The 47081-nt window shown below is 64.0% G+C and carries 40 protein-coding genes, 1 tRNA gene, 1 other RNA gene and 1 pseudogene (1 of these 43 cut by a window edge); 4 read left to right on the plus strand and 39 right to left on the minus strand.

Annotated features, from left to right (window positions below):
• From fliQ to F468_RS0108970, 31 genes are all read right to left on the minus strand, one after another.
• Positions 1-149: the 5' portion of a flagellar biosynthesis protein FliQ gene (gene fliQ / locus F468_RS0108825; protein ID WP_012982568.1), read on the minus strand. Its footprint begins 121 nt before the window's first position; the window shows 149 of its 270 coding nt (coding positions 1-149); the start codon lies at positions 147-149; its stop codon lies off the left edge, out of view.
• Positions 150-160: 11 nt separating this feature from the next.
• Positions 161-928 carry a flagellar type III secretion system pore protein FliP gene (gene fliP, locus F468_RS0108830; RefSeq protein WP_018139231.1) on the minus strand — a complete coding sequence of 256 codons (768 nt, stop codon included), beginning with the start codon at positions 926-928 and terminating at the stop codon, positions 161-163.
• A complete protein-coding gene (gene fliO, locus F468_RS0108835; protein WP_018139230.1) occupies positions 928-1371 on the minus strand; it encodes a flagellar biosynthetic protein FliO in 444 nt (147 codons plus the stop codon). Before fliO ends, fliP begins: the two co-directional genes overlap by 1 nt.
• Before the next feature lie 3 nt (positions 1372-1374).
• Positions 1375-1974, minus strand: a complete 600-nt coding sequence (gene fliN, locus F468_RS0108840; RefSeq protein WP_018139229.1) for a flagellar motor switch protein FliN — start codon at positions 1972-1974, stop codon at positions 1375-1377.
• A 12-nt stretch (positions 1975-1986) separates the two neighbouring features.
• Entirely contained in the window at positions 1987-2961 is a 975-nt protein-coding gene (gene fliM / locus F468_RS0108845) for a flagellar motor switch protein FliM (protein ID WP_018139228.1), read from the minus strand.
• 8 nt (positions 2962-2969) lie between these two features.
• On the minus strand, positions 2970-3458 hold the full coding sequence (fliL, locus tag F468_RS0108850; protein ID WP_018994977.1) for a flagellar basal body-associated protein FliL: 489 nt from the start codon (positions 3456-3458) through the stop codon (positions 2970-2972).
• A 289-nt stretch (positions 3459-3747) separates the two neighbouring features.
• Positions 3748-4833, minus strand: a complete 1086-nt coding sequence (locus F468_RS0108855; protein ID WP_018994978.1) for a flagellar hook-length control protein FliK — start codon at positions 4831-4833, stop codon at positions 3748-3750.
• Between the two features lie 64 nt (positions 4834-4897).
• Positions 4898-5350, minus strand: coding sequence for a flagellar export protein FliJ (locus F468_RS0108860; RefSeq protein WP_026296515.1), 453 nt, complete (start codon positions 5348-5350; stop codon positions 4898-4900).
• Position 5351: 1 nt separating this feature from the next.
• Positions 5352-6728: a FliI/YscN family ATPase gene (locus F468_RS0108865; RefSeq protein WP_018174305.1), complete on the minus strand. Its 1377-nt coding sequence runs from the start codon at positions 6726-6728 to the stop codon at positions 5352-5354.
• Positions 6725-7426 (minus strand): FliH/SctL family protein, encoded by a 702-nt coding sequence (locus F468_RS0108870; protein WP_018139223.1) that lies wholly within the window; start codon positions 7424-7426, stop codon positions 6725-6727. Before F468_RS0108870 ends, F468_RS0108865 begins: the two co-directional genes overlap by 4 nt.
• On the minus strand, positions 7423-8439 hold the full coding sequence (gene fliG, locus F468_RS0108875) for a flagellar motor switch protein FliG (protein WP_018139222.1): 1017 nt from the start codon (positions 8437-8439) through the stop codon (positions 7423-7425). Before fliG ends, F468_RS0108870 begins: the two co-directional genes overlap by 4 nt.
• On the minus strand, positions 8426-10084 hold the full coding sequence (fliF, locus tag F468_RS0108880) for a flagellar basal-body MS-ring/collar protein FliF (protein ID WP_018139221.1): 1659 nt from the start codon (positions 10082-10084) through the stop codon (positions 8426-8428). Before fliF ends, fliG begins: the two co-directional genes overlap by 14 nt.
• Positions 10085-10113: 29 nt before the next feature.
• On the minus strand, positions 10114-10443 hold the full coding sequence (gene fliE, locus F468_RS0108885) for a flagellar hook-basal body complex protein FliE (RefSeq protein ID WP_018139220.1): 330 nt from the start codon (positions 10441-10443) through the stop codon (positions 10114-10116).
• Positions 10444-10564: 121 nt separating this feature from the next.
• Positions 10565-11938 carry a sigma-54-dependent Fis family transcriptional regulator gene (locus F468_RS0108890; RefSeq protein WP_026296516.1) on the minus strand — a complete coding sequence of 458 codons (1374 nt, stop codon included), beginning with the start codon at positions 11936-11938 and terminating at the stop codon, positions 10565-10567.
• Positions 11939-12123: 185 nt separating this feature from the next.
• The gene (locus F468_RS0108895; protein WP_018994980.1) at positions 12124-13515 is read right to left on the minus strand and encodes a sigma-54-dependent Fis family transcriptional regulator; all 1392 of its coding nucleotides are present in this window, start codon (positions 13513-13515) and stop codon (positions 12124-12126) included.
• An 86-nt stretch (positions 13516-13601) separates the two neighbouring features.
• Positions 13602-14135 carry a PilZ domain-containing protein gene (locus F468_RS0108900; RefSeq protein WP_018174302.1) on the minus strand — a complete coding sequence of 178 codons (534 nt, stop codon included), beginning with the start codon at positions 14133-14135 and terminating at the stop codon, positions 13602-13604.
• Positions 14136-14205: 70 nt separating this feature from the next.
• Positions 14206-18081, minus strand: coding sequence for a phosphoribosylformylglycinamidine synthase (purL, locus tag F468_RS0108905; RefSeq protein ID WP_018994981.1), 3876 nt, complete (start codon positions 18079-18081; stop codon positions 14206-14208).
• A gap of 86 nt (positions 18082-18167) precedes the next feature.
• Positions 18168-18587: a secondary thiamine-phosphate synthase enzyme YjbQ gene (locus F468_RS0108910; protein ID WP_018994982.1), complete on the minus strand. Its 420-nt coding sequence runs from the start codon at positions 18585-18587 to the stop codon at positions 18168-18170.
• Between the two features lie 54 nt (positions 18588-18641).
• Positions 18642-19002: a transfer-messenger RNA gene (gene ssrA, locus F468_RS14215) on the minus strand.
• Positions 19003-19020: 18 nt separating this feature from the next.
• Positions 19021-20115, minus strand: coding sequence for a 23S rRNA (cytidine(2498)-2'-O)-methyltransferase RlmM (gene rlmM / locus F468_RS0108915; protein ID WP_018994983.1), 1095 nt, complete (start codon positions 20113-20115; stop codon positions 19021-19023).
• A gap of 96 nt (positions 20116-20211) precedes the next feature.
• Positions 20212-21945 carry a thiosulfohydrolase SoxB gene (gene soxB, locus F468_RS0108920; protein WP_018139213.1) on the minus strand — a complete coding sequence of 578 codons (1734 nt, stop codon included), beginning with the start codon at positions 21943-21945 and terminating at the stop codon, positions 20212-20214.
• A gap of 475 nt (positions 21946-22420) precedes the next feature.
• Positions 22421-23425 carry a class I fructose-bisphosphate aldolase gene (locus F468_RS0108925; RefSeq protein WP_018139212.1) on the minus strand — a complete coding sequence of 335 codons (1005 nt, stop codon included), beginning with the start codon at positions 23423-23425 and terminating at the stop codon, positions 22421-22423.
• A 136-nt stretch (positions 23426-23561) separates the two neighbouring features.
• Positions 23562-24119 (minus strand): RDD family protein, encoded by a 558-nt coding sequence (locus F468_RS0108930; protein WP_018139211.1) that lies wholly within the window; start codon positions 24117-24119, stop codon positions 23562-23564.
• Between the two features lie 23 nt (positions 24120-24142).
• Entirely contained in the window at positions 24143-24613 is a 471-nt protein-coding gene (locus tag F468_RS0108935) for an SgcJ/EcaC family oxidoreductase (RefSeq protein ID WP_018174295.1), read from the minus strand.
• Positions 24614-24651: 38 nt separating this feature from the next.
• Positions 24652-26214: a phospholipase D family protein gene (locus F468_RS0108940; RefSeq protein WP_018994984.1), complete on the minus strand. Its 1563-nt coding sequence runs from the start codon at positions 26212-26214 to the stop codon at positions 24652-24654.
• Positions 26215-26350: 136 nt separating this feature from the next.
• Positions 26351-26427: transfer RNA gene (locus tag F468_RS0108945), tRNA-Val, on the minus strand.
• 172 nt (positions 26428-26599) lie between these two features.
• On the minus strand, positions 26600-29740 hold the full coding sequence (locus F468_RS0108950; protein WP_018994985.1) for a helicase-related protein: 3141 nt from the start codon (positions 29738-29740) through the stop codon (positions 26600-26602).
• Positions 29727-31529: a phospholipase D family protein gene (locus F468_RS0108955; RefSeq protein ID WP_018994986.1), complete on the minus strand. Its 1803-nt coding sequence runs from the start codon at positions 31527-31529 to the stop codon at positions 29727-29729. The genes F468_RS0108950 and F468_RS0108955 overlap by 14 nt, the downstream gene beginning before the upstream one ends.
• Complete coding sequence (locus tag F468_RS0108960) at positions 31529-32761, minus strand: DUF6361 family protein (RefSeq protein ID WP_026296517.1); 1233 nt, start codon at positions 32759-32761, stop codon at positions 31529-31531. The genes F468_RS0108955 and F468_RS0108960 overlap by 1 nt, the downstream gene beginning before the upstream one ends.
• Positions 32762-33085: 324 nt before the next feature.
• Positions 33086-33655 (minus strand): HEPN domain-containing protein, encoded by a 570-nt coding sequence (locus tag F468_RS0108965; protein WP_018994988.1) that lies wholly within the window; start codon positions 33653-33655, stop codon positions 33086-33088.
• Positions 33642-34859 (minus strand): DUF262 domain-containing protein, encoded by a 1218-nt coding sequence (locus F468_RS0108970; RefSeq protein WP_018994989.1) that lies wholly within the window; start codon positions 34857-34859, stop codon positions 33642-33644. Before F468_RS0108970 ends, F468_RS0108965 begins: the two co-directional genes overlap by 14 nt.
• Before the next feature lie 87 nt (positions 34860-34946).
• On the opposite strand from F468_RS0108970, the pseudogene F468_RS14220 reads away from it, so the two are divergent.
• A pseudogene (locus F468_RS14220) lies at positions 34947-35114 on the plus strand (recombinase family protein); the annotation flags it as partial.
• Between the two features lie 121 nt (positions 35115-35235).
• Here the strand turns inward: F468_RS14220 and F468_RS0108975 are convergent.
• The 7 genes from F468_RS0108975 to F468_RS0109005 form a co-directional block, all read right to left on the minus strand.
• Positions 35236-38430, minus strand: coding sequence for a type I restriction endonuclease subunit R (locus tag F468_RS0108975; RefSeq protein WP_018994990.1), 3195 nt, complete (start codon positions 38428-38430; stop codon positions 35236-35238).
• 147 nt (positions 38431-38577) lie between these two features.
• Positions 38578-38847, minus strand: coding sequence for a type II toxin-antitoxin system BrnA family antitoxin (brnA, locus tag F468_RS0108980; protein WP_018994991.1), 270 nt, complete (start codon positions 38845-38847; stop codon positions 38578-38580).
• Entirely contained in the window at positions 38837-39100 is a 264-nt protein-coding gene (locus F468_RS0108985; protein ID WP_026296518.1) for a BrnT family toxin, read from the minus strand. The genes brnA and F468_RS0108985 overlap by 11 nt, the downstream gene beginning before the upstream one ends.
• A 150-nt stretch (positions 39101-39250) precedes the next feature.
• Positions 39251-40201, minus strand: coding sequence for a GIY-YIG nuclease family protein (locus tag F468_RS0108990; protein WP_018994993.1), 951 nt, complete (start codon positions 40199-40201; stop codon positions 39251-39253).
• Complete coding sequence (locus F468_RS0108995; protein WP_018994994.1) at positions 40198-41631, minus strand: restriction endonuclease subunit S; 1434 nt, start codon at positions 41629-41631, stop codon at positions 40198-40200. The genes F468_RS0108990 and F468_RS0108995 overlap by 4 nt, the downstream gene beginning before the upstream one ends.
• On the minus strand, positions 41628-43607 hold the full coding sequence (locus F468_RS0109000) for a class I SAM-dependent DNA methyltransferase (protein ID WP_018994995.1): 1980 nt from the start codon (positions 43605-43607) through the stop codon (positions 41628-41630). The genes F468_RS0108995 and F468_RS0109000 overlap by 4 nt, the downstream gene beginning before the upstream one ends.
• A gap of 177 nt (positions 43608-43784) precedes the next feature.
• Positions 43785-44570 carry an HNH endonuclease gene (locus tag F468_RS0109005; RefSeq protein WP_018994996.1) on the minus strand — a complete coding sequence of 262 codons (786 nt, stop codon included), beginning with the start codon at positions 44568-44570 and terminating at the stop codon, positions 43785-43787.
• Between the two features lie 234 nt (positions 44571-44804).
• Between F468_RS0109005 and F468_RS0109010 the strand changes: the two genes are divergently transcribed.
• The 3 genes from F468_RS0109010 (at position 44805) to F468_RS0109020 (ending at position 46501) form a co-directional block, all read left to right on the plus strand.
• Entirely contained in the window at positions 44805-45707 is a 903-nt protein-coding gene (locus tag F468_RS0109010; RefSeq protein WP_018994997.1) for a complex I NDUFA9 subunit family protein, read from the plus strand.
• A 291-nt stretch (positions 45708-45998) separates the two neighbouring features.
• Complete coding sequence (locus F468_RS0109015) at positions 45999-46241, plus strand: type II toxin-antitoxin system Phd/YefM family antitoxin (RefSeq protein WP_018139194.1); 243 nt, start codon at positions 45999-46001, stop codon at positions 46239-46241.
• Positions 46238-46501 carry a Txe/YoeB family addiction module toxin gene (locus tag F468_RS0109020; protein ID WP_018994998.1) on the plus strand — a complete coding sequence of 88 codons (264 nt, stop codon included), beginning with the start codon at positions 46238-46240 and terminating at the stop codon, positions 46499-46501. The genes F468_RS0109015 and F468_RS0109020 overlap by 4 nt, the downstream gene beginning before the upstream one ends.
• 428 nt (positions 46502-46929) lie before the next feature.
• On the opposite strand, the gene F468_RS0109025 is transcribed toward F468_RS0109020, so the two are convergent.
• Positions 46930-47081 (minus strand): integrase core domain-containing protein (locus F468_RS0109025; protein WP_018994999.1); only part of this gene is annotated, 152 nt, incomplete at its 5' end.

Here is a 47081-nt window from a genome sequence, read left to right on the forward strand (position 1 = left end):
GACAGCGTCATCTCCTGGATCTGGGTCGCGGCCTGCAGCATCCCGATCGCCAGGCCCACGGCCAGGGCCGTCAGCAGCGGCGGCGCGGCCAGCAGGACCACGACCGTGAGCGTCTCGCGCCCGACATCAACCACCATTTCGGGTGTCATCGCGTATCCCCCTAAACGAAGAAGCTGGTGGCAAGCGTGTTCATCATCAGCGCCCAGCCATCGACGAGGACGAACAGCATCACCTTGAACGGCAGCGAGATGATCAGCGGCGACAGCATGACCATCCCCATCGACATCAGGACGGACGCCACCACCAGGTCGATAATCAGGAACGGAATCAGGATTAGGAATCCGATCTGGAAGGCCGTCTTCAGTTCGCTGGTTACGAAAGCCGGCACCAGCAGGCGCAACGGGATGTCATCAGCGTCATCGAATCCGTCGATGCCGTTGATCTCGGCAAACATGCGGATATCGCTCTCGCGGGTGTGCGCGAGCATGAACTCGCGAAGGGGCTGCACACCGGCCTGCAGGACTTCTTCGGTCCCCATCTCCTCGTTCATGTACGGGACCACGGCGCTCTCGTAGATCTCGTCGAATACGGGTGCCATCACGAACAGGGTGAGGAAGAACGCCAGGCCAATGAGGATCTGGTTCGAGGGGGTCTGCGTCGTCCCAAGCCCCTGGCGCAGGATCGCCAGCACCACGAGGATGCGGGTAAACGCCGTCATCATGATCAGCGCCGCCGGCAACAACGTCAGCAGCGTCATCAGCAGCAGGATCTGCAGGGTGACGGAATAGGTCTCGCCGCCCTCGCCGTCGGTGGTCACCGTCAGCGCCTCGATCCCCTCGCCGCCGAACTGACCCCAGGCCAGCCCCGGAAGCAGCAACAGCGCCAGCGCCAGAACGGCGCGCGGCAGGTACCTGAGCCGACCCGCCATCACGACCGCTCGCCTCCCGCCTCGCGCCGACCCGAGACGGCTCGGCGCAGCGCACTGGAGAAGTCAGGCGTCGTTGCCTCCTCGACGCTGACCGGCTCCCGCAGCGTGTGCAGGGTCCGCATCCCCGAGGGTGCGACCCCGATCAGGACCTGCTCCTCCCCTACCTGGACCAGCATCAGGCGCTCGCGCGTCCCCACCGAGCGCACCGCCACCAGCTCGATGGTCTGCGAACCCCGGCTCAGGCCACCCTGTGTCCGGCGAAGAATCCAGCCCAGAACGACGATCGCGATGATCACGATGACCAGCCCGCCGATCATCTGCGTCAGGTGGGCGGCGGCCGAGATCCCGCCGTTCGCCTCCTCGGCGAGGCCAATCGCAGGCCAGAGCCCCCCTGTGCCGGTCAGTCCGAGGACTGCCAGCCAATGTGCAAATCGTAGTTTCATCAGTTACTTGAGCTTGCGAATGCGTTCACTGGGGCTGATCACGTCAGTCAGCCGTATGCCGAACTTCTCGTTGACCACGACCACCTCGCCATGCGCGATGAGCGTCCCGTTCACGAGCACATCCAACGCCTCCCCCGCGAGTCGGTCGAGCTCCACCACCGACCCCTGGTTCAACTGCAGCAGATTGCGAATGGGGATGCGGCTGCGACCGATCTCCATCGAGATGGTGACCGGCACATCCAGCACCATCTGCAGATTAATGTCCTCGGCCGACATGCCGGCCGACGCCGCCAGTTCCTCCGGCTTGAGCGGTTCGGCCTCCGGATCGGGCTTGTGCTTGCGCTCCCTTTTCTCCGCTCCCATCAGGGGATCGGCCGATTCACTTCCGCTACTGCTGGCCTGGGCCTGATTCAACAGCTCGTCCGGATCGGCGGCCGGCTCACCGTCGGTGTCCTTCTGCTCGGCCAGCGCTGCGGCCCATTCGTCCGCCAGGGCGTCCTGGTCCTCTTCGGATTCCCCTTCGGCTGCCTCCGTGGTCACGTCACTGTCCTCACTGGAAGCCAGGCTCTCGTCGTCTTTCTTGTTGTCTTCGGTGTCTGCCATGGGTGCAGCCCTCTATCGCTTGATAATGCGATCCGTCACCTGGATCGCATTCTTGCCATCGGATACGCCAAACTTCCCACGAAACAGCGGGATATCTTCGACTCTCAAGGTAACGGTCTCGGGGAGATTGATCGGGATGATGTCGCCCGGCTGGATGTCGAGCAGCTCCTGCACCGTCACTTCGGTCTCGGTCAGGGTGGAGCTCACCTCGACTTCCGCGTCCTGAATCTCTTCTTCCAGCGCCTTCATCCAGCGTTGATCCACGTCGGACCGGTCCGATTGCAGCCCGGTATCCAGCTGCTCGCGGATCGGCTCGATCATCGAGTACGGCAAGGTGAAATGCAGATTGCCGCCGCCACCATCGAGCTCGATATGGAACTCGCTGATCACGACGATCTCGGTGGGCGAGACGATATTGGCGAACTGCGGGTTCACCTCCGAGTTCAGGAACTCGAAGCGCAGATCCATCACCGGCTGCCAGGCCTTGACCATGTCCTCGAATGCGCCTTCGAGGATGCCGTGGACCACGCGCATCTCCATCGGCGTGAAATCCCGTCCCTCGATGCGCGTGTGGTAGCGACCGTCGCCACCAAAGAAGTTGTCGACCAGGATGAACACCAGCTTCGGGTCGAACACGAACAGACCAGTCCCGTGCAGCGGATGCGCCCGCACCAGGTTCAGGCTGGTCGGCACGAACAAGGAGTGCATGTACTCCGAGAACTTCGAGACCCGAGTGCCGACCACGGAGAGCTCCGCAGAGCGACGCAGCATATTGAACAGGCGTACCCGGAGGTGTCGTGCAAAGCGCTCGTTGATCATCTCCAGCGTGGGCATCCGCCCACGCACGATCCGATCCTGCGTCGCGAAGTTGAACTCGCGGGCCTCTCCGTCATTCGGAAACGGGTCATCCGTTTCGATATCGCCGTCATCGACCCCATGAAGGAGGGCGTCGATCTCGTCCTGGCTGAGGATGTCCGTTTGCGCCATGGTTCTGCCTACTGCATGACCAGTTCGTTAAAGCGCACCGCTTCCACATCATGTGGTGCGTCCCGCTCCTCAAGGATCTCGGCGATCGCCTCGCGCAGCTCCTCGGCAAGCGATTCCTTCCCGTCACGCGTATTGAGGTCGTCGTAGTGTTTCTCTCCAAGCAGGCCCAGCACATCGTTGCGAACGGCCGGCATATGCCGCTCCAGTGCTTCAATCACCTCGGGGTCGGTTGTCACGACGCTTAGCTCGAGCCGGAGATAGCGAATGCGTCCGGGCCCATCAATGTTCACGGTCATCGGCTCCAGTCCGTGATAGTGGCGCTCGGCAGGGCCTTCTTCACCGGTCTCTTCCTCGCCACCGCCGGACAAGAAAAACCACGCAGCCGCCGCGCCGGCCCCGGCGAACACGAGCACCAGTAAAATGACAATCCAGAGCAGCCCCTTCTTGCCCTTATTGCCGGCGCCTTCTTCACCCAGTTCGACTTCTTTCTCGGCCATTTCCTACCCTCGAGATTCGTGAATCCGTCCATGTTGACGGCACGGGATCGCGCTGACTATTGCCTGAACTCATAGCAAAGGCAGTGCCAAGATTGGTTTACGTAATATTTTCCGACACTTAAGAAGGGGAAAAGAGAACTCTGGAGGGGTGCAACCGGGAAAGAACAAGGGGATCGTCAAGATTCAGCCGCCCCGAACCCGGCAGAAGACGGGATCTTGGCGGCACACAAACCGGGGATGGGAACGACCGGGCGGGTTTACGCACCCGGTCTTTTGCAAACGGACTTACTCAGGCGAAGAGGTCAAGGCGGCGGTTCAGAATCGAAAGGGTGCTACCCGTAGCCTGCTCGCCTTCGGCTTCGGACTCATCGGCCTCGCGCCCGGCCCGCTGCCCGTCAGCCAATTCCTGCTGACCTTCACGCTCTTCGGCCGCCTGATCGGACACGGTCGCATCCTCGAGCGTAAGGCCGCTCTGGGCGAGACTCTCGCGCAGCCGAGGCATCGCCGCCTCCAGAACCTCGCGGGTCACCGGATTTGCACTGATGAACTGGACGGTGGCTCGATCACCGTCCACGTTCAGGCGGACATCGAGTGTCCCCAGCTGCGGCGGGTGCAGCTTGATCTCGGTACGGCCGCCCTGGGCACGCGCCAGCATGCGGATCTGGTCCGTCAGCTCGCGCTCACCACCCGGCTGCAGCAGCCGAGCCAGGTCCAGGCGCAACGAGCTGCGTGAACCCTCGCTGCCTTCCGCAGCCTGTACATGCGCCGGCAGAATGCCGGCCAGAGGTTCCGCGCGTCCCTGCGCCCTTTGCGTATCAGTCCCCTGGGACATCCATTGCGCCAGCAGCTCCAGAACATTCTCGCGCGAAAGGCGGCTGTTCGGACCGAGCAGCTCGGTGCCCGCCCCGCCGCCTGAAGCAGCCGAGCCCTGGCTGGACTCGAGGAACAGCCGCATGACCGCTGCAGGCAACGGCTTGATCTCGCGCGCGCCACCGTTGCCTTCGCCGCGCTCCATACGTGCAACGGTCGGACCAGGGCGATCATCCACTGCCGTCATGAGCGCGGCCAGCGGCAAATCCTTGCCGCCCGATTCCACCTCGACGGCCAGTTCGCCTCCGTCCATCAGGGCTTGCAAGCGGGCCAGCATGCCCTCCAGATCGAGCCCTTCAAGCTCCTCTTCACCCACGCCCAGATCGGCCAGCAGCGCCTCGAGCTGCGGCTGAAGAATATCGAGGAAACCCTCGCCTTCTGCGGTTTTCAGGTCCTTCAACCCTTCGAGGCCTTCGAGCGCCTGAAGGTCCTTGAGGTCACTGCCACCCCCCAACAACTGCAGCAGCGGCATCATCCCCTGACCGGCATTGCCTGTCGCGATCATCAATGGATCCTCTGAGTCATTGCCCGGCTCGTACGCCTTTGATGGGCATTCCTGGTCAGCTCATTCAAGATTCTTGCCAGTCGTTGTTCGTCTCCTGCGTGCGCGTGTGCACCTGCCGTGTCGCCCACATGTCCTGCTCATGCTGGCGACGGCGATCGGCCTCCCGCTCCTGTTCTGCAATGCGGCGCTCCAGGAGCTTTTCCAGGGACATCACCGCCCGGTGGCGGAGCAGCCACTCCTGGCGTGCCTGCTCCGCCTGGGCGCCTGCGGCCTGCGCGCGAAGGTCTTGCTGTTCCAGTGCATGCCGCAGCTGATCCCGCATCCCGGAAAGCCACTTGAGCTGATTCGTGTCATCGGGCAGTGGCGCCCGGAGATACTCGAGCTGATAGCCCTCCAGCTGGGTCCGCTGGGTCTCGACCGCGTCCAGTTGCTGCAACCGCGCCCCCAGTTGACGCGTGGCTTCACTCTCTTCGATGCGTCGCAGACGCAGAAGACGTTCCAAGCGCCGAGAATCCATTTCAGGCGCCCCCGATCAAGGCCAGCAGTTCGTCGCGGGCCTGATCAAACCCAACCGCCTCGTCGCGACCCTGCCCAAGGTAGGCCTCCAGCCGCTCGTGCATCGCCACCGCTTCATCCAGATGCGGATCCGCTCCCCTGCGGTAGGCGCCCACGGCGATCAGGTCGCGGTTGCGCATGTAGGTCGAGGCGAGATCCCGGAATCGCCGGGCCGCCTGCTCGTGCTCCGGCGTGATCAGCGCGCTCATCACTCGCGAGACCGACGCCGACACGTCGATCGCGGGATAGCGTCCGGTCTCCGCGATCTCGCGCGACAGGACCACGTGCCCGTCGAGGATCGCACGCGCCGCATCCACAATCGGGTCGTTCTGGTCATCGCCCTCGGCGAGCACCGTATAGAACGCCGTGATCGAACCACCGCCCACATCCCCGTTGCCGGCCCGCTCCACCAGTTGCGGCAGACGCGCGAACACCGAGGCGGCGTAGCCCTTCGAGGCCGGTGGCTCGCCAATCGCCATCGCGATCTCGCGCGCCCCCTGGGCAAAACGCGTGAGCGAATCCATCAACAGCAGTACATTGAGCCCCCGGTCGCGGAACGACTCCGCCACCGTCGTGGCTACCCAGGCCCCGTGCTGGCGAAGCAGCGGCGACTGGTCGGCGGGCACTGCCACGACCACGGTGCGCTGGCGTGACTCCTCATCCAGGATCTCGTGGATAAATTCATTTACTTCGCGCCCACGCTCACCGATCAGCCCGACCACGATCACATCGGCATCAGTGTTGCGTGTCATCATCCCGAGCAGAACGCTCTTCCCGACACCGGACCCGGCGAACAGGCCCAGCCGCTGCCCACGGCCGACCGACAGCAGGCCGTTGATCGAGCGAATCCCGACATCCAGCGGTTCCCGCACCGGAGCCCGCTGTAGCGGGTTGATCGGCCGCCCCGACAGCGGACTGTGGTCACGCGCGCGCAAGGGCCCTTTGCCATCCAGCGGCTGGCCATTGGCATCGATCACGCGCCCGAGCAGCGCGTCCCCGACCGGGATCTCGCGTTGGATATCGAGTGGTTCGATGCGCGCACCGGGCGTCAGGCCCGAGGCAAGCTCCTCCGGCATCAGAAAGGTGCGGTCGTTCTGGAACCCCACCACCTCGGCCGGGACGGCCGCGCCATTCTCGCCGTGGATCAGCGCCCGGCCACCCATCGGAAGGCGCAACCCCTCGGCCTCGAAGGTCAGGCCCGTCAGCCGCGACAGGCGGCCTTCGGACTGTGGCGGTTGCACGCGCTCCAGCCGGCCACGCGACTGCTGCAGACGATCCAGAAGCCCGGTGGTCAGTTGCTCTTGCCCACGCTTGCGCAGGGTATCGAGGGGCGAGCTCATGAATCGTCCCCCGATACCGAAGTATCCTCGGGCGCCGTCGAACGGGCAGGCTCAGCCAGATCGCCCCAGACCGCCTCGACCGCCTGTTGCAGGCGGCGCTCCAGCGAGGCGTCCACAGACGCCGCGCCCGACTCGACGCGGCAGCCACCCCGAACAAGGTTCGTATCCGCGACCCAGCGCACCCGCGTATCCAGCGACTGGACATACTCTTCCAGCAGGTTGCGGTCATCCGGGTGCACATGCACCCGCACTTCCTGATTCCGCCCAGGCAGTTGTGCCAAGGCCTGATGCAATACCTGTTCGATCAGTTCCGGTCGGGTCTCCAGCTCGGCAGACAGCACTTTGCGGGCCAGGGCGACGGTCAACGCCAGCAGCTCCGGCTCCAGCTGGTCGGCTGCTTCGGCCAACGGGTCGGTCAGCCCACCCGCCAGTGACTCCAGTCTGGCGACCGTCTCGCGCAGCTGCTTGTCCGACTTTGCCCGCGCGGCCTTCTCGGCCTCCTGTTTCCCGACCTCGTGGCCTTCGGCGTATCCGGCCTCGAAGCCATTCTGACGTGCCTGTTCCTCGATCGCCTCGATCTCGGCGGCCGTGGGCAGTCGTCGGGGCGGCCGCAGGCCTTCATCGCCAATCTCTGGCGGTTCCCAAACCGACGCGTCGGGGTCATGGACCCGCACCTGGGCGCCGGGACGGGATGTCACAACATCGCCTCGCTACCCTGCCCGCCGAGCACGATCTCGCCGTTCTCGGCGAGGCGACGGGCCACCGCCAGGATCTCCTTCTGCGCCGCCTCGACCTCGCTCACGCGGACCGGGCCCTTGGCCTCCAGATCCTCACGCAGCATCTCGGCCGCACGCTTCGACATATTGCGGAAAATCTTGTCCTGGAGCTCCTCTTCGGCGCCCTTCATGGCCAGCACCAACGAGTCTGTCGAGATCTCGCGCAACAGGGTCTGGATGCCGCGATCGTCGATATCCACCAGGTTCTCGAAGACGAACATCTCTTCTTCGATCCGCCCGCCAAGGTCCGAATCGGACTCCTTGATGGATTCCATGATCTCGGCCTCGCGCGACCCTTCCATCAGATTCATGATGTTGGCCGCCGTGCGAACCCCACCCAGCATCGAGGTCTTGCTGGCGGCATTCCCCGAAAGCTGACGATCGAGGATTTCATCCAGCTCCTGCAGCGCCTGCGGCTGGATGCCGTCCAGCGTCGCGATTCGCATCACGACGTCCGTCTGCACGCGGGTAGGCAGGTATTGCAGCGTGTCCGATGCCTGATCGGAATCCAGGTGCGACAGGACGATCGCGACGATCTGTGGGTGTTCGTTACGCAGCATGTCGGCGATCGCGCGCGGGTCCAGCCACTTAAGGGCCTCGATCCCCTTGGAATTGCGCCCCAGCAGGATCCGGTCGATGACGCCCGAGGCCTTCTCGCCAAGGGCGTTCTCCAGCACGCTGCGCACGTACTCGTCCGCACCTACGCCGAGCGCCGTTTGCTCCTGCACATGCGCGGAAAACTCGTGCAGCGCGGAGTCCACATCCGCGCGCGAGATGCGGTCCATCGAGGCCATCGCGGTCCCGATCTTCTGGACCTCTTTGGGCCCCATATGGCGCATGACCTCGGCGGCGGCATCCTCGCCGAGACTCATCATGAACACCGCGGCGCGTTCCGCGCCATCGAGCTTCTTGGGTTGCTTGTCAACGGCCATCATCACCCAACCAGGTCTTCATTACCTGCGCCACGCGCTTCGGATCCTCGCGCACCATCTCGCGTACCGCCTCGAGATCCATCTCCTGCTGATCGGGCCCCTTGGGGCCCGTCAGTGCGGCCACGGCCGACTGCGAGCCCGCCGGCGCACCGGGACTATCTTCGTCCGACTGGTCCGTCAGCGCCCTTTGCTGGTCGGCCCGCGGATCACGCGGCGGGCTTGCCATCAGCTGCTTGAGCGCCGGGCGAACCACCGTGAGCAACAGAATCAACGCCAACAACAGGCCTGCGCCGATCTTGACCATCTCGAGGAACCACGACTGAGACCAGAACGGCACCTCGTCTTCGATCATTTCTTCCGCCGGGGCCTCAAAGGGCGCCGTCACGACGTTCAGCGTATCGCCTCGGGCCTCCGAGAATCCAACCGCTTCTCGCACCAGCGCTTCGATCCTTTCCAGCTCCTCCGCATCGCGCGCCACGCTCTCGCTGGCTCCGTCCTCGCCCAGCTGCTCACGGAAGTCCACCACGACCGCGGTGGACACCCGGCGGATACCGCCCGGCGCCTCGCGGATATGGTTGATGCGTCGATCGACCTCGTAGTTACGCGTAACGTTGGCGCTGCGGCTCGTCGGCAGCGGCGCCGGGGCCACCTCACCCTCAGCGCCCTCAACCGCCCCGCCCTCCGGCGGCTGATTGGTCAGGGCGCCGGGGACTCCCGCCGGCCCACCATCCATCCCGGTGCGCTCGTCCTCGCGCGTCTGCTCCGAACGCAGGGCGATGGTCTCGGGATCGTAGAGCTCCTCGGTGCGTTCCACCTGCGAGAAATCGATATCGGCATTGACCTGGACACGCACCTTGTCCGAACCCACGATCGGCGCCAGCAGATCGTGGATGCGCTCGGCGTAGCGTTGTTCGACCTCGCGCGAGAACGACAGGCGGTCACTGCTGGCCATGCCGCCACGATCGGCCCCATCCTGCGTCAACAGGCGGCCACGCTGATCGACCACCGTCACCCGCTCCGCCTCGAGCTCCGAGGTGCTGGAGGCCACCAGATGCACGACCGCGGCCACCTGCGACTCGGAAAGCGAGCGACCACCCCGGAGATGAACAACCACGGAGGCAGTGGCCGGGCGGCGATCGCGCACGAATACCGACTGTTCGGCCTGCGCGATATGCACGCGTGCCCGTTCGACTGCGTCCAGAGACGCAACGGTGCGCGCCAGCTCGCCCTCCATCGCGCGATGAAAGCGCGCCCCCTCCACCATACGGCTGGTACCCAGCCCGGTGTCTTCCTGCAGCAGCTCGAAGCCCACATCGCCCGAGCGCGGCAGGCCTTCCGATGCCAGCTGCAGTCGCGCCTCGGCCAGATCCCCCTGGGGCACCTTCACTTGTCCGGTCGTGGCATCCACCTGGTATGAAATACCGGCCTGGGACAGCGCCTGCACGACTTCCGCTGCCTCCTCGCTTTCCATGCGCGGAAACAGCGGCACATACGTCGGCCGGAAGGCCCAGTACAGTACCGCCACAATCACCACGATCGCGCCGGCGAGCATGCCCAGAAGCGCAAGCTGACGCCCCGCCGGCATGCCATTGAACTCGCGGATACCACCCGTGATTACGGTCGGCAGGGATTGTGCGTTCTCGGCCATGAGTACTTATTCTCCGTGCGGTCCGCGCATCAGACCTGCATCCGCATGATTTCCTGATACGCATTCAGGAGCCGGTTGCGTACCTGGTTCGTGGCCTCGAACGCGATGCTCGACTTGTTCATTGCCACCATGACCTGGGGCAGGCTGACGTTCTCGTCGCCCAGCTCGAAGCGAGTCTGTAGATCGGTCGCACTCTGCTGAACATCATTCACCCCGCGCAGCGAGTCGCGCAGCACGTTCTGGAAATCCGCCCCGCCGACCTTGCCCGGCTGCTGCGCGGGATTGGTGCCTTCCACGCCCGAGCTCTGCGTCAGCTGGCGCATCTGGGCCAGAACGTTCTGAATCTGCATCTCGCTCATGATTCGACTCCCCTATTCGCCATCCACGCCCACGTGTGCGTGTCTTACCCTTCGCGCCAATGCCCGATGTGGTCTGTTGGCGTCGAAACAGCACGAAGCAAAGGCCGTGCCAGTGGTCTCACTAGTGACTCGACGAAGGCACCGCGAAGCCCGATTCCCGCAACCGAGCAATCTTGTAACGCAATGTTCTGGGGCTGATTCCCAGACGTTCCGCGGCCTCCTTGCGGCGCCCGCCCGACTCGCGCAGGACATTGAGAATCACCCGACTCTCCTGTGTCTGCAGGGTCTGTTCCAGCATGGGCGTCGAGTTCTCGTCGACCGAGTCGCGGTCATCCGGGTCCGAAGCGTCCGATGGCCGACACTCGTGCGTGCCCCAGGGCATCAGCATGTCCAGGTCCAGCCAGATCGCTTCGACACCGATAACGGGTCCGCGCGCCGCATCGTGCAGCGTCACCGCACGTTCCATCACATTGGCCAGCTCACGCACATTGCCCGGCCAGTCGTGCTCGACCAGCCGTTTCCGGGCAGACGCATCGAGATCGGTCAAGGCATTGCTGCTCAACCGGCGCAGCAGGGTGCGCGCCAGCGGCACGATATCCTCCGGACGCTCGCGCAACGGCGGGATCCAGACAGGAAAGACATTCAGGCGGTAGTAGAGGTCGTCGCGCAGCACCCCTTCCGCCAGTGCCTCGCGCAGGTCACGGTTCGAGGTCGCGATCACCCGCACGTCCACACGGCGGGCCTGCCGGCCGCCCAGTGGCTCTACCTCGCGTTCCTGCAGCACCCGTAGCAGCTTGGCCTGCAGGTTCACCGGGATCTCCGTGACTTCGTCAAGCAGCAGCGTACCGCCGTGGGCCTGGGCGAACTTCCCGGGCCGCGCCTCCAGCGCCCCGGTGAACGCCCCCTTCGCATGCCCGAACAGCAGGGCCTCCAGCATGGTCTCCGGCAGTGCCGCGCAGTTGACGGCCTCGAACGGGCCGTTCGCACGTGGTGAACGGGCGTGCACCTGGCGCGCCAGCACCTCCTTGCCAACGCCTGATTCGCCGGTGACGAATACCGTCGCCGGGCTTGCGGCGATCCTCGAGACAAAGGCGTCCAACAACTGCATTGAGGCGCTCTGTGCCACCATCCGCGGAACCACAATGCTGGGCGACGGCCTGGCCACCGAACGCAGCCATTCAGCCATGGACTCGGCCATCTCGGGAAGGGCGAAATGCGCGGCCAAGCCTTCACGCAAGGCCCCGATCTCGGCGTCCTGCGTGGCGTCGTGCCCGACCGCGGCGACCGGCATCCGCGCCCCCAACTCAGCCCAGTGGCCCGGGGCATCCCTGCGCGCCACCAAAACCGCACGAGGGCGATGCGTATCCAGTGCGACCGGTAGCGCCTCGCTCCGGCAAGATTCCAGCCGCACGCGCGGGATCGTCGCCAATACGCGGACCACCGCCTCGCGCAGCGCGGGTTCCGCATCGACTAGGAGAATGGTCGCTCTGGACATATACCGGTTCCTCGGAAGTTCAGGAGGCAACCAGCAAGAACCAAGCCAGAAAGAAGAAACGAAATAACTACAGTTACTTAACAAGGGGTCCGGATGCGCGTCGTCAAATCCTCGTCGGGCGTTCCGGTATCAACGCGGCCCCCACCTGACGGCTTCCCGACGATGCTGGGCCAAGGGGCAGAACCTCAGGCCTTGCCCAATCCGAACTTGCGCATACGCTCGACCAGGGTGGTGCGGCGCATACCGAGCCGGCGCGCCGCACGGGCGACGACCTGCCCGGTTTCGTTCAGCGCCGTGACGATCATTTCGCGCTCCAGGTCATTCAGATAGCCGCGCAGGTCCACACCTTCCGGGGGCAACCCCTCGCGGGCCAGACCCAATGCCCCATTCGGCGCGCTGCCGGCCTGTCCATTCGCATCGCTCTGCGGCGGCATGGTCAGGTCTTCGATGCCCTCCGGGCGGACCCGCGGAGGGAGCTGCCCGAGGTCCACTGGCAGGTCCGGATACATGATGGCCAACTGCTCGAGCAGGTTTGCCAGTTCGCGGATGTTGCCCTTCCACGGCAGCTGGCTCAAGTGCGCCATCACGGCCGGGGTCAGGTGGGCCGGAGTCATACCCTGCTCTCGCAACCGATCCTCCAGCGCAGCCACCAGGGACGGGATGTCGCTCGCGCGCTCGCGCAACGGGGGTAGCTCGATGGGGAATACATTGAGCCGGAAGAACAGATCCTGACGGAAACTGCCCTCGGTCACCGCGTCATCCAGATTGCGATGCGTGGCCGCGATGATCCGTGCATTGGTGGTGGAGATCGACTTGTTGGAACCAACGCGTTCGAACACGCGCTCCTGCAGGACACGCAGCAGTTTGACCTGCATCGGCAACGGCATGTCCCCGATCTCGTCGAGGAACAGCGTCCCGTCGCCGGCCAGTTCGAAGCGGCCCGTACGCGCGGTGAAGGCACCCGTAAAGGCCCCCTTCTCGTGCCCGAACAACTCGCTTTCGAGAAGATCCGCCGGGATTGCGCCGCAGTTGACGGCGACGAAGGGCTTGTCCGCACGATCGGAGGCCGCGTGGATCGCCCGCGCAATGACCTCCTTGCCGGACCCGGTTTCGCCCAGAATCAGCGCCGTGGCATCGGTACGGGCCACCTGTGCGACCAGGCGCTTGACCGCCAGCATCGTCGGATGCACCCCCACCAGGCCCGGCATGTCGTCATGCCCGGGCTCGCGGCCGTACCGCAGCCACTGCAAGACCTGGCTCACCTGGGCAATCGACAACGGGTGCTCCACCACGCAACCCGAACCCGGGGCGCTGACCTTCTCGCCATCGGTGGGCTGCACGACCACGGTCGTCTGCCCGTTGAGTCCCTCGAACAGGCGCTGGTCCAGCTCCGCGGCCGGGCCGCACCACCACACCGCTGCGGCGTCGGAACCCTGGTCGATCAGGGCTTCGGGGGATTGATGGGATTCGGTTTCACAGCCGAGACAGGACAGAATCGCCTGCGTGTCGCGGGCAGCGCCTGGTTCACCGGTGAGAGCAATCCGTAGTTCCTGGCTGCGTCCATTCAGATCCGTCATACCGGCCACCGCTCGTAGACTGAGTTGACTCATGCAGGGTCCAAAGCCGACCCATACAAAGGTGTGATGAGCGTCTCAGTATCCGGCTAGTTGTGACCGGCGTCAACTTTCTGTCGTTTGTCGGCAATCTCGCGCCGATGGAGGCGAAAAATCCAGCGTCCAAGGGCCTCTCTGAGGGTGTCTTCCATGCCCATCCACCGCATCAGCTGTACGTCTCCAGCCGTTGTCGGACTCTCGACACCCAGCACGCAAGGCTGCGGCAACAGCCGGCTGAGATAGATCTCCAGACGATCACAGTCCTCGGGTACAGTGCCCGCTGGCAGTACAATCCCGTGGCGCGACAAGGTCGCCTCCACGGGTGCCGGACGCTCCGGGTGCAGCGATTCGGCCACCAGATGCAGCAGCAGGTCCAGCTTGTGCTCCAGGCGCTGGATCTCGGGTGCGGTCTCGTCCTCGTGCGGGATCGAGCGCGGGTGAGTGTCGTCGAACAGGTCCAGGCTTTCGATCAGGCGCTGTGCGAGCCCCGGGTCCGTCAAGGCGCGCTCCGATGGGCCGACCGCGAGCGCACTGCTCACTCGCAGATCATCCCCCAGGTACTCGCTCCATTCGCTCGCCGTCATCGGACCTCCTGATTTACCGGCAGGGTGCGTTCCCGCCGCTTGCGCGGTTTGTACAGACGCTTATAGACGATCAGGCCACGAACACACGCGCGTTACGGAACAACCGCATCCAGGGGCCGTCTTCACCCCAGTCCTGTGGGTGCCAGCTGTGCTGCACGGTCCGGAACACCCGTTCCGGGTGCGGCATCATGATCGTGGCACGGCCGTCCTGCGAAGTGAAACCGGTGGCGCCGCCCGGGGAGCCATTGGGGTTCGCCGGGTAGTGGGTGGCCGGCGTGTCGTCCGCCTCCACGTAGCGCAGCGCCGCCTGGTCGTGCAACGGGACCTCGTCCCGATAGTGCACGCGGCCCTCCCCGTGCGAGACCACCACGGGCAGCAGGGATCCACCCATACCGTCCAGCAGGACCGAGGGGCCCGGCTCCACCCGGACCAGTGACAACCGGGCCTCGAACTGCTCCGAGCGATTACGCACAAAGCGCGGCCAGTGATCCGCCCCGGGAATCAGCGGGGCCAGATGGGACAGCATCTGGCAGCCATTGCAGACCCCAAGCGTAAAGCTGTCGGCGCGGTCGAAGAAGGCCTGAAACTGATCGCGCAACGCCGCGTGGTTCAGGATGGTCTGGGCCCAGCCGCCCCCGGCGCCGAGCACATCCCCGTAGGAAAATCCGCCACAGACCGCGAGGCCCTGCATCTCGTCCAGCGCCCTCCGTCCCGAGAGCAGGTCCGTCATGTGGACATCCACCGGCTGAAACCCCGCACGCTCGAATGCCGCCGCCATCTCCAGCTGGCCGTTCACCCCCTGCTCGCGCAGAATCGCCACGCGCGGCCGCTCGCCGGTCGCGATCATGGGCGCGGCGATATCCTCCGCCGGGTCGAACCCCAGGCGCGCGGTCAGGCCGCCATCGTTGTCGACACGCGAGAACTCCTCTTCGGCACACTCCGGGTCGTCGCGCAGCCGCTGCATCGCGGCCGAGGTTGCCTGCCAGTCGCCCTGCAACTGCGCCCGCGTGGTCTCCAGCAAATCCTTCGGTCCCTGGCGCACGAGCACGCGGTCATCCGCGCGCACGGTCGCGACCCGGTGCAGGTGCGCGCCCAGGCCCACGGCGTTCAGCCCGTCACGCAGCGCCGCCTCGGCCCCCGGGGCCAGCTGCACGACCGCGCCCAGTTCCTCGTTGAACAACCACTCCTGTGCACGGTGATCGTCGGGCACCGTGACCTCCAGCCCGCAACGACCGGCGAAAGCCATCTCCGCAAGCGTCGTGAACAGGCCGCCATCGGACCGATCGTGGTACGCGGCCAGCAAACCCTTGCGGCGTAGCCCCGTGATCACATCAAAGAAGCCGCGCAGGCGCGCCACATCGACCAGATCCGGTGTCTCGCACCCGATATGACCCCAGGCCTGGGCCAGCGCCGAGCCGCCCATGCGCGTGTTCCCCTCGCCCAGGTCAATGAGCCACAGGGTCGAGTCCGCACCCGGATTCAGCTCGGGCGTCACGCTGCGCCGGACGTCGGCGACCGGGGCAAAGCCCGAGACGATCAGCGAGACCGGGGAATACATGTCCCGCGCCTCGCCATCGGCGGTCTCCCAGACCGTACGCATCGACAGCGAATCCTTGCCCACCGGGATGGAGATACCCAGGCCCGGGCAGACATCCTCGGCCACCGCGCGCACGGTATCGAACAGGTTGGCGTCCTCGCCGGAGACACCGGCGGCGGCCATCCAGTTGGCCGACAGCCGAATCATCTCGGTACTGTCGATATCGGCGGCGGCCATATTGGTCACGACCTCGCCAATGGCCATGCGCCCCGAGGCGGGGCCGGAGAGGATCGCCAGCGGCGTGCGCTCGCCCATGGCCATCGCCTCGCCGGTATAGCCCTCGAAGTCGGTCAGCGTGACCGCGCAGTCGGCCACCGGCACCTGCCACGGGCCCACCATCTGGTCGCGCGCGACCAGTCCGCCCACGCTGCGATCACCGATCGTGATCAGGAAGTGCTTGGCCGCTACCGCAGGTACCTGCAGCACGCGGCGGACCGCCTCTTCCAGCGGGCAAGCGCCCGCGTCAAAATCGGTGGCCGGCGGTGCCGTGCGATGGTCCTCGCGCGTCATGCGCGGCGTCTTGCCGAGCAGCATGCCCATCGGCATGTCCACGGGCGACTCGTGGAACAGCCGGTCCTCGACCTTCAGGTGGCCTTCCTCGGTGGCGCGGCCGACCACCGCGAACGGCGCCCGCTCGCGCTCGGCCAGCATGCGGAAGGTCTCCAGTCGGGCGTCGTCCACGGCCAGCACGTAGCGTTCCTGCGCCTCGTTGCACCACAGCTCCATCGGCGACAGGCCCGGCTCGGCGGTCGGGACCTCCCGCATCTCGATCACGCCGCCGCGCCCGGCATCGTCGAGGATCTCGGGAATGGCGTTGGACAGTCCACCCGCACCCACGTCATGGATCGAACGGATCGGGTTCTGCACCCCCAGCGCGGTGCAGCGATCGATCACCTCCTGACAGCGCCGTTCCATCTCCGGATTGCCACGCTGCACGGAGGCGAAATCAAGCTGCTCCGCACTGGCGCCACTGGCCATCGACGACGCCGCCCCGCCACCCAGGCCGATCAGCATCGCGGGCCCGCCCAGCACTACGATCGGCGTGCCCGGGGGCACATCCTGCTTGTGCACGTGTTCGCCGCGGATCGACCCCAGGCCGCCGGCCAGCATGATCGGCTTGTGGTAGCCGTACAGGGCCTCGCTTCCGTCCGGGCGCGGAAGCGTCATCTCGAAGGTGCGGAAGTATCCGGCCAGCGCCGGGCGGCCGAACTCGTTGTTGAATGCAGCGGCGCCAATCGGGCCGTCGAGCATGATCTGGCGCGCGCTCTCGATCCGTTGCGGACGTCCGAAGTCACGCTCCCACGGCTGCGGCAACTCCGGAATCTGGAGATTGGATACGGTAAAGCCGGTCAGCCCCGCCTTGGGCTTGGAGCCCTGGCCGGTGGCCCCCTCGTCGCGGATCTCGCCGCCCGAGCCTGTGGCGGCACCAGGGAACGGCGAGATCGCGGTCGGGTGGTTGTGGGTTTCCACCTTCATCAGGATCGGCAGATCCAGCGATTCGCGCTGATACTCGCCGCTGATCGCATCCGGCATCAGGCGGATGCCCGCATGCCCGGCGATCACCGAGGCGTTGTCGCTGTAGGCCGACAGCACACGCTCCGGATGCTTCTGGTGGGTACTGCGGATCATCCCGAACAGCGTGCGCTCGTCCGCCTCGCCATCCAGGATCCAGGCGGCGTTGAAGATCTTGTGGCGGCAGTGTTCGGAGTTCGCCTGGGCGAACATCATCAGTTCGGCATCGGTGGGCGCGCGCCCGAGCCCCGCGTACCCATCCGCGAGATATTCGATCTCGTCCGGCGAGAGCGCCAACCCCAGATCGACATTGGCGGCTTCCAGCGCCCGGCGCGGGTCGTCGCCCAGCTCTACTCGGCCCAGCGAGCGCGGCGTCTCGGACCGGAACAGCCGCGCGGCCTCCGCCGGATCCTCGATCACGGTCTCGGTCATCCGGTCGTGGAGCACATCGCCCAGCGCCTCGAGGGCTGCGCCTTTGGCCCCCTGCCCGCCGATCTGCCAGTGGATGCCGCGCTCGATCCGCACGACGGCCTCCTCGAGGCCGGCGTGGTGTGCGATCTCGGTGGCCTTGGACGACCACGGGCTGATCGTGCCGAACCGCGGGATCACCACCAGTTCGCGCTGGATCTCGAAGTCCGGCGCGCGCCAGGCCTCGCCCTCGGACAACAGGCGGTCCAGGATCGCGTCTTCTTCCGCCGTCAGGCGGCGCCGGGGCTCGATGAAATACACAAACCGCGCCGCGAGCGGACCCGCGTCAGGGACACTCGCCCGCAGGCCGGCTTCCAGTGCCTGCAACCGAAATGGCGAGACGGCGATACCCCCTTCCACAAACCGCATTGCGCTTCCTCGATACCCGGAGATGACAAAGGCTGCGCATTGTACCGGACCCGGCGCCGGGCCGGGACCGCCGCCCGCCTACTGGATCACTCTCCGTGGACCGTTACGGTCAGCGTGCGCGTGTGCGCGGCGTAGCGGTGCTCCCACAGAAACAGGCCCTGCCAGGTACCCAGGACCAGCCGGCCCATCCCGACCGGGACGGTCAGGTCATTGTGGGTCAGCATCGCGCGGGCATGGGCGGCCATGTCGTCGTCGCCTTCCATGTCATGCCGATAGACCGGATCGCCGTCCGGGGCCATGCGCGCGATCAGGGTCTCCAGATCATGGCGCACATCGGGATCGGCGTTTTCGGTCACCAACAACGAGGCACTGGTGTGGTGCTGAAAGACATGGCAGGTACCGGTAGTGATCCCGCTGGCGGCCACGATCTCGTCGATCTGGCGCGTGATGTTGATCGTGCCCCGCCCCTCGGTGCGTACGCGAAAGCTGTCCTGATGCACGGCCATACCCGGCTCCCCAACAAAAAAGCGCCCGAAGGCGCTTGATTGGACTTGCTAATTTGGTGGAGGCGGCGGGAATCGAACCCGCGTCCGCAGGCCCTCCGCCTTCGGCTCTACATGCTTATTCTGTCTTTCAGTTTAACCAGCCGCTACCCGACAGGCAGGGAAAACAACTGGCGATCCCGGTTTTGTTTTAATGGATCCACGCCGGGCGCGCTTCACCACGAGCTTGTGAGAGTCGACGCCCGATACTGGACGCACAAGCACGGCTCCAGTCGGACGGCATCTACCGGTTTTTAAGCGGCGAGTGCGTAGTTGTCGTCGTTGGCAACTATTTTTTTGCAGTGATTTTTACGAGGCTCACCACATCCTCGGCATGCACCTCAGGTTTCGCGACCCGCGTCGAATCCAAGTCGCCCCCTTGCAGTACACAGACAGTCTACCGCGCCAAGGGTTCCCCGACCAGACGAATATGCACGGTGACCTCCTCCCGATCGTGATACAGCTGTCGTGCCCGGACCTCATAAGCCAGCCCCGCGTCGCTCAGCCGTTCATCCAGGTGTTCCAGACAGTCCCGCACGGTCTGCCAGCGTTTCTTCATCGGCAGTTTCAGGTTGAAGATCGCCTCGCGGCACCACTGTCTTTCCAGCCAGTCCCCCATGCGGGCCGCAACACGTGCCGGCTTGTCCACAATATCGCAGACCAGCCAGATCACCGGATTCGGCGGCTCCCAGACAAAGGCATCCTCGCGGTGATGCTCCACCTGGGTGGTCGCCATCAGCCGCTCGTCCATCGGTCCGTTGTCCACGGCATGCACATGCATCCCGCGCCGCACCAGCTGCCAGGTCCAGCCGCCCGGAGCGGCCCCCAGATCCACGGCCTGCATGCCCTCGGCCAGTCGCTCCGGCCACTGCTCCGCCGGGATAAATGTGTGCCAGGCCTCTTCCAGCTTCAGCGCGGAGCGGCTGGGCGCGTCGGACGCCGCCCGCAGGCGCGGCTTGCCCTCCGGCCAGTCGCTGCGTTCTCCCGGCCTGGAGAACGCAATCTGTACCCGGTCGCCAGCGGACCAGAACAGGTGCGCCCGCAACCCGGCCGCATCCGGGACCAGCAGGCCGCGCTTGCGCAACACGGCCTGCAAGGGTCGATCCAGGGCGCGCGCCAGCCGAACCAGTGACTGGCCCTCGTTGGTGTCCGGGCACTCGTGCCACAGCGAGTCGAAACAGATCCCCGTCAACTGAAGCTGATCCAGGATCGGCGTCACTCGATCCTCTCGGCTCAGCCGTTCCAGTGGGTGCAGCGCCACCAGCCGCTGCCGGGCAAAAATCAATTCATCCAGCGGCAGTGCCGCGGCCAGCCCCACAAGATCGCCATCCGCCGGGACAAAGCGTACAAATCCGGTATCGGGCTTCGCGCGCGGATAGGCGGCCATACCCGCCTCTGCCGCCCGCTCCGTCAGCTCGGCAATCAGGTCGGGCTCGAAGCCCGGGCGGCAGTAAAACAGCAGTTCGGACGCCGTCGCCTCGATCGCCACCATGTCTCCTCCATGAAAAAAGCCGCCACACCCGAGAGGGGTGAGGCGGCTTCGAGGGTAACCGGACCGAACATCCGGGTCACCAATCCACCGTCGGGATCAGACCTCCAGGCCCGGATCGCCTTCGACGTTCTTCAGCTTCGGCAGATAGGGCTTGCTGACCTCAACCGTACCCTTCTCGCGCAGGTAGTCCGCGACCAGTTCCCAGACCGGCTCGGAATCCAGCGGCTCGTGCACGTTCGCCCAGCCAGCCACGACATAGTTCTTGTCCATGTCGATCGGCTCGCCATTGATCTCCAGGTCGCTGATACGCGAACCCATCGACTCGTGCGGATCGATCGTGTACTTGATCCCACCGGTCCGGACCATGTCGCCACCGCGGTGATGGTACGGGTTCTGGTTGAAGATCGAGTTGGCCACATCCTCCAGCGTGTTCTTCAGCTGTTCGCCGGTCATCTCGTTACGCTGGACCTCGGAGTACGTGGTCACGGTCTGGCTCATCACCTCCTCGAAGGTGATCGGCTGACCCGGCAGCACGCTGACACCCCAGCGGAAGCCCGGCGACAGGGCCACCTCGGCATCCAGCTTCTCGCGCAGTGCATCCAGGATCACCTCGTCGAAGGTGCCGTTGAAGTTGCCACGGCGGTACAGCACGCCGTCGGTCACCGCGAGCTCTTCGTTGAGCTTGTCCTCATACGGCTGGTGGACCTTCTTCACGTGCTCTTCCATTTCTGGATCGGCATCCAGCAGGTTGGAGAACACCGGCAGCATGTGGAACTTGTAGTCGCGCACGCCGCTCTCGCCGACATCCAGGTCCAGCAGGCCCAGGAACTTGCCGTTCGAACCGGCGTTGGTCACCAGCGTGATGTCGCCACCGGCGTTTTCGATCTCGACCGCACCGGGGATCGGGTCGTGGGTGTGACCACCCATGATCACGTCCACGCCTTCCAGGTTGCGGGCCATTTCCATGTCCGTGACCATGCCGTTGTGCGACAGGATCGCGACGACCTTCGCGCCCTTCTCGCGGCACTCGTTGATCATGCGCTGCATGTGCTCGTCGCGGATGCCGAAGCTCCAGTCCGGGAACATGTAGCTCGGGTTGGCCACCGAGGTGTACGGGAAGGCCTGACCAATCACCGCCACCGGCACACCGTTCATCTCGCGGATGGTGTAGGGCTCGAACACTGGGTCGCCCCAGTCGCGGTCCTCGATGTTCTGCGCCAGGAAGTCGATGCCGTTCGGTTTGAAATCGTTCTCGACGATCTCCATCACGCGCTCGTCACCGAAGGTGAACTCCCAGTGGCCGACCATGATGTCCACACCCAGCAGCTTCTGGGCATCGACCATGTCCTGACCGTCGTCCCACAGGGACACCGCAGAACCATGCCAGGTATCGCCGCCGTCCAGCATCAACGAGTTCGGCCGGTCGGCGCGCAACTTCTTGACCAGCGTGGAAAGGTGCGAGAAACCGCCCATACGGCCGTACTTCTCCGCCGCGTCGACGTAGTCGAGATGGGTGATGGCATGCGCCATCGGCGTACCGGGCTTGATACCGAACCACTCGAGCAGCTCGTTGCCCACCAGCACCGGCGGCTTGCCCTTCATGTCGCCCACGCCAATGTTCACGTTCGGCTCGCGGAAGTAGATCGGCTTCAGCTGCGCGTGGCAGTCGGTGTAGTGCATGAACGAGACATTGCCGAATTTCGGGATGTCGTACATCTCGCTGCTCAGGGGCTTCCACGATCCCTTCTCGCCGGCCCAGGCATTCATCGAGAAGCCGGCGGCGCTCGCCACGGCCATGGCCTGCAGGAATTCTCTCCGAGTCAGATTCATTGACTGGCTCCTATTGGTGGTTTGAATTGGATAAACCGCAATTTCTAGCTGGACCTGTTCCGGTCCTCTTCCCGGTTATTCCGGACGTGCTTTGGCCAATTTTGTTCCATCGGCCTGGTCGTCATCGGGTGCGCAGCCTACCGGAGTTACCGCGAGTTCGCGCGGGATCGTATAAAAATCGAACCCATTCCAATCCGATCTGCGCTGACAAAAAAATGCTCCGGGAGCCTGCCAGAGCCACAACGCAGGTCACAAAAAAGGCCTGTCACCCTGGGGGTAACAGGCCAAGACGCGACATACACCGCCGGAGGAATCGATACGGGGGCACGGCGCCGACAGCGCTGATCCTTGTGCCCTCGCCGACCGACCCATGCCCGGCAGCTACAGTCTATGAACCTGGAACCCGGCGGGAATTGATTCAGATCAACTATGCCGCAGGTTCCAGGTTGCACCCGCCCATCGTGACCCGCACGCCCTAGGCCGCGTACTTGCCCTCCGCGGCCAGGCCATTGTCGCGGGCACGCTCGTATACCGTCTTCTGCGCGCTCTCGAAATTCGCCTGCATGTCCTCGCCCCACAGCTTCATCGCGGCCTGCTGCATGCCGCGGCCGTAGGAGAACGAGAGCGGCCAGGGCGTGCCCCCAATGCGATTCATTGCATCCAGGTGCGCAGTTGCATCCGCGTCGCTCTGCCCACCCGACAGGAACACAATACCGGGGAGGATTGCGGGCACCGCGGAGGCAAGGCAGCGAAGCGTTGCGTGGGCGACATCGTCCACACCCACCTGCTCCGGGCAGTCCTTGCCGGGGATCACCATGCTGGCCTTCAGGATCGTGCCTTCCAGCAACACGTGATGCTCGTACAGCGCGCTGAACACCGCCCGCTGCGTCGCCTCTGTTACGCCATAGCAGGTCTCGATGTCGTGATCGCCGTCCATCAGCACCTCGGGCTCCACGATCGGCACCAGCCCCTGCTCCTGGCAAAGCGCCGCATACCGGGCCAGCGCATGCGCATTGGCCTCGATGCAGGTATCGGTGGGCATGGTCTCGCCGATGGTGATGACGGCGCGCCACTTGGCGAACTTCGCACCCATCCGGGCGTATTCCTGCAGGCGCTCGCGCAGCCCGTCCAGGCCCTCGGTAACCTTCTCGCCGGGGAACCCCGCCAGGTCCTTGGCGCCCGTATCCACCTTGATGCCGGGCAGGATGCCCGCCTCGCGCATCACATCCACAAACGGCTTGCCGTCGCGCGTGGACTGGCGAAGGGTCTCGTCGTAGAGGATGGCGCCGGAGATGTATTCGTTCAGCTTCGGTGTGGTGAGCAGGAGCTCGCGGTAGGTTCGGCGATTCTCCTCGGTGTTCTCCACGCCCACCGCTTCGAATCGCTTGGCAATCGTGCTGGTGGATTCGTCGATGGCAATAATGCCCTTGCCGGGGGCCACCATGGCCTCGGCCGTCTCGATCAGTGTGTCGATTTTCATCTCTGCTCCTTGGGCGGGGGTACCCGTATGGATTTCCGTTGGAGACTAGTTCCCCACTCGGGGTTCTTCCATACGGACTCCCAACGCCCGGGAGCGGTTCACAAACCGTCGCTGCCGTTACAACCGCAGCGGTGGCCTAGTTCAGCCACTCCTTGCGCACGACGAACGTCTCGGCGATCAGGTCGTGCAGCCCCTGGCGGCGGCGGGTAAACGCCACCATCAGGTAGCCGATCCCGAACAGCAGGCCCGAAAGGATCTCCGCGAGATAGCGTCCTGTCGCGCGCATGAAGGTAATGCGCTCGCCGTGATAGTCGACCACACGCAGCCCCACCGCCATCTTGCCGACCGTCGCCTGGTAGCGGGAGCTGTGCATCCCCGCCCAGTACAGCCAGGCCACCAGGATGTTGATCAGCATCCAGGCAATATCGGCCGCCATCAGCTCGGGTTCCGGCCCCTTGGGCGCCATCGTCTCCGGGCTGATCACCATCTGCGCCACGATCTGCGGCACCCCGATCACCACCATGTCGACCAGGGTGGCCAGCACACGCCGCCAGAACCCGCCAAAGGCGGCGCGATCCTCCGGCGGCCCGGCGTGCGCCGGCGACGCTGCGGCCACCTCGACCAGATCCGCTCCGCAGCCATTGCAGTAGCGCGCCTCGGGCGGGTTGTCCCGCCCGCATGCCTTACATTCCATGTAACCCCCCTGACACTACAGCCCTACGGATGCACGACCGTGTTATGCCCGAACCGGATCTGCCAGCCGTGGTGATCATCCCGCTCGAGCAGAAAGCTCATGCGGGTGTACAGCACGCCATCGCCGCGATCCGGCAACCCGGCCGGCATGGATTCGATGTCCGATACCCGCAGCACGGCCTCGGCGAACGCCGTGTCTTCGCTCAGCATCGAAATATCCTGGACATCCACGCTCAACGAGCTGCCCGCAAACGGCCCCTGCAGGACCTCGGTATGCCGCTTGGCATTCGTCGCGCGATCATCAAAGCGCGTGCCGAACAGGTTCACGAGCCCCGCGTCTTCCTGATAGTCCCGCGCCCAGGCCTCGCCATCACCGGCCTCCCAGGCCGCCTCCTTGGCCTCCAGGATGCGCTGGATTTCGCCTTCATCGGCACCTGCGGTGGAGATCAGCGCGGCCAACGGAAGGGCGAGAAGCGATAGCAGTTTTCTGGACATGACAACTCCTATAGTGAACGGCAAGACAGGCCCCCTGTTTACAGGAGCGGCTCCACTGGCGCCAGTCGCGTAACCCCGGACAAGAAGCGCCGCCAGATGCCCGCCTTCGGATCCGTGCGGTAAAGCGTGCCCTCGTCGTCCGTCCAGATCGGCCAGCCTTCGTCGTCCAGCCGAACCTGATACGCCAGCTCCGGCCGGGTGCTGTGCTCGTACAGCTCCAGCAGCTCCTGCACGATCTCCGGCTCGCGCAGGAACACGCCCAGTTCGGTGTTGGTATAGCGCGAGCGCGGGTCCAGATTGAACGAGCCGACAAACCCCTCCTCGCGATCGATGATCAGCGCCTTGGTATGCAGGCTCGCATGCGAGGAGCCAATCCCCATCTCGCGGTCCGCGGCTGCGCGTGGCGGCAGCGCAGTCGGGCGCAACTCGTGCAGCTCCACCCCGGCCTCCAGCAATGCGGGACGGCGGCGCGAGTACCCGCTGTGGGTAAAGGCCACATCATTCGCCGCCAGGGAGTTTGTCAGCACACTCACCCGCACCCCCCGCTCACGCATCGCGATCAGCTGCGCCGTGCCATCCCGCCGCGGCACAAAATACGGCGAGATCATCAACAACTCGTGCTCGACCGCATCCAGCCGCCGTGCCACCGCCTCGGCGACCCCGTCCCGGATATGCTCGTAGCCCTTGGCCTTGCCAACGTCATCCACGACCAGCTTGGCCTGGTCCGTCCAGGTGTAAGCCCCGGCATCATCAATCGGCTCGGCGAGGGGCACACCATTCAGTGGCTCCAGTGTCAGCAGCGGATGTTCCTGGTGCTCGGCCAGCCAGGCGTCGAGCTTCTCCCGGTGGCGCGCGAGCTTCTCCGGGTCCTGCTCCACCCGGCGCATCCGCCGCAGATCGATCGCCGCGCGGCTGTTCCAGTACTCCACGAACGAATGATCGACCTCCGTCGCCAGCGGGCCGACCATCACCAGATCCAGATCCGTGAAGTTGTAATACGGGCTGACCTCGAAGTACTCGTCGCCGATGTTGCGCCCGCCGATGATCGCCAGGTGCCCGTCGACCACCCAGGCCTTGTTGTGCATACGGCGATTCAGGTCGCTGCCACGAAAGACAAACTCCACCCCCGCACGCACCGCACCCCGGCGCGTACGAAACGGGTTGAACACGCGAACCTCGATATTGGGATGCTGATTGACCGCGGCCAGCAGGTCATCACTGCCGCGCAAATCCATGTCGTCCAGCAACAGCGACACCGCCACGCCCCGGTCCGCCGCATCCAGCAGCTCCCCGAGCAGCGTGCGACCGGCCACGTCATCGCGCCAGATGTAGTACTGGATATGGATGCGTTCCTGCGCCTTGCGCGCACTCTGCACCCGCCACTGGAAGGCCTCCGCCCCGGTATCCAGCAGCCGGAACCCCGTCTGCCCTTCCTCGACCGCCGGCAGCGTATCCAGCCAGGTCGCCAGCTCGCCCTGTACCGCTGGCGCCTGCGGGGTACGGTCCACCCGGTCCGACGCCGGCTGCATCGGGGTACACGCCGCCAGAAACGCCAGCAGCAACGCCGCGACCAGCGGCTGAAGCAACGTACGCGCGTTCATTCGCAGATGTCCGACATCCGCCCCCAACGAAGCACCCATACCGCAAGCATGTACCCACCGTGCGAACCTTTCCATGGTCCGTATCCCCAAAACAAAAAAGCGAGCCGGGAGACCCTGGCTCGCTTTCTCAAAATACTGGTAGGCGCGATTGGACTCGAACCAACGACCCCCACCATGTCAAGGTGGTGCTCTAACCAACTGAGCTACGCGCCTGTCGTCTTCGAGCCGCGTATTCTACGCGCTCCCCGCCCCCTGTCAAAGCCCTTTGTAACGCGGCGCTCGCCGCAGCTCTATCCGTAGCAAGACACGCTTTGCCTAGGAGAACCTGAGGTGCCAACGTCAGCGTGTCCATTGATCAGCTTTCCCAAAACGCATGCGCACGGGTTCAACCTGGCAGAGCAGGCGGGAGCAAAGAAATCTGCCAGTCCTCAGGCGCATCCTCCGGCAGAGCATGATCCAGATAGGCGATCAGGTCTTCCTGTCGCGGCTGACCGAATACCATGCGGTAGAGCGCGAGCTGGCGTTTCATGCGCTTGAGGCGCCCCACGTCTCGGCTCAATGGCAACAGCAGGACCCGCCGCATGATGCGTGCGTCCCCGGCCTCGTAGATCCACCACGGTGCCAGGTCGGATTGCTGGCCAAACTCCGTCGCTTCAGCGCATTCGAACAGGCGGGCCCACGGGTCTCCTTCCCCCTGCCAGTCCGCAAGCGCGGCCAGGCCGATGTGCTGGGCGACGTTCCTCCTCACCGCGTGGCCCTTGTAGCGATGAACGCGCCCCTCGCGCTGTTCCATGTCCACCGGATTCGACGGGAGGTTCCAGTGCACCACCGAGTGACACCAGGTATGGAAGTCCAGGCCTTCCTGCCCGACCGAGGTGCTGGCCAGCACAAAAGGTCGAAAGGGCGAATTGAACGCCGCCCGCACGGAGTCGGCACGGGCGACAGCGCCGCCAGTGTCATCGCGCATATCGCCAAACCGCAGTGCGAACCTGCAACGCATGGAGAGATCCGCGACCTCCAACCGGCGCTTGTTCACTCGAACGTCGTCCACCTTGAGCTGCGCCGAACGCATGGATAAGGATTCCGTCACAGCGCGCGCCACCGCATCAATGCGCTCGGCGGCGGGTGCCTCTACCCTCCCCAGTTGCTCCGGCAGCACATGCACCTGCTCGTCCAGGACGGCCTGCAGATTGCCCTCCACCGCATAGTCCAGTGCCTGCCGCCAGTAGGGCTGTTCATCCCGGTTCTGGATCAGCACCACGCTCTCGGGCAGATTGAACAGCGTACGAAAGCCGTTGGCCACCCGCGCGGCCCCCAGCAACAATGCCGGATCGTTCCAATCGACATCCGTAGCCACCCGCCGCAGTGCACGTAGCGCGCAAACCCCGGGGCCTCCAAGCGCGAACCGGGCCAGCACTTCTGCAAGGTCTGACGGGCGCCGCCCCAGGTCCAGTTCCCCCCGCATGGCCTGGATCATCTGGTCGCGATGGGCGCGAAAGTGCTCGCCCCCTTCCTGTTCGGGGATGGCCTCGGGCCAGCCGCTCGCCGCCTGCATCCACTCGATCAGGCCCGCATCCCGTTCCAGCATCGCGATCGCTGCCCAGTACCAGCGCTCGTCGACCCGCCCGTACTCGTCCCCCTGTGGCAGTTCGTCGAGCAGGTCACGACAGCGCCGCGTGGCCTCCACAAGGAGTACGTCGAGGGCCGGTGGTTCACCATTGCCAAAGGCGATGGCTAGATGCAAAGGATCCACCTCGCGAGCAAGGCGAGGCGCCGGCATGATGCGGGCCAGGGCTGGCATTCCCGTCAGGCGCCCATCCGCGTCCGTCTGAAATCGCAGCAGTGGCCGGACCCGCTCGTAGGTATTGCTGTACCCGACATCCCCGCCCACCTGGCCAAACGCCCTCGCCTGCGCCTCGTACGAGCACAGCGTGGCAATCGCATCCGGCACGGCATTCCAGGCCGAGAACACTAGCTGTTTGGTGACCTCTCCTGCCCGCGCCCACGGCCCGGCCAGCTGCGTATAGGGCAACGAAGGCGGTAACCACAGAAGCTCCCACAGACCAGCACCCACGGTTTCCTCAACGAATCCGCGCATCCGGGCGTGCGGAATATCCAGCGGCTCATAGGCCTCAATGCGATTGACGTCGATCGTACTGAGCCCCTTCCCCCGCGCGATCGCCCGCCGAAGCTTCTTTGGTGGCTTGGTCGCAATGGCATCCAGCTCCCGGCGCATCTGATAGCCGCGCATGTAGCTGAGCATGTACGGAACCGACTTCCAGTACTCGATGACATCCGGCAACCCCGCCGCATGCGCCGTGGAATCGATGTTCCGGGCGTATTCGAGATCCAGGGGCGCCAGATCCACGGTGCGCTCGTCCCCGGAAAGCATGGCATCGCGCCGGCGCGTCAAGCCCACGCGCTCCGTTCTGCACATCACCCGTAGCAACCGCGATTGAAGACCCTCACGCGCCTGCTGAATACCCTCGTGATCGCCCTCTGCCAGTTGCCGGCAGCCGCGGCGATAGGTCTCCAGTGCCCAACGCAGGCCGTCCACCTCGTGCGCGTCGCCGTACAGGAACCCCACCGTATCCAGGAAGTGCTGGTGATGATCTTCGTCCGACTCCCCGTGCATGCTCAGCATCCGGTACGGAGTCGCCGACAGCAGCAGGAGCCGCGCACCCTCCAGCGAGAACAGGTCATTGGCCAGTTCGGCTTCTTCTGTCTCCCCGTTCAGCAGGTCGGAAAACCGCTGGAACTCGTCCAGGATCACCAGCGATGGGCGCAGCGCATCCAGACAGACGCGAGCAAGCCTGCGGCGCAGCCGACCCACCAGAGCATTGCGCTCGGCATTCGTCTCCGCCGGCCGCTCGGATTCTGGTACCTCAAAGACCTCGCACAGTCTCCGCAGCTCTCCGAGCAATTCCGTCTGCTGGCGCATATCCTCCAGGAACGCGGCCGCCAGGTCGGTCTCGATCTCCTCCGGCCCCTCTTTCAGCAAGTGCGGCCAGCGTTCCCCGACGTTGCACTGGAGCACCTTGCTCAGACCGGCCGGGCTCAAACCTTCCAGCCCGTCGAGCAGATGGAACAGCAGCACCCGCTCCCGCGCGATCCCTGTGCTGGAGCGAAGGTTGAAGGTGGTCCCCGGGGTCAGGCTGATGAAATTGACCGGATTCCGGTTGAGCTGATGAACCGTCTCGGGCAACAGGGTCAAGCGGCTGGCCAACGCAAACTCGTTGTCCTCGAGCACATTCATCCTGCGGATGTTCTGCTGCGCAATCGCCGCGTTCGAGCACACGTAGATAATGTCGACGCGCTCCCCCTGTCCGCTCAGCGCCTCCAGGCTGCGCGCGATGACCCCCCGAGCGACCAGCGTCTTGCCCAGCCCCACCTCGTCGGCCACCAGAAAGCGCCCGCTGCCGGCCGGGTCGAACAGCCGCTGGAAGGCGTAATCCACGGTGCGGCGCTGAAAGGGCTTGAGCCCGTCCAGCACCGGCCCGGCATTGAACCCCTCAATCCCGGCCATCGCGGTGCTCCATCGCTTCCTGATACGTCCGCCACAACGCCTCGAACTCCGGCGGCACCAGGTCAGAGGTGCCCAGGCGCCCCTGCAGGCGCTCGATCATTTCGGCGATATCCCGCAGGCGCTCCGGTTCCCGGCTGTAGCAGCGGGTCATCTCCTCCAGAAGCGGCAGTTCGTCCAGCACCGCCCTTTGCCAGTGCCCGTGACCACTTCCCGCCATCGGGATAAAGGCGCCAGCGGCGGCATCGTCATTCGCCAGCAGCAGCATCAGATACCGCAGGAACCCGTCACGATTCTCCACCACGGCACGCAGAATGGCCGCCTCGCGCTCCTCTACCGGCAAGCCCTCGATCGGCAGGTTCAGTGCAAAACGCAGCGCGTGGTCCGCCGCCGGATCCGTCAGCTCAAAGGCAATGACCCCTGTCAGGTAGGCCACCCCGCCATACGGCAACTCGCTTCTCCCTGCGGCGCCACCCGCCCCAAGCGCGACCGCATCACTGGGGGATCGGCTCACCGGCCAAACGCGGCAATTCACCGACTCCGGCAGCTCCACCTGCCCGACCAGCCACCACCGCCACATATCCTCCGAATTACCGGCCTCGCAAACCACCCGCAACCCACCCCGCGCAAGCTCGGTACGCGCCCGCTCCAGCCGCTCGCGCGCCCTCACGAGTTCTGCATCCTCGGGCTCCGCTCGCTCCCAAGGTTCCCAGCGCTGCAACACGCCGCCCAGGCCCTTTTCGCCCAGCAGGTCGTCGATGCCACCCAGTTTGCGCCGAGGGCCTTTCAGGGTCGCAATCACCTCCAGGTTGTGCTGCGCCAGCAACGCCGCATCCGTCACGTTGGCCGACCCCAGCGTGATCGTCGTGCGGGTACCGCGTTCGCTGATCCATGCCTTGGCGTGCAGCCCGTGGGTGTCGTGGTCGATCTCGCCCTCGTTGTCCTCGGTCTCGGCCGCCTCGTGCAGCACGTAACAGCCACCGAAGCCGCCGCAGACATCCGGCGAAACCTGCTCCAGCTCCTCCGGACGCGAAATCAGCGCCACCGGACCGCCACTGGCGCCGGCCAGCCGGCCGAGCGCGGCATCCTTCAGAAACGGCGAGATCACTGCCAGGCGATCGCTCTTCTCGGGTTCCCAGCGCATCCCCGGCAGGCCCGGAACCGCAAACTCCAGGCTCTCGGCGCCATGGGGCAACTGGAACTTGCAGGACATCAGATCCCGCGCCAGCTCCCGCGCCTGCGCCCGCCGGTCCGCATCGACCTCGCGCGTGGCCAGTCCCGGCAGGCTCTCTAGCAGCCGCGCCAGCGGCCGGTTCGTCTCAATAGTTTCGTCGCCCAGCACGCCATCAAGCTGCAGCGAGAGATCCCAGGAGCGATCGTCGGTCACGTTGCGCGACAGGATCGCCCCCCGCAGCAGCGGCGGTTCGGGCACCCCCTCGTCCGGGCGGAAGCGCAGCACCCAGACCTTGGGATGAAACACCCCGTCCCCGGGCGGCTCCACCTCCACCATGCACGGCTCCAGCAGCCCGAACAGGTGATTGCCGGCCTTCGGGGCGCGCATCTGGCCGCGCTGGAGATAGAGCGTGACCCGATCCATCGTGCGGCGGACCGATTCGTACACCGCGATCCCGTCATCCCGCCGCTCCGCCCCCAGCAGGGACAAGTGCACCGGGATGGTCAGCAGCGTCGGAATATCCAGCGAGAAGGTCGTGCCCAGCGCCTGGTCCAGCGAATACCCGGGCGGGGGTGTGAGCAGGCTCGTATACAGGCTGCGGCCATTGGGGTCGAGCATTACCCGTCCTCCCCCTGCAACGCCGCGTACAGGTCACGGTGGAACCGGCTCACCGTCGGCCAGCGATAGTTGTAGCGATAGGCACCCGACTGGCCGCTCCATTGTGTCAGCGCCTGCGGGTTGGTGAAGCGCGAACGCGCCTTCTTCAACAGCGATTCGCGCCGACGCACCAGATCACGCGCCGCCTCGTCCGCCCGCAGCCGCGCCCCGTCGCTGCCACAGGCCAATACCCGCTCGCGCCAGTCGCGCAGGAAGTCGCGCGCCCCCTGCTGTACCCGCAGCGTTCCCACCTCCGTCAGCGCAAACAGATCGTCCAGGTCCCACTCCGCCAACGGCAGTGCCCGGGCCGCTTCGGTCCAGTCATCCATCCGCTGCTCGTAGTGCTCGACCCAGTCCTCGCGTACGCGCCGTTCGGACAGCGCCAGGTTGTAGAGCAAGAACGCCCCCTGCGCGAGCACCGCAAGCTTCTCCGCCTGATCCAGGAGCGCCTGCTGCCGGTCGCTGAAGCCCGCCCGATCCGGGTGCTCCCAGGGGTACTCCACCTCCGCCGGTGCGCAGCGCTCGAACAGATGGGCCAGCAGGCTCGTCGGATGACACTCGCGCACCCGGTCCAGGATGAACGCCGCCTCCGCACGGCCCAGCGCCAGCGACACATCTGCCGGGAACCGCTCGGGCGCGTCCGGCAGGCCGGCATGCCAGGTGCGATACTCCGAGACATCCGCAACCGGCTCGCCTTCACCTGCAAGAGCGCCCACCTCGCGCCGCCGTTCCACCAGCCCGGCCACGCTGCGGTGGTAGCGCTCCTGGGAAAGCGGCACCTCCCGAATGCCCCACGACGCCAGCCCCGCCCAGTACACCGAGCTGGGCAATCGCTGCAGCGTCCGCCCGGATCCAATCCCGAAAACACCGGCCCGGTCGTCCGCCTCGCGCAGCACATCCACAATGCGAAACTCCAGATCCGCCGCCCGGGCCGGCACCTTCTCCGCCGCAAGCGCGCCCTGCGCCAGCTCCGCCTCTACCTGCTGATACACCCATGCCACCAACAGCATGTAGCGCAAGCGCGTCTGGATCGTACTCGTGCCCGGAAACAGCAAATCCGCCAGGTTATCCCGAATCGCCCCAAGCCCCAGCTCATCGCGCGTATCACGCTCCCCGAACATCGCCAGCACGCGCATGCTCCTTTCACGCGCGTCCGCATCATGATCAAGCCAGGCAATTCTCGACTGGAGCATTCGCTTACCCTCTCCCCTGCGCCAGCTTCACCAGATGACAGCCCGAACCACAGCGCCAGAAGGTCATTTCCGCCTCAAAACCGCGCTTCGAAGCTCCATCGAAGCGGCTTCAACCTCATTTACGCGTTCCTTTGCAGCCACTTCCCGAGGTCCGACCCCGACACCTCTTCAAACCACCCTTGCTACCCCATAGAGCCCGCTCCAGAATCCCTAACGCATTCCTATACAGTTACTCTCCGAAGTCCGACCGCGATATGCATACTTAATCCTCGCCGAGATCCGACACCGACATTTACACTCCGCCCGCACTAATCCACCTCTCCATTAAAGGAGGGCGCGAAGCCGATGCCCCTGAACCAATTTATGGAATTTATCCATAAACTCCTTTATCTCATCTAATTTCTTTTTCTCCCCTTGTGCCGTTATCGACCAAGTCGCGCGCAAGGATGACTGATGAGCCACGTCACCGCGCCTCTTCCCGAAATCATTCATCTTGTCCAAAAATACTGGACTTATACTTTCAAACATTCCTTCATCGAAGCCCAGCGGTCCGAACATCGCGCGGATATCCTTCCCCTTTACCCCATTGTTACCATTTACTGCCTCTCTGCTTCGTTGTACTGCATGTTTTGCCCAAATCAAGATCATTCTCTCACGTGGCTCCAACCCTCGCGCTGATTGCTTCGCGTCCACGTTCCTCTCAAGGTCTACGATGAGCCTCTCGCAGAGACGCTCCAAGAAAAATTCGATCTCCGCGTGAGCCAGAAGCCTAAGTGCGCGCATGTCATCAACTTGACCGTCAGTGTAGTCGGCGGTCGGGTGAAAAACTGGAAGATAGCGTTCCTCCAATTCATCGAGCCTTGCGTCAAGTTCCGAGTAATCAATCGACTCCATGCTCAACCGCTAACGCCTCAATTTCTTCAAGCCCTGCTGGCTTGGAGCCCATAATAAGCTCTATAACCTCACCCCAAATCTTTAGCCGCGTAAGCACTGCCTCTGTCGTCTTAGTAGTCGCTTCCAAGGACTTCAAGAACCGACGATCCGTTACACAAAGGTTTTGGAACTTCTCTCTTAAATTTTTCTTCTGATCGTCGGACTCGGTAGCGACTCGCACTTCAGGATCCGAAAAGTAGAACGTCATGGCATCGAACACTGCGCGGTTGAACCGACCTTCCGCACCACGCTCTGTCCACTTGGAAAACGCAGAACGCTCATCGAAAATGGAGATTGTATGTTCGATGGCTCGCTCGCAGCTTTGAGCCAGTTCGACTATAAAATCCTTGTCGCTATTCCATCGGTAATTCTGTTCTTTAACAGTCTCGTCCAGAAATTTTTTCAAATCCCCTCGATAACTCGCCAGCCGGACCTTAAAACCGATAAATCGAATTAATAATTCAACGTCGCGCATCCGAAAGTCAGGCTTTCCATTCTTCCCAAGAATACGGATAAATGTGTCGCTAGACTCCGTAAAGTCAAAGACGTAATCTATAAATGGACCAGGGTGAAGAGCATGACGGAGTTCTTGTGGAGAAAGCGCTACGCTCCCGGAGTTCAGCCTGTGGAATATTAGAAAAAGGGCCCGCTCATCATTCCAACCTCGAATGGTTGTTGTTCGGATTTGGGCATTTTCGAAGGCAGCCACATCATCAGCCAGCTCCGGTGAAGACTGAAGATCATCCCAAGTTTTCCCATTGAGGTCAGACCGGACCTCTAAACCACTCAACTTTAGCTTTCCATCCGTAGCGCTTCCTGCGAACCGCATAAGCGACAGCAATCTTTGCTTTCCATCAATGACGAGGTATTTCCCTCTTGCACCTTTCTGTTCCGCCAAAACCAGCTGTGGTATGGGCAGACCAAGGAGAACGGATTCGATGAACTTGCTCTTCCGCTTATCGTTCCAAGCCTCTCGTCTCTGGAAGCGGGGATTGAGCTGGATGTTTCCCTTATCAACTTGGTTGAGAACCGTTTCGCTAGTCCAGTCCGAATCGGTGACAACCACGCCCTCTAGGAGGGATGGGGTACCGAGATCCGAGTCGTCTTCGCTTTCGAATTGGTCATTCGTCGATTCAAAGTCCAACTCACTATCTAACGATGGCATATTCGCTTCCCTCAGGCCGACGTGACCCGTTGTCTTGCTATACGTGGTTGCAGCGGTGGACTCAAAGTTATGGTAACGGGTGAGAGGATGTCCGTCACCTGGCGGCTGGACCGACGCGGCCAAGCCATACGGAAGGTCATCACGACAGTCGTTGATCTCGACGAAGAGGGTGTCGAGTTGCAGTCCCTGAAGGAATCCATCAAGACCACAGCACCTGGCGGGCAGCACGCTTTCCACGTGTTCGGGGTAGTGGCCGAACTCGAGCGCTCATCCATGCATGATCGAACACGCGCGAGCCTTGAGGCGGCGCGGCAACATCGGGCACCGGTGGCCCGTCCCTCGTCTACTGACGAGAAGCCGGTCCCTGTGCGAATGATCATCGGCCGGTGCTCGTTGCGGTCTGTCTTGGATCGCCTGCCCCGTCGGTCAACAGGCGCAGGATCAGGAGAGCGAAGTCTCGCTGGCGCTCCGGGTCGTCCAGGACCTGCATGGAGAGTTTTTCGTGGTCGGTCATGGCGTCGAGGACGGTGTCGGTGACGCGCTTGGGGAAGAGGCCGTGCATCACCTGGTCGGGGCTGTGGTTCTCGACCTGAGCCATCACGGCGTCGTCGCGGCGGATGCGGTCGGCGATGCCGTTGGCGAACTGGAGCTTGTCTTCGTCGCTCACCTCGGCTCCGAACAGCTCGTTGAGCTGGTCGATGATCTCGGAGAGGCGCTTCTTCTCCGGGTCGTGCGGTTTGCCCGAACCGACGTCGGAGACGGGCTTGAGGCCGTCATAGTCGGCGCCCTCCTCGGCGAGGCTCAGGCGCTGTTCGGCGCGCTTGTTCAGGCGGTAGTGGGTCAGCTCCAGCTCGTCGACGTCGATGGCGTCTTCTTCGATGTTTTCGACGCGCAGCAGCGGGTGCAGGGCGCGGGCGTAGACGTTCAGCTGTTCCAGCTCGCGGTCCTCGAAGTCGACGATCTGTGACAGGAACTCGTAGCTGCGCACGAAGCTCTGCAGGTTCTTGCGGAACAGGTCGAGCTCGTCGCGTGTGGTGTGGGCGTCCTTCAGCTCCTGCTCGGCGCGGTGGAGGCCCGGCTTGTCGCCCCTGCGTTCGGCTTCGACGTGGGCGGCCTTCCAGGTCTGGATCTGCTCCAGCACCGCCTTGTAGCGGGTGTGGTAGCGCTCCTTCGCGGGCTGGCAGTAGTAGCTGAGCTGGCTGGCGCCGGCCTTCGGATCAAAGAAGGCGCGGGCGAAGTTCTCGACCTCGTCCCAGTGGTAGATGCCGGCGGCGTCCAGGCTCTTCTGCAGGTCGTAGACGATCTGATGGTCGGAGACGTCGGCCAGCTCGGCCTTGTTGTAGTACGGGCGGAAGGCCTCGAGGATGTCTTCGGCATCGTTGAAGAAGTCGAGGACGAAGGTGGCCTCCTTGCCCGGGAAGATGCGGTTCAGGCGCGACAGGGTCTGCACGCACTCCACGCCCTGCAGCTTCTTGTCCACGTACATGGCGCAGAGCTTGGGCTGGTCGAACCCGGTCTGGAACTTGTTGGCGACGATCATCACGTTGTATTCGTCGGTCTTGAACGCCTCGGCCAGGTCGCGGCCCTTCAGCCCCGGGTTCAGCAGCGAGCTGGTCTCGGTCACCTCCTCCGGGATCACCTCGTCCGGCAGGACGGAGCCGGAGAAGGCGACCAGCGCGTGCACGTCGGTGTAGCCCTTGTCCTGGATGTACGCGCGCATGGCCAGCGCGTAGCGCACGGCCTCCTGGCGGCTGCCGGTCACCACCATGGCCTTGGCCTGGCCGTCCAGCAGGTGGCGCACGTTGGCCCGGAAGTGCTCCACGATCACCTCCACCCTCTGCGAGATGTTGTAGGGGTGCAGGCGTACCCAGCGGGCGATCTTCGTCGAGGCCTTGCGCGACTCCACCTCCTGCTCGTCGGCGTGCGGGTGCGCCAGCTTCCAGGCGGTGGAGTACGTGGTGTAGTTCTTCAGCACGTCGAGGATGAAGCCTTCCTCGATGGCCTGGCGCATGGAGTACAGATGGAAGGGCTCGGGCTTGTTGTCCGCCGAGGGCGGCAGATCCGGGTCCGGCGGGCGGCCGAACAGCTCCAGGGTCTTCGCCTTGGGGGTGGCGGTAAAGGCGTAGTAGCTGATGCGCTCGGCCGGCTTGCGCGCGGCCACGGCCGCGTCCAGCAGTTCCTCGGCGCTGATCTCCTCGTCCTCCGGCTTGTCCGTTCCGAGAATCGCCTTGAGCTTGGTGGCGGAGGAGCCGGTCTGCGAGGAATGCGCCTCGTCGGCGATCACCGCGTAGCGCCCGGCGGCCAAGTCCGGGCGCTTGTCCAGCGCGTCGAACAGCGCCGGGAAGGTCTGGATGGTCACGATAATGATGCGGGTCTGCTCGGCCAGCGCCTCGGCGAGCTGCTCCGACTTGCTCTGGCTGCCGATATCGCGAGTGATCGGCCGCACCACCCCATGCGCGTGCTCGAAGTCGAAAATAGTCTTCTGGAGCTGACTGTCCAGCACCGTGCGGTCGGTGACCACGATCACGGAGTTGAACAGCTTGTCGCCCGCATCGTCGTATAACGCAGAAAGCTGGTGGGCAATCCAGCCTATGGAGTTGGATTTGCCCGAGCCGGCGCTGTGCTGGATCAGGTAGCGCTGCCCCGCGCCTTCCTCGCGCGTCGCCTCGATCAGGCGGTTCACCACGTCCCACTGGTGGAAGCGCGGGAAGATCAGCGACTCTTTCTTGCGCCGTTTTCCGTGAAAGTCTTCCTCCGGTTTGTCCTCCAGGTGCAGGAAGCGGCCGATGATCTTCAGCCAGGCATCCGGCTGGAACACGCGCTGCCACAGGTAGCCGGTGGCGTAGCTGCTCGGGTCCGGGGGTGCGGGGTTGCCGGCGCCGCCGTCCTCGGTGCCCCGGTTGAAGGGCAGGAAGAAGGTGTCCTTGCCATTCAGGCGCGTGGTCATCGCCACCTGGTCCTGGCTGACGGCAAAGTGCACCAGCGCCCCGCGCTTGAAGGTCAGCAGCGGCTCGGGCTTGCGGGTGACCGGGTCCTTCAGCGGGCGGTCGCGCCGGTACTGGCGTTTGGCGTTCTCCACCGACTGCTTGAACTCGCTCTTCAGCTCCAGCGTGGCAGTAGGAATGCCGTTGACGAACAGCACCAGATCCAGCCGCGGGTTGTACTCGCCGCTGCGCGCATGCGGCGAGTACGAGACCTCCGGCACCACCCGCAGGCGGTTGGCGCGGTAGCGCGCCAGGGACTCGGGGTTCATCTCGTGGTCGGGCTTGAAGCTGCACAGCTCCAGCTTTACACCCGGGGTCTTCACCCCGTGGCGCAGCACCTCCAGCGTGCCGTCGTGCTCCAGCTCGCGGGTGACCGCGCGCACCAGGGCCTTCTGCGGGTCCTGCGAGTTCTTCGCGGCGAACTTCTCCCAGCGCTGCGGCCAGGCCTCCTGCAGGTAGGCGACCAGATCCTCGGTGTACAGGGCGTTGGCGGCGTCATACCCGCTGGCCGGACCGGTCAGCCAGCCATCGGCGGTCATCGCTTCGATGATGTCCTGCTGAAACTGGGCTTCCCTGCTGTCCGCCATCAACACTTCCTTTCCGGGTGGTTACCGCGTCCGATGGCTCCCAATTTGCAGGGTTATGCGCGCAACGGCAAACCGCCATTCCCGTGGCCTGCCCCAGAGTCCTTATGAAGAACGGTAATACGGTTCCAAAACGCGCCCGGCGCCTGGCTAATGCGCACCGCCTGCGGCGTCACCCTTCAGCGGGTTCCTGGCGGCTTCTTCCTGGAGGCGCTCGACCAGCCACACCTTGATGATGGACTGACGGGTCACGCCGATGCGCGCCGCCTCGCGGTCCAGCGACTCCACCACCCAGGCGGGAAAGTCGACGTTGATGCGCTTCTGTTCCTGATTGACGCGGCGCGCCGACGAGAGGTCGAGATCGCCAACGATATCTTCCTGCCCTTCGTCGAATTTCTTGTCGAGGTCTTTAGCTTTCATAGAGCTCCACCTCCTTTCTGCGGGAGCGCCTGACGGAGATCAGGCGAGTACGGCCTTCCCTGTAGGTAACGACAGCCGACCAGTGTCTTCCAGCAATCTTCCCGATCAGCAGGAATCGCGGCTCGCCCTCGGACCTTGCCCGGATCTCCAGCAGGTTCGGGTCTTCCCACAGCGCCTGGGCGGTCTCGAAATCGATACCGTGCTTTTCCAGATTGGCCCTGCTTTTGGCCTGGTCGAACTGAAACTCATCCATGAGCATTAATTATACCGTTTTTACTCATTCAGAAGGAACGGGGGATGCGCGACAACACTGGCCGTCATCGGATCGCGCGTGTTCAGCCGGGAGCAGGAACTGGCCAATCGCGTGCGAAAGCGATCGGTCGCCGGTACCAACAGCGGCGGATCAGAGCACTTCAGCGCTGCTTTCTGCGGCTTCGCTGACCACCTGCTCCTGCCATTCGCCATAGGTTTGGCCAGTGTCTTCCCGTTTCCATTCGGTACGGCCGTTGGCCGACCTCCCCACCACCATGGCCGCAGCGGCGCTGGGACTGGAGAACGCGTAATCGCGGGAAAATCGCAGCAACCCGGTCTCGTCCTCCACCAGTACGCCCTCTTCGAGCAGTCGTTGGTGCAGGGGCTGATAGCTATGCCCCGGAGCGGCCCACGACGCCCTGGCCTGCGACCCCTCCAGAACGAAGAACTCGCCCTCCGCCTCCTGCCCGTACGCGGTGATGCCGTATTTCGGGAAGATCATGCGGAATCGTGGCGAGGCAGCAGCTTCGTCAGCGTTAAGGGAACCGCCTTCCGCGCCATCACGCGACGGCGGTCGGCTCGAGTCGCGCAGGAACTCGAAGCCGAGCACCGGGAGGACGGTGCGGATCTGTTCCAGGAAGAAGGCCATGTCGGCCTGGTCGGCCTCGGGAAGGCCGATGTAGTCGTGGCGGGTACCGTTGATCAGGGTGCAGCGGCCCACGCGCTGGGCCTGCTGGATCAGCAGGCTCTCCAGGTACTTCACATGGGCCTTGGTCAGGTTCTGGTCCTTGCTGGTGATCAGGCAGACCTTTTCCCAGAAGTCCTTGCCGCCCTGTTCCTCGGTGCGGTTGTGCTGCTTGAGCCGCTTGCCGACATCATCCGACTCACCGATATACACCTGCGGGCGGGCGCTGTTCTCGGCATCCGGCCCCACCAGAAAGTACACGCCGGTGCGCCCGCACTCCGGGCGCTGCACCAGCTCGCTCAGCTTGCCGCGCGGCCCGGTGAGCACATGCCCGGTCCAGTTCATGATCTCCGCTGTCAGCAGCCCGTGCGGTGTGCCATCCACCAGGAACAGGCGGATGCTTCGGCCTTGGGTCATCGGGCACCGCCTTGTGCCGAATATCCGGCCGACTCCTCGGCGACCATCGCCAGCTCCGACTCTCCCGACTCGGCCCCAGCCGACCAACCCCGCACGTCGATCTTGCCAGTGACGGCAGCGGAGATCAGTGCCGAACGACGTTCCTGCAGCAAATCGATCGTGTTTGCTGCTTCAACCATTAGCTGATCAACTGAACGCTTCAGTCCTTTCACATACTCAGCAATCTGATCTTGCTCACGTATACTCGGAAGCGCCACGCGCCTCGTCACCATGACCGACAGAGGGATTCGTGAACGTGTCGAACCAGTCGAGAGCTGGCCCGCATCGACCTCTGCACTCGCCGAAAGCTGCTCCGCAAGAAATCCCGGCTTTGCTCTTGAAGCATCTAGACGAAACCGAAAACAGTCGGCCTTCACCATGGCTGGCTCGATCCCCTCGGGCGCAACACATGCACGACCAACTGCATTACGCTCATCGCCCAATCCAGCGATTAGAAGGTCTCCAGAAGCGACCCCACTCCTGCGACCAATATCCGTGTAGTAGGTTTCGGAAATAAAAGCTGAATCGTCATCATTGAAGCGACCCTTCTTGATATTCTGCAACCGGACCACACGAACGCCATCGCTCGTGTAATGCTCTGATTTCAAAGCAGAGCCGAATGGACCGTCGCACTTTTCTACAGTCACAAAACCAAGCTTCAGAACCTCCCAGTGCGCCGGAACCTCGCCCAGCCACTCGACGCCCGAGTCCTTCATGGGCACGCTGGGATCGAGGCCCTTGGTGACGGCGTGGGAGATCGCCGCCTGCCGCTTCTCCTTCAGCAGCTCGATCAGCCGCCGCTGCTCCTCAATCAGCGCATCGATCTTCCCGGTCTCGTGATCGAGGAAGGCCGCCACACCCAGTTGCTCTTCTATTGGTGGAACCAAAACTCGAATTTTAGGAATGTCCTTCATGCCCAAGTTCAACTGTGTATTAGAGTTCGCCAGTTGATTGAGTTGGTGTTGGGCGCCCGGGGATTTCAGAACATATTCCAAAAACCCGGAAGAGTATTTATCTTTGTCGACACGGATCAATGCCAAGGGCGACCAGATCCCAAATGTCTTGTCCGTTTTAACCCTCGCGACCTTACCTATGGAAGCCGCCTTACCCATTAGAATGTCATCGCGTCGCGGGGCCGCCTTTCGACTAAATCGAGCATAGTCTCGAGCCGAAATGAACCGGCACCCTTCAAAAACCAATTCACCCTCTTGAACCCCATCGACTGACAAGAATGGTATTCCTGATTGGGTAAACTCGGGTGTCGTGTGGGGTCCGTCCGTAATCGGTGCCTTGATGATGCGTGCGATCGTGCCGACGACCCAATGCGCCGGCACCTCGCCCAGCCACTCGACGCCGGAGTCCTTGTACTCGGGATATTTCGGGAAGCTCACGCCGACAGCTCCTCGATCATCTGCTTGATGCGGGTGGTGACGGCCTTCAGGTCGGCGTCGATCTCTTCGAGCGGTCGCGGGGGTTGGAACACGTAGAACTGGCGGTTGAAGGGGATCTCGAAGCCGACGATGCCGATCTCGCCGTCCTGTTCGTCACGCTTGTCCTGGTCGATCCAGACGTCGGGGACGTGCGGCTTCACCTCGCGCTCGAAGTATTCGAACACGTCCTCGCCCAGCGGGACGTTCTCGGTGTCGCGCAGGTCGCTGTCCGGTTCCGGGTTGCCCTTCTTGTCGGTGCAGATGTCCGCTTCGGGGTCGCGTTCGCTGAGGGCGTTCCATACGGCTTTCAGCGCGGCGGCGGGCAGCTTCACGTCGAGCGCCTTCAACTGGGCCTTCAGGTCGGTCAGGAAGGCCTCGCGGTTGGTGTACAGGCCCTCGGCGTCCAGCCGCTCGCAGGCGGCCTGCACGCCCAGGCGGGTGGTCTCGTCCAGCTTCTGGATGGGCTTCTCGGCCAGCATGCGTTCGATGCGCTCGGGGCTGGCCTGGAAGTTCAGGCGCAGCGGGCGCTCGACGGTGATGCGGCGGTAGCCGAAGGCCTCGTTCGGGAAGATCTTGCTCTTGTCGCTCTCCTCGAAGGCGCCGTAGCTGCGCACGATGGCGTCGATATTGGCGTCGTCGATGTACTGGCGCTTGGAGCCGAGCGACTTGCGCATCTTGGCGTAGCGGTCGGTGGCGTCGATGAGCTGCACATGGCCGCGGCGTTCGGCCGGCTTGTTGTTGTTCAGCACCCAGATGTAGGTGGCGATGCCGGTGTTGTAGAACATGTCGGTGGGCAGACCGATGATGGCCTCCACCATGTCGTGCTGGAGCAGGTAGCGGCGGATCTCGGACTCGCCGCTGCCGGCCCCGCCGGTGAACAGCGGCGAGCCGTTGAGGATGATGCCGATGCGCGAGCCGCCCTTGCGCGGGTCGCGCATCTTGCTGACCAGGTGCAGCAGGAACAACAGCGAGCCGTCGGAGACGCGCGGCAGGCCGGGGCCGAAACGGCCGTTGAAGCCCTTGTGCTGGTGCTCGTCTACCACCTGCTTCTGGACCTTCTTCCACTCCACGCCGAACGGCGGGTTGGCGAGCATGTAGTCGAAGTGCTCGTCCGCGTGCTGGTCGTCCGACAGGGTGTTGCCGAGCTTGATGTTCTCGACGTCCTGGCCCTTGATGAGCATGTCCGCCTTGCAGATGGCGTAGGACTCGGGGTTCAGCTCCTGCCCGTGCAGGGACACGCTGACATCCTGGCTGATCTGCTGGATGTACTCCTCGCTCTCGGACAGGAACCCACCAGTGCCGCAGGTCGGGTCGTACACGGTGACGATGCCGTGCGGCTGTAGCTTGTGGTCCTGCCCGGTGAGCACGAGCGAGGTGGTCAGGTGCACCACGTCACGCGGGGTGAAGTGCTCACCGGCGGTCTCGTTGGAGCTCTCCGCGAACTTGCGGATCAGCTCCTCGAACACCAGCCCCATACCGAAGTTGGAGATCCGAGCCGGGCGCAGGTCGATGGCTGCGAAGCGCTGCACCACCTGGTACAGCAGGTTGTTGCTGGCGAGCTGCTCGACGTATTCCTCGAAGCGGAAGTGATCGAAGATCTCGCGGGCGTCCTTGCTGAAGGACTCGATGTAGCTCATCAGGTCCTCGGCCGTCTGCGTGTCCGACAGACTCGCGAGCGACAGCGGCGAGGTGTTGAAAAACGGCTGCTCCGCCTCGCGCAGCAGAAACTGCTCGCGGACCGTCTCCGACTTGTTCTCGTGCTCCTTGGCAGCAGCCAGCACACCATCCTTGGTCGGCTCCAGCACGCATTCCAGCCGTCGCAGCAGCGTGAACGGCAGGATCACCCGCCCGTACTGCGACTGCTTGAAGTCACCGCGCAGCAGATCCGCCACCGACCAGATCCACGCGGCGGTCTCTGAATGATTCTCCGTGTTCAAGCCCTGCTCCCCTGTTCGTTCTTCCATGCCGGGCACCAAGCCCCAGTGATGGGGACATTGTTGCAGCAAACGAAGGCACGCGGCGAACAGAGGAACGACAGCCGCCTTATCGGCCACCCACAACCCTGCTATGTGACGGTAACAATTGCGGCCGCAGGCCCAAGAGCGCCCGTCAGGCTACGCACCCATCCGCGCCTTGATGAGCTTCTTCAGTTCGTCCACGGGAAGCGGCGGTACTTGCCTATGCACCACCGCGTGACAGTTAGGGCACAGCGGAATGAGGTCATGGACAGGATCGACGGTATATTCCTTCCCGATGTCGGACAGGCGAACGTTGTGGTGAACCTCAATTAGGTCCTTTGCGATGGGCCCATATCGCTCTTCGAAGGACATCCCACAGGCCTGGCAAGTCAGCCCATAGTGCTCCAGACATTTCCGCCGCGCTTCTGGGTTACGCTCGTACCGCGTCGCCACGGTCAATAGCCTCTTCCCTTCCACCACGCCCATCGATGCCGAATATGCAGGGCGCTGCGCGCGCTCTGCCCAGCGAGCTTCCAGCACCTCAGCCACGTCGCTCGCTATCGTCACGCCGGAGGCCTGGGGAAACCAGTCCTGAGCATCAAGCGGTTTTGAGCGGAGTTCAGCCTCGTCCACCACAGGCTGTTCACTCAGAACATCAAACTCGATCTCCACAACGTTGGCGGTATCGCCTTTCGCACGCCGCTCTGCATCCCAATGATGCCTTTCGCGCGGACTCGACAGCACGATACCCGAGCCGATCAAACCCTTGGGTGGCTCACCCAGCCGAATCAGAAACGCGCGGTCTCCAGGCTGAACGTTCTTGGTTACTCCACAGCTCCATTCATCTCTGTAAGAACCTTCCTGGTTCGCCCGAACAACCGCCCGGGGAAGCTCATCCCAGACCCACTTTCTTGGGTTCCAGGCAAAAAGAATCGTCTTCATCCAGTCACTCCCTACTCCTGCAGTGTGCGGACCAACACCAGCGTATGGGTAAGCGAACCTGACTTCCGGGGGTGAGCAGAAGGCTCTTGAACAGGAAAGAGGACACCCCTCTTCTTCCATACCCCACCGGGATCATTCTCCCTACACGCCAGTCTTACCTATAGGCCATCTGTCAGTCGGATCGACAAGCATCCACACCCCGTAACGATCGGATTTGCCTGGAGGGGGCTCATCATGCGCCCGAACCTGATCACGGTATTCGGCGGCACCGGCTTTCTCGGCCGCGCCACGGTGCACGCACTGCTCGACGCCGGGCACACCGTGCGCATCGCCTCGCGCCGCCCCGTACTACCCGATTCTCTGCAAGATCACCCCCGAGTGGAGCACTGCCGCGCCGACATCCGGGACGGTGCCGATGTCGCCCGCGCCGTGGAAGATGCCAAGGGTGTTATCAACGCCGTCAGCCTGTACGTGGAGCAACGCGACCTGCGCTTCACCACCATCCACGTCGAAGGCGCCGCGCGCCTCGCCCGTGCCGCCCGGAACGCGACCCTGGAGCGCGTCGTGCAGGTCTCCGGCATCGGCGCCGACAGCCGCTCGCCCTCGTCGTACATCCGCGCCCGAGCGCAAGGCGAAGCCGCCGTCCTCCGCGAATTCCCCAACGCCATCGTCGTGCGCCCCAGCGTACTCTTCGGCCCGGGCGACGCCTTTGTGCGCAACCTCGCCGGCCTCGCGCCCCTGCCCGTAATACCCCTGTTCGGCCGCGGCACCACCCGCCTGCAACCGGTACACGTCAGCGACATCGCCCGCGCCCTCGCCCGCCTGTGCGCAGACGAGCCGCCCACACACCCCATCTACGAACTCGGCGGCCCGGACATCCTCAACTATCGCCAGATCCTCACCCGGGTCCTCACCCACCTCGGCCGCAAGCGCCCCATGCTGCCCGTGCCGTTCCCCATCTGGCACGCCCTGGCCGCCCTGGGCTCACTGCTCCCCAACCCACCCCTGACGCGCGATCAGCTCTACCTGATGCAACAGGACAACATCGCCAACCCCACCCTCGGCGCCTTCGCCGACCTCGGCATCACCCCTCACTCGTTCGAACAATCCCTGCCCGACTGCCTCCCAACCCACTAACCCCACCCGAATACATCACTCCACTGTTGCCCGTCTCCCCCTGTGGGAGCCCCTCGTCATCCCGGCCGCAGCAAGGGGAGAGCCGGCGTCCGCTCCTGCCTCGGCGCCCGAGATCCCGGATAACCGCTGCGCGGTTTCCGGGATGACCTTCCAAGCTGGGCGAAATGACAATTCCTGGAACGATCCGAACGGTTGCTGCGGTTGCTGGCGGTGACGGAATACCCGTACGGTTTACGGGACGTACGCCAAGGCGTACTCTTGGTCGAAGCCCACACACTTGCGAGGTGCGCCATGACGGGAATTACGGCTACAGAGGCGCGCAGCAACCTCTACCGGCTGATCGACGAAACGGCGGAATCCCACGAGCCGATTGTGATCACCGGCAAGCGGAACAACGCGGTCCTGCTATCCGAGTCGGACTGGTCGGCCATTCAGGAGACCCTGTACCTGCTATCGGTGCCGGGTATGCGCGAGTCGATCCGCGAGGGGATGGATACTCCGGCGGATGAATGCCACGAGGAGCTGGATTGGTGACATGGAAGTGGGTCTACACCCGGCAGGCTCAAAAGGATGCGAAGAAGCTGGCGGCCAGCGGCCTGAAGCCGAAGGCACAGGAACTGCTGACCCTGATCGCGGAAGATCCGTATCGAAAGCCCCCACCGTTCGAGAAGCTGGTGGGTGATCTCTCCGGCGCGTACTCGCGGCGCATCAATATTCAACACCGGCTTGTGTACCAGGTGCTTGAAGACGAGGGAGTCGTCAAGGTGATTCGTTTATGGAGCCACTACGAGTAACCCGGCTACACGATCCCGCAGCCGCCAGGAAAAGAGGACACCCGCCTTGTTCAAATGCCGCCACAGCCCCTTCTCTCGTAGGAGCCCAGCCCTCTGGGCGATGGGGCATTGGGCACGTCTGATCGGCGAGGGGGCTCGCCTCCTACAAGGGGCTCCGGGGTCAGGCCTTGCCTTTTGTCCATAGGGTCAGCGCTTGTCTTTTGCCGCTGGCTCGGCCAGAGGGCGGGCCTGGAGCTGTTGAACGCGCGCCGCGTTGTGGTAGCTGTCTCTACGAGCATTCCCATCAAGACGCCACTGAAAGGAACAATAGCGGGGTCGGACCACGGTAACCATCTGTATTGCAGTCGATTAACGCCCCGCAAAAACAAAAAGGGGACAGATTTATTTTCTCATGCCCGACATGACGGCGGACTGTCCACTTCCCCGGATTAGGTCCACGCGTAACTAGAGGTTTCCGGGTGGTGTAGCTGCCGGTATTCGACCGGCGTGAGATCCCCCAGCGACTCGTGGGGGATGGTTTCGTTGTAGTCCTGCAGCCACTGCTCGGTGTGTTCCCGGACTTCGGTCAGCGTTCGGAAGA

Origin of the sequence: Thioalkalivibrio sp. ALJ2 (assembly GCF_000378325.1) — a bacterium.
In the GTDB taxonomy this organism is placed as follows: Bacteria; Pseudomonadota; Gammaproteobacteria; order Ectothiorhodospirales; family Ectothiorhodospiraceae; genus Thioalkalivibrio.

What these genes read in the sequence shown, in the direction of transcription:
- fliP (WP_018139231.1), bottom strand. Translation starts at nt 928, where the DNA reads ATGGCGGGTCGGCTCAGGTACCTGCCGCGCGCCGTTCTGGCGCTGGCG.
- fliO (WP_018139230.1), bottom strand. Translation starts at nt 1,371, where the DNA reads ATGAAACTACGATTTGCACATTGGCTGGCAGTCCTCGGACTGACCGGC.
- fliN (WP_018139229.1), bottom strand. Translation starts at nt 1,974, where the DNA reads ATGGCAGACACCGAAGACAACAAGAAAGACGACGAGAGCCTGGCTTCC.
- fliM (WP_018139228.1), bottom strand. Translation starts at nt 2,961, where the DNA reads ATGGCGCAAACGGACATCCTCAGCCAGGACGAGATCGACGCCCTCCTT.
- fliL (WP_018994977.1), bottom strand. Translation starts at nt 3,458, where the DNA reads ATGGCCGAGAAAGAAGTCGAACTGGGTGAAGAAGGCGCCGGCAATAAG.
- F468_RS0108855 (WP_018994978.1), bottom strand. Translation starts at nt 4,833, where the DNA reads ATGATCGCGACAGGCAATGCCGGTCAGGGGATGATGCCGCTGCTGCAG.
- F468_RS0108860 (WP_026296515.1), bottom strand. Translation starts at nt 5,350, where the DNA reads ATGGATTCTCGGCGCTTGGAACGTCTTCTGCGTCTGCGACGCATCGAA.
- F468_RS0108865 (WP_018174305.1), bottom strand. Translation starts at nt 6,728, where the DNA reads ATGAGCTCGCCCCTCGATACCCTGCGCAAGCGTGGGCAAGAGCAACTG.
- fliG (WP_018139222.1), bottom strand. Translation starts at nt 8,439, where the DNA reads ATGATGGCCGTTGACAAGCAACCCAAGAAGCTCGATGGCGCGGAACGC.
- fliF (WP_018139221.1), bottom strand. Translation starts at nt 10,084, where the DNA reads ATGGCCGAGAACGCACAATCCCTGCCGACCGTAATCACGGGTGGTATC.
- fliE (WP_018139220.1), bottom strand. Translation starts at nt 10,443, where the DNA reads ATGAGCGAGATGCAGATTCAGAACGTTCTGGCCCAGATGCGCCAGCTG.
- F468_RS0108890 (WP_026296516.1), bottom strand. Translation starts at nt 11,938, where the DNA reads ATGTCCAGAGCGACCATTCTCCTAGTCGATGCGGAACCCGCGCTGCGC.
- F468_RS0108895 (WP_018994980.1), bottom strand. Translation starts at nt 13,515, where the DNA reads ATGACGGATCTGAATGGACGCAGCCAGGAACTACGGATTGCTCTCACC.
- F468_RS0108900 (WP_018174302.1), bottom strand. Translation starts at nt 14,135, where the DNA reads ATGACGGCGAGCGAATGGAGCGAGTACCTGGGGGATGATCTGCGAGTG.
- purL (WP_018994981.1), bottom strand. Translation starts at nt 18,081, where the DNA reads ATGCGGTTTGTGGAAGGGGGTATCGCCGTCTCGCCATTTCGGTTGCAG.
- F468_RS0108910 (WP_018994982.1), bottom strand. Translation starts at nt 18,587, where the DNA reads ATGGCCGTGCATCAGGACAGCTTTCGCGTACGCACCGAGGGGCGGGGC.
- rlmM (WP_018994983.1), bottom strand. Translation starts at nt 20,115, where the DNA reads ATGGTGGCGATCGAGGCGACGGCGTCCGAACTGCTGTTTTACTGCCGC.
- soxB (WP_018139213.1), bottom strand. Translation starts at nt 21,945, where the DNA reads ATGAATCTGACTCGGAGAGAATTCCTGCAGGCCATGGCCGTGGCGAGC.
- F468_RS0108925 (WP_018139212.1), bottom strand. Translation starts at nt 23,425, where the DNA reads ATGAAAATCGACACACTGATCGAGACGGCCGAGGCCATGGTGGCCCCC.
- F468_RS0108930 (WP_018139211.1), bottom strand. Translation starts at nt 24,119, where the DNA reads ATGGAATGTAAGGCATGCGGGCGGGACAACCCGCCCGAGGCGCGCTAC.
- F468_RS0108935 (WP_018174295.1), bottom strand. Translation starts at nt 24,613, where the DNA reads ATGTCCAGAAAACTGCTATCGCTTCTCGCCCTTCCGTTGGCCGCGCTG.
- F468_RS0108940 (WP_018994984.1), bottom strand. Translation starts at nt 26,214, where the DNA reads ATGAACGCGCGTACGTTGCTTCAGCCGCTGGTCGCGGCGTTGCTGCTG.
- F468_RS0108950 (WP_018994985.1), bottom strand. Translation starts at nt 29,740, where the DNA reads ATGGCCGGGATTGAGGGGTTCAATGCCGGGCCGGTGCTGGACGGGCTC.
- F468_RS0108955 (WP_018994986.1), bottom strand. Translation starts at nt 31,529, where the DNA reads ATGCTCGACCCCAATGGCCGCAGCCTGTATACGAGCCTGCTCACACCC.
- F468_RS0108960 (WP_026296517.1), bottom strand. Translation starts at nt 32,761, where the DNA reads ATGCTCCAGTCGAGAATTGCCTGGCTTGATCATGATGCGGACGCGCGT.
- F468_RS0108965 (WP_018994988.1), bottom strand. Translation starts at nt 33,655, where the DNA reads ATGGAGTCGATTGATTACTCGGAACTTGACGCAAGGCTCGATGAATTG.
- F468_RS0108970 (WP_018994989.1), bottom strand. Translation starts at nt 34,859, where the DNA reads ATGCCATCGTTAGATAGTGAGTTGGACTTTGAATCGACGAATGACCAA.
- F468_RS0108975 (WP_018994990.1), bottom strand. Translation starts at nt 38,430, where the DNA reads ATGGCGGACAGCAGGGAAGCCCAGTTTCAGCAGGACATCATCGAAGCG.
- brnA (WP_018994991.1), bottom strand. Translation starts at nt 38,847, where the DNA reads ATGAAAGCTAAAGACCTCGACAAGAAATTCGACGAAGGGCAGGAAGAT.
- F468_RS0108985 (WP_026296518.1), bottom strand. Translation starts at nt 39,100, where the DNA reads ATGGATGAGTTTCAGTTCGACCAGGCCAAAAGCAGGGCCAATCTGGAA.
- F468_RS0108990 (WP_018994993.1), bottom strand. Translation starts at nt 40,201, where the DNA reads ATGACCCAAGGCCGAAGCATCCGCCTGTTCCTGGTGGATGGCACACCG.
- F468_RS0109005 (WP_018994996.1), bottom strand. Translation starts at nt 44,570, where the DNA reads ATGAAGACGATTCTTTTTGCCTGGAACCCAAGAAAGTGGGTCTGGGAT.
- F468_RS0109010 (WP_018994997.1), top strand. Translation starts at nt 44,805, where the DNA reads ATGCGCCCGAACCTGATCACGGTATTCGGCGGCACCGGCTTTCTCGGC.
- F468_RS0109015 (WP_018139194.1), top strand. Translation starts at nt 45,999, where the DNA reads ATGACGGGAATTACGGCTACAGAGGCGCGCAGCAACCTCTACCGGCTG.